41 protein-coding genes, 2 tRNA genes and 3 pseudogenes (2 of these 46 running past the window's edge) are annotated in these 57671 nt (G+C 65.3%); 17 read left to right on the top strand and 29 right to left on the bottom strand.

Translation table 11 applies throughout. The features are described 5' to 3' along the window. Window positions 1-788 carry the start of a CocE/NonD family hydrolase gene (locus D6C00_RS12950; RefSeq protein ID WP_125182084.1) on the bottom strand. 1237 nt of this gene lie to the left of the window's left edge, so only the first 788 of its 2025 coding nucleotides appear in the window; its start codon is at window positions 786-788; its stop codon lies beyond the left edge, outside the window. Between the two features lie 142 nt (window positions 789-930). Here D6C00_RS12950 and D6C00_RS12945 point away from each other — a divergent pair, with 142 nt between their 5' ends. Further along, window positions 931-2235 (top strand): ATP-grasp domain-containing protein, encoded by a 1305-nt coding sequence (locus D6C00_RS12945; RefSeq protein ID WP_125182083.1) that lies wholly within the window; start codon window positions 931-933, stop codon window positions 2233-2235. 164 nt (window positions 2236-2399) lie between these two features. On the opposite strand, the gene D6C00_RS12940 is transcribed toward D6C00_RS12945, so the two are convergent. The 6 genes and pseudogenes from D6C00_RS12940 to D6C00_RS12920 all read right to left on the bottom strand — a co-directional run bounded on the left by D6C00_RS12940 (window position 2400) and on the right by D6C00_RS12920 (window position 5530). After that, complete coding sequence (locus D6C00_RS12940) at window positions 2400-3668, bottom strand: type II toxin-antitoxin system HipA family toxin (RefSeq protein WP_125182082.1); 1269 nt, start codon at window positions 3666-3668, stop codon at window positions 2400-2402. Continuing rightward, the gene (locus D6C00_RS12935; RefSeq protein ID WP_206609568.1) at window positions 3665-3907 is read right to left on the bottom strand and encodes a helix-turn-helix transcriptional regulator; all 243 of its coding nucleotides are present in this window, start codon (window positions 3905-3907) and stop codon (window positions 3665-3667) included. Before D6C00_RS12935 ends, D6C00_RS12940 begins: the two co-directional genes overlap by 4 nt. A gap of 419 nt (window positions 3908-4326) precedes the next feature. Continuing rightward, window positions 4327-4553 (bottom strand): annotated as a pseudogene (locus D6C00_RS16785) (hypothetical protein); the annotation flags it as partial. A gap of 80 nt (window positions 4554-4633) precedes the next feature. Then, a pseudogene (locus D6C00_RS12930) lies at window positions 4634-4980 on the bottom strand (HepT-like ribonuclease domain-containing protein). Further along, on the bottom strand, window positions 4973-5263 hold the full coding sequence (locus D6C00_RS12925) for a nucleotidyltransferase family protein (protein WP_125182080.1): 291 nt from the start codon (window positions 5261-5263) through the stop codon (window positions 4973-4975). The pseudogene D6C00_RS12930 and the gene D6C00_RS12925 overlap by 8 nt, the downstream one beginning before the upstream one ends. Window positions 5264-5442: 179 nt before the next feature. Then, window positions 5443-5530 (bottom strand) — tRNA-Ser (locus D6C00_RS12920). 365 nt (window positions 5531-5895) lie between these two features. Between D6C00_RS12920 and D6C00_RS12915 the strand changes: the two genes are divergently transcribed. Both D6C00_RS12915 and D6C00_RS12910 read left to right on the top strand, forming a co-directional pair. Then, on the top strand, window positions 5896-6657 hold the full coding sequence (locus D6C00_RS12915; protein ID WP_125182079.1) for a hypothetical protein: 762 nt from the start codon (window positions 5896-5898) through the stop codon (window positions 6655-6657). A gap of 30 nt (window positions 6658-6687) precedes the next feature. Further along, window positions 6688-7812 carry a DUF1513 domain-containing protein gene (locus D6C00_RS12910; RefSeq protein WP_125182078.1) on the top strand — a complete coding sequence of 375 codons (1125 nt, stop codon included), beginning with the start codon at window positions 6688-6690 and terminating at the stop codon, window positions 7810-7812. 21 nt (window positions 7813-7833) lie between these two features. Here D6C00_RS12910 and D6C00_RS12905 read toward each other — a convergent pair whose 3' ends face one another. The 11 genes from D6C00_RS12905 to D6C00_RS12855 form a co-directional block, all read right to left on the bottom strand. Continuing rightward, window positions 7834-8520, bottom strand: a complete 687-nt coding sequence (locus D6C00_RS12905; RefSeq protein ID WP_125182077.1) for a hypothetical protein — start codon at window positions 8518-8520, stop codon at window positions 7834-7836. 14 nt (window positions 8521-8534) lie between these two features. Beyond that, window positions 8535-10205, bottom strand: a complete 1671-nt coding sequence (locus D6C00_RS12900) for a putative porin (RefSeq protein WP_125182076.1) — start codon at window positions 10203-10205, stop codon at window positions 8535-8537. A gap of 197 nt (window positions 10206-10402) precedes the next feature. After that, a complete protein-coding gene (locus D6C00_RS12895) occupies window positions 10403-11068 on the bottom strand; it encodes a TonB C-terminal domain-containing protein (RefSeq protein ID WP_125182075.1) in 666 nt (221 codons plus the stop codon). Between the two features lie 12 nt (window positions 11069-11080). Further along, on the bottom strand, window positions 11081-11485 hold the full coding sequence (locus D6C00_RS12890; RefSeq protein ID WP_125182074.1) for an ExbD/TolR family protein: 405 nt from the start codon (window positions 11483-11485) through the stop codon (window positions 11081-11083). 19 nt (window positions 11486-11504) lie between these two features. Further along, window positions 11505-13325, bottom strand: coding sequence for a DUF2341 domain-containing protein (locus D6C00_RS12885; protein ID WP_125182073.1), 1821 nt, complete (start codon window positions 13323-13325; stop codon window positions 11505-11507). 92 nt (window positions 13326-13417) lie between these two features. Beyond that, entirely contained in the window at window positions 13418-15532 is a 2115-nt protein-coding gene (locus tag D6C00_RS12880) for a filamentous haemagglutinin family protein (protein ID WP_158675420.1), read from the bottom strand. A 55-nt stretch (window positions 15533-15587) separates the two neighbouring features. Continuing rightward, the gene (locus D6C00_RS12875) at window positions 15588-23945 is read right to left on the bottom strand and encodes a filamentous hemagglutinin N-terminal domain-containing protein (RefSeq protein WP_158675419.1); all 8358 of its coding nucleotides are present in this window, start codon (window positions 23943-23945) and stop codon (window positions 15588-15590) included. A gap of 191 nt (window positions 23946-24136) precedes the next feature. After that, window positions 24137-25930 carry a hypothetical protein gene (locus tag D6C00_RS12870; protein ID WP_125182070.1) on the bottom strand — a complete coding sequence of 598 codons (1794 nt, stop codon included), beginning with the start codon at window positions 25928-25930 and terminating at the stop codon, window positions 24137-24139. A 39-nt stretch (window positions 25931-25969) separates the two neighbouring features. Beyond that, window positions 25970-26668, bottom strand: a complete 699-nt coding sequence (locus D6C00_RS12865; protein WP_125182069.1) for a VPLPA-CTERM sorting domain-containing protein — start codon at window positions 26666-26668, stop codon at window positions 25970-25972. Between the two features lie 498 nt (window positions 26669-27166). Next, window positions 27167-27577, bottom strand: a complete 411-nt coding sequence (locus tag D6C00_RS16395; RefSeq protein WP_255416796.1) for a BamA/TamA family outer membrane protein — start codon at window positions 27575-27577, stop codon at window positions 27167-27169. Between the two features lie 32 nt (window positions 27578-27609). Further along, a complete protein-coding gene (locus tag D6C00_RS12855) occupies window positions 27610-28701 on the bottom strand; it encodes a ShlB/FhaC/HecB family hemolysin secretion/activation protein (RefSeq protein ID WP_255416795.1) in 1092 nt (363 codons plus the stop codon). Between the two features lie 273 nt (window positions 28702-28974). Between D6C00_RS12855 and D6C00_RS12850 the strand changes: the two genes are divergently transcribed. Then, complete coding sequence (locus D6C00_RS12850; protein WP_125182066.1) at window positions 28975-29565, top strand: OmpH family outer membrane protein; 591 nt, start codon at window positions 28975-28977, stop codon at window positions 29563-29565. Window positions 29566-29604: 39 nt separating this feature from the next. Here D6C00_RS12850 and D6C00_RS12845 read toward each other — a convergent pair whose 3' ends face one another. Then, window positions 29605-30246 carry a transglutaminase-like cysteine peptidase gene (locus D6C00_RS12845; protein ID WP_125182065.1) on the bottom strand — a complete coding sequence of 214 codons (642 nt, stop codon included), beginning with the start codon at window positions 30244-30246 and terminating at the stop codon, window positions 29605-29607. 255 nt (window positions 30247-30501) lie between these two features. Here D6C00_RS12845 and D6C00_RS12840 point away from each other — a divergent pair, with 255 nt between their 5' ends. After that, a complete protein-coding gene (locus D6C00_RS12840; RefSeq protein WP_125182064.1) occupies window positions 30502-30981 on the top strand; it encodes a hypothetical protein in 480 nt (159 codons plus the stop codon). A gap of 28 nt (window positions 30982-31009) precedes the next feature. Then, complete coding sequence (locus D6C00_RS12835; RefSeq protein ID WP_125182063.1) at window positions 31010-31510, top strand: hypothetical protein; 501 nt, start codon at window positions 31010-31012, stop codon at window positions 31508-31510. 191 nt (window positions 31511-31701) lie between these two features. On the opposite strand, the gene D6C00_RS12830 is transcribed toward D6C00_RS12835, so the two are convergent. The 10 genes from D6C00_RS12830 to D6C00_RS15500 all read right to left on the bottom strand — a co-directional run bounded on the left by D6C00_RS12830 (window position 31702) and on the right by D6C00_RS15500 (window position 40123). Next, a tRNA-Ser gene (locus tag D6C00_RS12830) sits at window positions 31702-31794 on the bottom strand. 76 nt (window positions 31795-31870) lie between these two features. Further along, window positions 31871-32071: a carbon storage regulator CsrA gene (gene csrA / locus D6C00_RS12825; RefSeq protein ID WP_125182062.1), complete on the bottom strand. Its 201-nt coding sequence runs from the start codon at window positions 32069-32071 to the stop codon at window positions 31871-31873. Between the two features lie 221 nt (window positions 32072-32292). Continuing rightward, window positions 32293-33522: an aspartate kinase gene (locus tag D6C00_RS12820; protein ID WP_125182061.1), complete on the bottom strand. Its 1230-nt coding sequence runs from the start codon at window positions 33520-33522 to the stop codon at window positions 32293-32295. Window positions 33523-33731: 209 nt separating this feature from the next. Beyond that, entirely contained in the window at window positions 33732-36374 is a 2643-nt protein-coding gene (gene alaS, locus D6C00_RS12815; RefSeq protein ID WP_125182060.1) for an alanine--tRNA ligase, read from the bottom strand. Between the two features lie 188 nt (window positions 36375-36562). Beyond that, window positions 36563-37054: a regulatory protein RecX gene (locus D6C00_RS12810; RefSeq protein ID WP_125182059.1), complete on the bottom strand. Its 492-nt coding sequence runs from the start codon at window positions 37052-37054 to the stop codon at window positions 36563-36565. 313 nt (window positions 37055-37367) lie between these two features. Then, window positions 37368-38417, bottom strand: a complete 1050-nt coding sequence (recA, locus tag D6C00_RS12805) for a recombinase RecA (protein ID WP_125182058.1) — start codon at window positions 38415-38417, stop codon at window positions 37368-37370. A 178-nt stretch (window positions 38418-38595) separates the two neighbouring features. Continuing rightward, window positions 38596-39012 carry an RNA 2',3'-cyclic phosphodiesterase gene (thpR, locus tag D6C00_RS12800; protein WP_125182057.1) on the bottom strand — a complete coding sequence of 139 codons (417 nt, stop codon included), beginning with the start codon at window positions 39010-39012 and terminating at the stop codon, window positions 38596-38598. Beyond that, complete coding sequence (locus tag D6C00_RS15505; RefSeq protein WP_158675416.1) at window positions 38988-39140, bottom strand: hypothetical protein; 153 nt, start codon at window positions 39138-39140, stop codon at window positions 38988-38990. Before D6C00_RS15505 ends, thpR begins: the two co-directional genes overlap by 25 nt. Further along, a complete protein-coding gene (locus tag D6C00_RS12795) occupies window positions 39112-39621 on the bottom strand; it encodes a CinA family protein (protein WP_317623014.1) in 510 nt (169 codons plus the stop codon). Before D6C00_RS12795 ends, D6C00_RS15505 begins: the two co-directional genes overlap by 29 nt. A 199-nt stretch (window positions 39622-39820) precedes the next feature. Then, entirely contained in the window at window positions 39821-40123 is a 303-nt protein-coding gene (locus tag D6C00_RS15500) for a PilZ domain-containing protein (RefSeq protein ID WP_158675415.1), read from the bottom strand. A gap of 211 nt (window positions 40124-40334) precedes the next feature. On the opposite strand from D6C00_RS15500, the gene mutS reads away from it, so the two are divergent. The 11 genes and pseudogenes from mutS to D6C00_RS16155 form a co-directional block, all read left to right on the top strand. Continuing rightward, window positions 40335-42911, top strand: a complete 2577-nt coding sequence (mutS, locus tag D6C00_RS12785; protein WP_125182054.1) for a DNA mismatch repair protein MutS — start codon at window positions 40335-40337, stop codon at window positions 42909-42911. A 373-nt stretch (window positions 42912-43284) separates the two neighbouring features. After that, window positions 43285-45303 carry a methyl-accepting chemotaxis protein gene (locus D6C00_RS16480; RefSeq protein ID WP_305000422.1) on the top strand — a complete coding sequence of 673 codons (2019 nt, stop codon included), beginning with the start codon at window positions 43285-43287 and terminating at the stop codon, window positions 45301-45303. A 171-nt stretch (window positions 45304-45474) separates the two neighbouring features. Then, window positions 45475-45939: a chemotaxis protein CheW gene (locus D6C00_RS12775; protein WP_125182053.1), complete on the top strand. Its 465-nt coding sequence runs from the start codon at window positions 45475-45477 to the stop codon at window positions 45937-45939. Continuing rightward, entirely contained in the window at window positions 45930-47201 is a 1272-nt protein-coding gene (locus D6C00_RS12770; protein WP_125182052.1) for a CheR family methyltransferase, read from the top strand. Before D6C00_RS12775 ends, D6C00_RS12770 begins: the two co-directional genes overlap by 10 nt. Beyond that, complete coding sequence (locus D6C00_RS12765; RefSeq protein WP_125182051.1) at window positions 47198-47887, top strand: chemotaxis protein CheW; 690 nt, start codon at window positions 47198-47200, stop codon at window positions 47885-47887. The genes D6C00_RS12770 and D6C00_RS12765 overlap by 4 nt, the downstream gene beginning before the upstream one ends. Next, window positions 47884-50559, top strand: a complete 2676-nt coding sequence (locus D6C00_RS12760; protein ID WP_206609567.1) for a hybrid sensor histidine kinase/response regulator — start codon at window positions 47884-47886, stop codon at window positions 50557-50559. The genes D6C00_RS12765 and D6C00_RS12760 overlap by 4 nt, the downstream gene beginning before the upstream one ends. 275 nt (window positions 50560-50834) lie before the next feature. Next, window positions 50835-51867, top strand: a pseudogene (gene cheB / locus D6C00_RS12755) (chemotaxis-specific protein-glutamate methyltransferase CheB). A gap of 13 nt (window positions 51868-51880) precedes the next feature. Beyond that, complete coding sequence (locus tag D6C00_RS12750) at window positions 51881-52870, top strand: response regulator (RefSeq protein ID WP_125182050.1); 990 nt, start codon at window positions 51881-51883, stop codon at window positions 52868-52870. Between the two features lie 1156 nt (window positions 52871-54026). Then, on the top strand, window positions 54027-54260 hold the full coding sequence (locus tag D6C00_RS12745; protein WP_125182049.1) for a hypothetical protein: 234 nt from the start codon (window positions 54027-54029) through the stop codon (window positions 54258-54260). Continuing rightward, entirely contained in the window at window positions 54261-56513 is a 2253-nt protein-coding gene (locus D6C00_RS12740) for a PD-(D/E)XK nuclease family protein (RefSeq protein WP_125182048.1), read from the top strand. A gap of 354 nt (window positions 56514-56867) precedes the next feature. After that, a protein-coding gene (locus D6C00_RS16155) for a UvrD-helicase domain-containing protein (protein WP_241546876.1) crosses the window boundary here: on the top strand, window positions 56868-57671 show its 5' portion. The gene runs 624 nt beyond the window's last position; the window shows 804 of its 1428 coding nt (coding positions 1-804); its start codon is at window positions 56868-56870; its stop codon lies off the right edge, out of view.

Raw genomic sequence — 57671 nt, 5'->3', positions numbered from 1 at the left:
CGCGGAACACGCAGGTGTTCGAGCATGCGAAAGATGGCATTGGAATAGCCATCAGCCCAGCCGCTGGCCAGCAGCACCGGCACCTGGATCGCCGCATAGTCCTCGCAGACGGAGCCCTGCTTCCAATAGTCATCACGGCGTTGATGCCGCAGCCACTTGGCCAGCCACAGGCCACTGCCATCGAGGCGCTGCTTCCACATCTCACGCCAGCGCTCGCCCACCACCGCCGGATCCGGCGGCAGCGAATTGAACCCGAACATCACCGAGGCCCAGGACAGGTTGTCCCCCAACAGACAGCCCCCCATGTAGTGCACATCATCGGCATAGCGGTCATCCGTGGAGCAGAGACTGATCACCGTCTTCAGTTCCGGTGGCCGGCGCGCTGCGATCTGAAGGCCATTGAAGCCGCCCCAGGAGATACCGATCATCGCCACCGAGCCGTCGCACCAGGGCTGCTCGGCGAGCCAGCGGATGACCGCCAGCCCGTCATCCTGCTCCAGTTCGAGGTACTCATCCTCCAGAACGCCTTCGGAATCCCCGCTGCCGCGCAGATCCACCCGCACGCCCGCGTACCCGTGGCCGGCCAGGTAGGGCATCATCCGGCTGTCACCGCGGCGATTGTGATCGCGACGCCGGTAGGGGATATAGTCCAGCACAGCCGGCACCGGCGCATGCTCGGCCCCCTCGGGCAGCCACAGGCGTGCTGCCAGGCGACAGCCGTCGGGCATGGGGATCCATTCGGTTTCTATCTCGCGAACGGGATATGGAAAGCGGTCGATGACTTTCATGGCGCCTCACCCTGTGCCAGTGGAGTGAACCCACTCAGTCCAATCGTAGTAGGACATCGACGAGAACTCTACTACGCTTCCCCAGGAGAGGTGCCGACGGTGCCGGGCGGAATTCTCCTGCAGATCAGAAAAGGATGGCGCTGTGCCCCGAAATGTCTTCATCCTGGGACTCAACGACTTCAATCGGCGTCTGCTGGAGACTATCGGCGATGCCGGGCAGTACCGTTTTCTCCCCCTGCTCGACAATGCCGACCTCGAGGAACCGGAGGTCTACCGCGTCAGGGAGCAACTGGACGCGGCACGGGCGCATCTGCGCGCCTTCCCCGGGCACATCGACGCCATCATCGGCTACATCGACATGCCGGTGGGATTAATGGTGCCGATCCTGTGCCGCGAGTTCGGCCTGCCCACGGCAACGCTGGAGAGCGTGCTCCAGTGCCAGCACAAATACTGGAGCCGCCTGCAGCAACGCCGTGTCATCCCCGAGCACATCCCGCATTTCAACCTGGTCAATCCCTATGCGCCCGATGCCGCTTCCCAGATCCAGCTCGACTATCCTTTCTGGTTGAAGCCGGTCAAGTCCGCCGGCGCCTATCTCGGGTTCCGGGTACACAACCGGCGCCAGCTCGAGTACTTCCTGCAGATCATACGCCGGGATATCCAGCACGTATCACAACCTCTCAACCATATCCTGGACTATGCCGAATTGCCGACGGAGATCGCCGGCATCGACTTCAATTACTGCATTGCCGAGCAGCTCATCGGCGGCCGCCAGTGCACCCTGGAAGGGTACGTCTACAATGGCGAGTTCCGGGTATTCGGCGTAGTCGATTCGATCCGGCACGCCAACCGCACCAGCTTCACCCGCTATGAGTATCCGTCCAAACTGCCGCAACGCATCACCCAGGCCATGACCGATATCACCCGGGCATTCCTCAAACATATCGATTTCGACAACTCCACATTCAATGTCGAATTCTTCTGGGATCAACGCCGGGACAGGGTCTGGCTGCTCGAAGTCAACACCCGGATCTCACAGTCACACAGCTATCTCTTTGCCATGGTCGACGGCGCCTCCAATCACCAGGCCATGGTCGAGATCGGCGCGGGAACACGCCCGACGATACCGCACCGACAGGGAAAGTACCGATATGCGGCCAAATGCTTCTTACGGAAATTCGAGGATGCGATCGTGCAGAGGGTGCCTGACGCGGATCAGATCAAGCACATTCAGGAAAGCGTGCCCGACACAATGATAAAAATGAATGTCAGCGAGGGAACCAAACTATGGCATCTACGCGAACAGGAAAGCTACAGCTATGAGATTGCGTGGATATTTGTCGCAGCGAACACACGCCAGCAATTGCAGGCCCGTTACCGGAAATGTGTCGAGGGGCTGGACATTCGATTTTCGGATGTCGTGCCATCCGAGGCGAATGACATGTGACCCACAGGGAGAGACAGCACATGAAATCGCCGAACAGTATCCGGCTCCGGCTGATTGAGCTGCAACAGCTCGCGCAGGATGTCGGCAAATCGTTCATGCCTGGAATTGGCTCTATTATCAGCCATGGTCTGTTCCATCGGCCTGTGCTATCGGTTTAAGTCGATTTATGCCTTTTGTGCATCCAGCGCTGCCAGCACCTTATGGCAGCGCTCACTGATGATATTGAGGATTCGGTCGTTGATGTCCTGGTGGCCGTGACGATCCTGAAACTCTGCCGCGAGGTCTGCGGCCATCGCCTCCAGGGATTGACTCATTTCCACCAGGACCTGGCGCACCAGCTTGTAGCCGATATCCACGTCTTTTGCGAATTGTTCCCAGCGCTGCGCAATGACCCAGTTCGGTCGGTCTTCGCCACCGATATGCATGGCCAGCCGCTCGGACAGATCCGGATATACGGCAGTGCTCATCAGGTCATAAAAGGGCGCCAGGTGGGGGCCGCCATCGCTCAGCAGCAGGGAGATGTTCTTGGCATGGGCGTCGGCGTTGCCGATCAGGTAGTTGAAGATCACCCAGTCCAGCAGGGCGCGGATGTCGGCGACCGGCGAGATGCTCTGCTCTCTCAACAGGGTGAAGCATTGCTGTAGGTTCGGGCCGCCCTCCTTTTCATATTTCTGATCCGGCGGAATGCCCAAGGCCTGGCAGAAATCCTCCTGGTGCACCCGCTCCAGGCCGCCCGCCGCTGTCCGGCGGCGGGCGTAGCGTTCGACAAGGTACAGCGGCGTTTGCTTGTGCAACAATGTCACCGTCGGGACCCGCAGGCCGATCTGCTCGGCCAACTGCAAGCAGAAGGCCTCGTTATACACGGAATCCGGATAGTCGGGGATCGGCGGCTTGAGGATGTGGCTGCTGGGGACGGCGCCCATCGGCAGGCTGATGGCCTGCCCGTCGAAATACACCGGCAGCTTGTTCTGGGCCCCGGCCAGGGACAGGCGCACCCCCTCCTCGCCGGCCAGCATGGGCCGGCGTGGCAACTCGGCCACCAGGGCATTGAGGGCGTCGTCATTCAGAGGTTTGTAGCTGCCCGCCCCGCTGAGCGGGATGTCGGCCGACAGGACGCTCACGGCACCGGCGCACTCACCGCCGACCGCCTCCAGCAAAGCGAAATCGTTCTGCTCCGACAGGCCCAGCCGACGGGCAATGGTGCGGCGCAGGTCGGACTCCGGCAGCAGGTTGGCGAAAAAGGGCCGGGCGCGGTCATCCTCGAAGGCTTCGGGCTGGAGGGGCAGTTGCAGGGACAGGGGCACGGCACCGGGATTGGCCAGCCAGTCGGGATCGTACTGGAAGATGAAGCGGCGCCCGGCGTCCAGCCAGAGGCGTCCGACCCGCTCGGTGCGCAAATAGACGCTCAGGGCCTGCTCGGCGGCCTGGGTCATTCCGGGCGCCCGGGGCTGGTCGCGGGCGCCTGATTCCAGCCGCGCGGGCGAAGGCTGAGTTCCAGCCCCAGGCACTTGAGCACTTGCAGGACCTTGCCCAACGCCATGGTGGACTTGCCGTTTTCCAGCTCGGAGATAAAGCGCACCCCCACGCCGCACAGGGCCGCGAACTCGGCCTGGGTCGCACCCTGGGCCTTGCGCTGAGCGCGGACGCAGCGGCCGATATCCTCGGCGGTCATAATTTTCCCGAGCGGTAATTTTTTGTCGGAATCCATGTACGGCAGCCTATTATATTCCCGGTCGGGAATATAACTGGTTATAAATTCGGTTGGCAAGTATTATTTTCCCGTACGGGAATATATGGGTGTGAAGGGATTGAGCGTAGCGAATTACCCCAACCGATTGATTCTGATGTAGGAGATTGCTTCGCTCCGCGCATGGAATCCCTGCGGGCTTCATTATGGGTACCCCACCCTCCCGCTCTGGGCATCGCAATGGCGAGGTTAAGTGTATTAATCAGAGGTTCCCTGTTCGGCAATACTATGCAACTTTGCGCAGGAAAAGTTACATAAACAGTGTCAGTGGCATGCCTTTATACAACCTTGGGACAGAAATCCCGGCAACTCCCTTTATTGTCGGGCTGGTAGCCTGCCCTGGTTTATTTCCCGGTAAGTTCGATCGCTACATCGTCGAGATCAGCGACTGCATACTGATCTATCGCCAGCCCCAGCTTCTGCGGATCCTCGATCACAACGTATTGCCAGCGCCCATACTCTCCGTGGTTGTTCACCGCCGCCACCCAGCGCTCTGCCGCCTTGGCCTTGAGGTCAGCATCGTCGTGTGCTGTCCCTTGATCTCAACGATGAGCTGCAACCCATTGTCGAGTGACCTCCTCCCTGAAACCTGTGCATTCCCGCTTCTACAGGGATGACGGGAAAGTAACAGTCAGAAAAACTCCTCAACAATCAGACAATCTTTTCCAGCTGTTTTAGCAACTCAGGCACATCATCGTGAATTATGCTCCATATCGTATCGTCATCAATCCCCAGATAGGCATGAATCAAGCGATTGCGCGTGGCAATGATCATCCGCCATGGAATGTCAGGATACTGCTGGCGTACCGTATCCGGTACACGGGCAGCCGCTTCGCCGATCAGTTCCAGATTACGCAAAGTGGCATCATAAACCATGTTGTTGGATACAAAGGCTTGCCGATCCATTCCTTTGGTATAGGCGAGGCACTTGGTGGAAAGGAAATCATATCCTGAATATAGAAACGCCATTCCCGCTCCGGCGCATCCGAATCAGACATGAATCGCTTCCTTTTCCACGTAGGGTCGAAGCTCGGGTCGCAGCGCCTTATCGGTAACCAGATCCACCGGACAATCCATCAGGTCTTCCAGATAGAACTGAACGCCGAAATAACGCTTCGAGTTTGCGGGGCCATCGAAGGACACCAGAATATCCACGTCACTGTCCTGTCCGGCGGTATCCCGTGCCGTCGAGCCGAATAGCGCAAGGCCTGTAACGCCGAACCGCTTGGCCAATTCGGACTTATGAGTGTCCAGCAATTTTATAACTTCATGTTTTTTCATTAATAATGATTGGCTATTTATTAAGCCTTCAATCGATCGAAGATATAGCCAAATACAAAAGAGGGATCGCTGGCGAGCGTCAAAACTGGCAAACAGGCTTTGTGGCAGCCAGCCACCAATGCCTGAGAATAGATTTCATCAGGCAAAGAAAAAGGGCCCGTTTGGGCCCTGTTCTTTGTTGGCGGAGAGGGAGGGATTCGAACCCTCGGTACGTTGCCGTACACACACTTTCCAGGCGTGCTCCTTCGACCGCTCGGACACCTCTCCGGGATTCCCGCCGGCCCGAGGCCGGGACAGCAAAGCGCGCTAGCATAAACCGGTAGGGCGGAATTGTAAACTCCGGTTCGGGAATCATTTTACCCCGTGGATCAGCAGGTTGGATAAAAACATCGGCTGCCGCGGCGATGCGGAAATACTGACACCAAATCTTAACACTCCCGTCCTTACAATATGTAGCCTCATTCGGACACGTGCCGGTCTGCTGGCCGGCAGCATCAGCACTGCGGATTCGTTATGTTCGAGCACTTCATTCCCTCTTTCCGGCGCCAGTGGCGCACCGCCCTCTCCGCACTGTGTTGTTGGCGGGCGGCGCGGCGCTGGCCGGGGGCTGGTATTTCGCGCCGGCGGCTGACATGGCAGCCGTTCCCACCAGCGCACACCCCGACCAGGCAGGCGCGGCCGGGGATACCGCCCCGGCTTCGCCCGTACGGGTGCCGACCCCATCGGCGGCGCCGGCACGAGCAGCGACGAAGGCAGCAACGCCGGCTGCGCCGGCCACGGGCGCTGTTCCTGCATCTGCAACTGTAACCGGATCGGAACCCCACCCGGCCACGTCTGCCGATTACACAACCGCGGCAGACACCGGCGGCCGGGCTCATCGGCTGGATGATGCCGATGACGGTGACGACAACATCAGCGCCGCCGCTCCTGTCGGATACGGAACACACCGGGCAGCGGAACCAACGCAGGCGGCAACCGCCAGCCTGAGCTACTACAACAGCGGTTACACCTCTGCCGGGCGGGAGCAGATTCGGTCCGCACTACAGGCCGGGGATGGCGATGTCATCCATATCTCCAACGCGGGCGACCAGATCCTGGTCAGCCGCAACACCGCCGTCCACCTGCCGACCGGTTCCGGCCCGGGTTCAGCCGGTCGCAGGCGCGACCAGTCGAACGCTCCGGACGCTTCTGAGCCGCGCCTCGGTCAGGAACCGGAGCAGCCGCACATGGCCACCCCCAACTGCCCGGGCATCATGCCGGAAACCACCAGCGAGGAGGCGGTGAGGAGCATGGTCCAGAATTATGGCTGTCGCTATCTGCTGACCTGTCGCCTGTCCAACGACGGCAATGACCAGGTGCTGTGCGTCTACACCTTCGCCGGAGTGAATGGCTGATGCGTATCCCTGCCCGAACGCGGAACGCCCATGAAAGCCCCGACCGCATTCAACCATCACCCGCGCCAACCCGGTTTCCGGGGCGAAGCAGTGTCGGTCATCCAGTCGCCGCGGCCGCGGCTGGGCCTGATCCTGGGCGCGGGACAACATATGCATCCTGCCACCGGCGCCAAACGCTTCGATCTGAGTGTGATCGATCTGGACGATCCCGCACTTCCACTGACCCTGATACCGATGGACTTCTTCGGCCACGGGATCGCCGCCGACCCGCTCAATCCGCAGCGCATCAGCGTGTTCGAAAAACGCGGCCGCGGCGCCTGCGAAATCGACCTGTGCCAGGGCCGTGTCAGCCGCACCATCCACACGGCGGACAACCGCCAGTTCTACGGCCACGGCGCCTATTCACCGGACGGCCGGCTGCTGCTGTGCACTGAGACGATCATGGAAGGCGAGTACCCGGGCGTGATCGTGGTACGCGATGCCAGCACACATGACTACCTGGGCGAATTCCCAAGCCATGGCGCGCATCCGCATGACTGCCGGCTGATCGACGGCGGTCGCACGCTGGTGGTGACCAACGGTGGTGGTCCGCGCGAGGGCGCCGCACCCAGCGTGACCTACATCGACGTGCGTAGCGAACAGTTGCTGGAGAAGCTCGAGTTCGAGCGCAGGGACATCAACGCCGGCCATCTGGACATCGCCACCGACGGCAGCCTGGCGGTGGTCTCCGCCCAACGCCAGGGCCTGCCCCACCAGGCCCCGGGCGGCATCAGCCTGCGGCCGGCCGGCGGTGAATTCCGGACCCTGCGCAGGCCCTCGGGCATCATCAAGCGCCTGCGGGGTGAGACCCTCAGCGTGCGCATCCATGCCCCCACCGGGGTGGCGGGCGCGACCACGCCGGACGGCAATCTGCTGACCTTCTGGGATATTGCCAGCGGCGAGCTGATCCGCTGCTACGGGCTGGAGAACCCGCGCGGCATCGAACTGACGCAGGACGGCGAGCATTTCGTGGTCAGCTTCGGCTTCCGCCAGCCGGCGGAGGCCATCACGCTGTTCTCGGCCCGTACGCTGGAGAAAGTGGAGGGTTTCGACCTCGACCCGACCGCCATCACCGGCTCACATCTGTTCTCCTGTTCGCTGCCCAGCGTGGCGTAAAACACGCCCGGTGGGAACAGCTCAATTACCGTCGGCTGTCCTGCCCTCTTCCCTGGCGGCAATCTGTTCGGGCGGCTCGCGCCGGTGGCGCTCGACATTCACGCTGGACTCGAACTCCATCACCTGCAGGTCTTCGAGTTTGAAACGATAGTCCTGGTACTCGTTCTCGACCCTGACTCTGCCGATGCCGGTGAAGGGCTCCTTGCGGCTGACGGCCACATCACGGTAGCGCTTGAGCAGATCGGCATTGGCCTCGAACAGCCTGTCGTTGTTGCCGCGACACTCCTCAATCCAGGCCTCGCGTTCCTGCACCGCACGCACCAGGTGCCGGTTGTCGGCATGCAGGCCGCGCAGGGTGGTGACGGACTCCTGATAGCGGGCCATGAGCTGCTTGTAGCGTTCCACATCGGCGTTGATGCGCTCGACCAGCTGCTCATTGGTGTCACGGGACCTGTCCAGGCGCGATTCGGTGTTCTGATGCTCTTCGCGCAGTGTTTCCAGCTCCGCCTCCAGCTCGGCCTTCTCGGCCTGCAGCTGTGTGAGCTGTCCCTGCAGTGCGTTGTTTTCCTGACTCAGCTGGCGCAGCTGATACTGCGCCTTGCGCAGCGCCGGGTCGTCGCCGTCGCGGCGGGTCTCGCCATGGACAGAGGAAACACACAGCAGCCCCAGCAGCGGGATCAGCAATCGCAACGACTCCGACCTGTTCATTATCATACCGCCTCCTAGAATTTGGACACCAGATCAAGCTGCAGCACATCAATGCCCAGGGCGGGGCCATCGATTTCGTCCGCGCTCATGTAGCGGAATTTGAGATAGGTGTTCTGCAGCACGCCATAGCTGGCGCCGAGGATCCAGCCCTTGGTATTGGTCCCGCCCAGGTGGAAATCGGAATCGGTGAAGGCGTCCAGCACAGCGTCGCGTTCCAGATACTTGTAGCCGAAGGAAACCTGCCAGGCGCGGCGTTCCAGCAGACTGGGCCAGCCCACGGTCACCCTGGCGTAATAGCCTTCATTCTGCTCCTCGCCGGGGTCGTCGGTGAACAGGCTGCTGTTGACGAACATGTCGCCGCCGCCGATACGATCGCGGATGTCGTCCGCATCGTAGCCGATGTTCTGCACATAGTCGCCGGTCAGAATGACATGGATTGGTGCGAAATCGGCGATATCGTATTCCGCTGTGAGATTGAGCAGATTGAAGTCCGAGGCCAACCCGAAGCGCTGGAAGGGATTGGCCGGGTCATTGCTGATGTCGAACATACTGTTGCCCTTCTGCAGGATGCCCGGCGCGGTGAAATCATACAGGTTGGGCTGGCTCAGCGGGCTGCGCTTGCCCGTGATGTCGATGTAGTCGTAATAGGCCAGCCCCAGGCGCAGCCGCGACTGGTCCTCGAAATTCAGATCGGCACCGAGCTGGGCGCCGAGCAGCCACTTGTCGCGGCGGTCGAGTTCCACCTCGTCCAGCACAAAGGCACCCAGGGTGGCGAACAGGTGCTGCTTACGCTCGTCCAGCGCCAGCAGGCTGTGGGACCCGCCCAACTTGTGGCGGTAGGTCAGCGCGCCGCCATCGAAGTTCAGGTCCGAGTCCCATACCAGGTCGGTGGAGAACCAGGGGTTGGGCATGCGTCCGCCCCAGGCCGTCAGCCAGGGCTCGCCCTGCAGATCGAGCATGTTGTACTTCAGGTAGGCCCGGTCCAGGTTCAGGTCCATGGAGCCGAAATTATTGTCCAGGCTTTCGTTGGTGGAGACCGCCGCGCCGGTCGAACCGCTGGCCAGGCGCAGGCCGGCTGTCAACCCGCGGGTGACCTCGGCCTTGATGCCCAGGCGGGCGCGCAGGCGGGCGCGGTAGCGATCCTCGCGGGTGTTGAGGAACGAACGGTTGAAGCCGCCGTTTTCATTGACCTCGCTGAAGTCGACGAAGGCGGCGCCGAAGTCGGGATTGTCCGAGCTGAACAGATCGGCCTGGGTGCGCAGGCGCAGATCGCCGCTGAACTTGAAGCGCCGGGTCCAGTCGGGCAGCGCCTGGGGCAACCCCCAGCCTTCCTGCCGGGCCTGGGACATGACGTCCCCGACCACCTCGCTGCGCAGATCGGCACGCACCTGCTGGCGGATCTCATCGCGCACGAATCCCGGCACATAGGGAACCCGGACCACATCCGGCTCGCCCTGCGCCTCGGCGCGCTCCCGAGCGCGCATCTCCCGCTCCGCGGATGCCTCGGCCCGGGTGATGATGGCATCGGCCCGCTCCGCCGACAGCACCCCTTCGTTGACCAGGGCCTCGATCAGGTTCAGGGTCGTGCTCTTGAGCTTGAGCAGTTCCTCCCTCTCTTCGGCGAAGGCCGACTGGGAACACGGCAGGGCCGACAACAGCAGGATTGCGTAGTGGATCGGTTTCATGATTGATTTCCGCAGCGAAGGCTTGGTGAGGCCTGCGCAGATGGTTGACAGTTACCCTGCATGCAGGTCATTCCGGCGCAGGCGGAGATCCATTGGTCGCAGCGGTTTCTGGATTCCGGCATGCGCCGGAATGATGGGATATGCGTGTCAGGCATTCAGCTAACTCTCAATCGTGTTGTCGAGCTGTGGCAGAGGCTTCAGATCTGCGATGAAACCCGCAGCCGTATGGGCTGCGGCATGTCGTCCGGCGGTCGGTCCGTCAGCGGCGGCAGGGCCTCGATCCGACTGAGAAGGATGCGGTCGGTCTGTTCACTGCCGGTGGAACCGGCCAGCTCGGCACGGCGGATGCTGCCGTCGGCCGCCACCCAGATCCGGGCCACGACACTGTAGTCACGGCGGCGGATCTCGTCGTCTTCCAGCAGCGCCGTCTCCAGCTGGCGCTGCAGCTGCGAGGCGTACCAGACGAAGGGATCGCCCGCCTGCCCGCCGAGCAGACCGCGTCCGCCCTTGCGCGCGGCCAGGCCGAAGCCGTCGGCACCGGCCACGCCTTCGGCATTCAGGCCCAGCTCCTCGCCCAGCGGGGGCTGCTCGGCGACCTCTGGCATCTCCTCCGGCATCGCTTCCGGCTCCGGAACGTCCACTTCCTCCTGCGGCTTGGGTTCGGGCGGCTTCTCAATCTTCTTTTCCGGCCTGGGCGGCGGTGGCTTGACCACCGTTATCTGCTGCACCTTGCGCTCATCCGGCTGAGGCGGCTCGGCCCCCGTGAAATGCGTAATCAACAGCACCATGCCTACACCCACACCCACCACCACGGCGCTGCCGATGAGCTTGGGGAGGTGTCTTGTCAGGCTGCGTCGGGACATGCCGGCGGCGCGCTACTTGACTAGTTTCTGAGTGACCAGCCCGATCTGCGTTATCTCGAGCCGTCCCAGCAGGTCGAGCACATCGACCACGGCCTGGTACTGGATCGCCGAATCGCCCTTGACCACCACCGGCAGATCGGGATTGACCGCCGTGTGCTGCTGGAGGCTGGTTTCCAGCTGTTCCATGGTTACCGGATAAGTGTCCAGGTAGATGGTCCCCTCGGCGGTGATGGTGATCGCCTTGGTCTCGGACTTGCCGATACTCGGCGTGGCGCTGGCCTTGGGCAGGTTGACCATGATGCCCTGCACCGTGGCAGTGGTCATGATGATGAAGATCACCAGCAGCACGAAGGCAAGATCGAGCATGGGCACGACATTGATGTCGTCGTAGGGTTCGTTGTCCTCTTGTACGTTCATGGCGCTTTATCCTGCAGACTCAGCTGTGTTGTTCCGCGATCTTGGCGACGAATTCATCGGCGAAGACGCGCATGTCTGCCGAGATCTCCTTGATGCGCGAACTCAGGTAGTTGTATCCGAACAGGGCCGGGATGGCGACGGCCAGGCCGGCGACGGTGGCCACCAGCGCGGCGGCGATGCCGGGGGCGATGGCGTTGACGTCGACATCGCCGGAGGCGGCGATGGAGGCGAAGGTGATCATCACACCGACCACCGTGCCCAGCAGGCCGAGGAAGGGCCCGCCGGAAATGGCGATGGTCAGCAGCACCATCTGGCTGTTGAGCTTCTGATTCTCCCGCACCATGGCACTGTCCATGGTGGCGCGGATGGCATTGACTGCCTGCGGCGAGAGTTCCAGCGGCACGGCCTGGGCGCCGACGGCACGGGCGCTGCGGTGATGCATCTCATGCACAGCAGCGTGATATATCCGATAGATAGGGGAACTTTCAAAATGCTCGTGCTTGCCGGACAGGGCGGTAAGCAGAGCGGATTCGTTGCTGTCGTCCTCGGTATCCACGCTGTCGTCGTCAAGCGCATCCACCTTGCTGCCACTGATCCGGGCAAAGGCCTGCTGGAAACGGGGTTTGTCCTTGCGCACCCGGCCGATCACCAGCCCCTTGGAGACCATGACCACCCAGCTGATGGCAGCCATGATCGCCAGCATGACGATCACCACCCAGCCGTCGACCGTTACATTGGCCAGGGTCACGGCGAAATAGGAGTGGCTCTCCCCGCCGCCTTCCTGCTGCCCGTCCTCGCCATAGACCAGCAGATTGGATGCCGGGCCCTGGCCGTTGACGGCGGCCTGGATCCAGGCCGCACTGCGGGCGGTGTTGCTGACGCGCATCTCATCCAGCGCTCCGATGAAGCCAGCCTCACCGGCGGCGTTCATGCCCACCCGCAGATCGCCCTGCAGCGGCGGCAGCGCGGTCTCCACGAACGCCGTCTCCAGCCCGTCCAGGAACAGGGCCAGGCGCTCCTGCTCCAGGCGCAGCGCCAGGTGATGCCAGTTGCCCGGGGTCAGGGCGGCGTTGCCCGGCGTCTCGGCCAGCACCGCGCCGTCGGCCTCGACCCGGGCGGTGACGCTCAGGTCCTCGAGCCTCAGGCTGAACCGGCCGGCCGCGTCACCGCGCTCCAGCAGCACCGCGCCGCTCTGCCCGGCTTCGACCTTCACCCAGGCCGACCAGGTCCAGCCCTCCTCCGGCGCAAACGCCAGGGAGGGGGCGGCGGGCACCACCAGACCGCCGCTGCCGTCGAACGCCGCGCCATCGCCGATCAGTGCGGCCGGGTCCAGCGTCGCGTTGAACCCGCTGACATGATTGGCATAGGCGGTGGCATCGCGCGGCGGCGTCTCACCTTTCATGAAGTGATAGACCAGGGCCTCCCGGGCACCGAAGCTGCCGGCCGCATCCTGGGCATCGACGGCATCGGGGTTGCCGTAGTACATCCAGATGGAACGGGTGGCGGCACTGGCCGGCAGTTCGGGGATGCGCACCCAGATCAGGGCCATTTCATTGATGGGGTCGAACTTCTCGATGTGGTATTCCAGCGGCGTCTTGTCGTCCCCGGCGATGAAGCGGATGTCCTCGCCCGCGGGCATGATGTCGAGGAAATAACCGAAATTGCCGGTGTGCAGTCTTACCAGCACCGGGACATCGGTGAGCGGCTCGGCAATGTCGGCGCCGGCCGCCGTGGTATCCAGCGTGATCTGCTTGCGATACTGCCAGTCATCGCTCCACCAGGCCTGGGCCGAGAGCGGCAGCATGAGACAGAACAGAAAAAACAGGAGAGAACGCCGCATACCGGTTCCTTGATGACGTGTGTGTTCCAAGTGTGGGATTATCGAAAAACTATATTGCATGAATGTGAAGGTCGGACCGGCCGAAGCAATGTTCACCGGCCACAATCAGGATCATTCGCCGGACAGTCGCCGAAACCGACCACCTTGACGCTGAGGATACCGACCGCGGCCTGCTGCCCGGTCTCTTCCTCGTCGCCACCGCCACCGATGCTGCCGGTGGACTCCTCGGCCAGCTTGGAGGTGGAACTGGCGGCATTGCCGGCCCCGACGAAGCCAGCCCCGACACCGGCGCTGGCCGCCGGCACGCCGACGGAGACGCCGCCGACGTCAATATTGTCGGCCCCGATGACCTCGGTCGCGGCCAGGGTGAGATTCCCCGAGGTGCGGATGCCCGCATCACCAGCGTTGATCGCGCCACGCGGTGCGAACAGGAAGGCGTTCACGCCCTGCAGGCCGCTGCCCTCCACCGCCGGGGGAAATTCGATCACGGTTTCGCCGCTGGGCCCGATACGGGTGATGGGCGCCGGGATGGAGGTCACCGTCTTGGCTCCCTTGCCGGCATCGATGCCGCCGTTGGACGACCACACCAGCAGATCCCCCTGCAGGGCGAATACGCGGGTCGAGTTCACCAGCAGATCGCCGTCGACGAGGATGTTCACGTCCCCGGCCTGCGCGGCGACGATGCCGAGTTCGCTGGCCCCCTTGTCGATCAGGGTATCGCTGGCCGCGCCGGCGTTGATACCACCGCCGGGGACCAGCATGTCGATGCCGCCGCCGTCCAGCGTCTGCACCTGGCTGAGCAGCATACTGATGCCGCCGTCCGGGTCGCGTTGCGGGAACAGTGTGTCGATGGCAGCAAAGCCGCGGGAGAAATCCTCGGTGCCGCTGGTCTGGGCATACACACCGGACTCTCGCAGCTCGGTGAACAGGATTTCGCTCAGGAACTGGCGCTGCTCCCGGCGTGCAAGGCCGCGGAAGGCAGCCACCGGATCGCCGGCCGTAAAGGCAACATCGCGCGTCTGCAGGAATGCGGCCAGCGCCTCGCGGTAATCGACCACGTCGGCCTGCCCGCCGGTATCGACGCCATCCACCAGGTAGGCCTGAATGAAGCCTGCGTAGTCCGGATCGCCGCCCAGGCCGGCCATGGTAATGAGGCGGGCCCCGGTGTCGGCCAGGAAACGGTTCTTGATGTTGCCCACGGTCTCGATGCCGTCGCTGGTGCCGAGCCGGATGCTGCGTCCGGCCAGGAACTCCGCCACGCCGGGACCGGCGATCTCGAACTGGCTGACCAGGTCGGAATCCTCCTTGAAGGTCAGGAACTCACCCGTGGCGGGATCGCGCTGAGTGAGCTGGCGGATGTCACGACCGGCGATGAAGGAACTGATGTCGGTGGCGTTGGTGTTCTGGACCTTGGCTGAAACATTGAGAATGTCACGACCGGCCTGTACATGGCTGGCCTTGGCCAGGTCGAGTTCCCAGAAGGGTGTGCCGGCGGTCTCGATGGAGCCGCCTCGGGCGACCATCAGGTTGGGCCGGGGGTCGCCCAGATGGACCGGCACCTCGGCATGCAGGCGGAGATTGCTGAGACTGCCCGTGGGTGTCTGAACATCCGGCAGCAGCACGCGGTCCTGATCCGATTGCCGCAGACGGATCCTGACCGCCTGCGTCAGCACCCGCAGATCCCGGCCGGCGAGCAGATCGAGCTGGCCGCGGGCAGCCGGCAGCTGGGTCATGTTTTCAAGGATCCGCAGATCGGCGCTGAGGCTGGCCGCGCGGAAGTTCGGCGCCAGGGCATTGCTGTCGCCCGCCGTGCCACTCAGACTCAGATCCCCCGCCAGCGCGCGCAGGTCCAGGCTGGCGGTCTCAGTATAGGTATAGAAGGCGTTGTCGAAATAGGTCGCGCTCTCACCGATCCGCAACCCCTGGCTGGGGCTGATCGCCACCATGCCGAAGTCCTGCATCCGGGCGATATCGAGGTCGCCACCACTGGTCACGCGCACGCGGCTGTCGCCACCGGCGACGATCTCCAGTGGACGCCCCAGGTCGCCGGCGCCGGCGGTGCCAGCGACCCGGATATCGGCCACCCCGTCGCCCAGATAGAACAGGCTGTCTTGCATATCGCCGCCGAGCCCGACCCGCAGCAGACCGCCGCCGGCGACCTCCGTGATCTCCTGCGCCGCCACGAAGTCGCCGTTCGAATCCGTCACGGCACCATCCAGTGTCCGCCCGGTGGTGGGGATCGCCAGCGTCAGGCGGCGCAGATCACCGCCGCGCCCGGATCTCGACCTCACCGCCGCCCAGGGCGCCGATGCCGTTGGCGAAACGGTGGAAGGCGAGGCCCCAGTGGGTCGGCACCGCGCCCTCGTCGAGCGCCAGCTCACGGCCCTGGAAGTCCGCATCGCCGTCCGGGGTCGGTTCGCCGATGCGCGGCTGCCATTCGGTGGGCAGCGCCGGCGCGGCCGCGCCCAGGATGTCACCACCGGCGCGGACCCGCACGTCGCCACCGTCAACGGGGAAGATGGCCCCTTCGCCCATCCAGTCGTTGAAGGTGAACTCGGTGGTGAAGATTCCTGTGGACGGGCGCACTGATTCTATGTTAGGCGACAGACCCCGGTCACGCCCGGCGGTGTAGACCGCCGCGCCGTCGCCCAGGCGGATGTCACCGCTGGCGGCGAGTTGGATGTCTCCACTGCCGGTGCGGATCCGAACGGCCGGATCCAGTACCAGGTCGGCGACATCAGGCACGGTGGCCAGGGGGTCGGCTGCGCTCGCATCGGCACCGGCCACCAGGTTGAAGCTCCAGGCGAAGGGATTGGTATCCAAGCGGTCGGGCAGACCGGGCAGGAAGAAGCCGAACCCGGGGTTATCGAAGAAGGAATCGCTCAGATCCCCCTGCAGGCGCAGTTCATCCGTCGCGCGCAGGGTGAGGTGGCCGGGCCGGCCCGGATCGGTCGCGGTCTGGCCGAAGTGCCAGCCGCCGGCGCTGGCCGCGCCCTGGAAGTCCCAGTCGGCCGCCAGCACCAGGTCGCCGGCGCTCTCCACGCTCAGGCCGGGCAGGACGGTGAAATCGCCCACCGAGGCGGGCGCGGCCTGCAGGAAGGCCTCGGTCTCGGCTCGCCAGGCGCTGGTATCGGCGGCATCGATCAGCGTATCGTCAATGCGCCGGATGGCGATGAGTTCGGCCCGGGCCACACCGGCGAGATCCGCATCCAGGGTGCCGGCGACCAGGGTCTCGGTCTGGCCGTCCTGGTCGCTGTCCAGCCGGCGGGTATGCACCCGCACCACGCCGTCGCGTTCGGCGGGGGCCTGGACCAGGAAGGGATCTGACGCCGGCGCGGCTGTCCCGCCCCGGGTGTCGAAGCGGGCGCCGCCGGCGATCTCCACCCGGTCACGCAGACCGTCCGGGTCATCGCCATCGGCATCCAGGGCGATCAGGTCGATCTCGCCGCCCTTGGTATCCGGGCGCGGGGCGCCGTTCGCCTCGGGCGCACCGGTGGCGCGCAGCACGGCGGTGGACTCGATGTCGAGCCGATCACCCGCGGCCAGCAGGATGCGGCCACCGTTTTCATACACGCTGTCCGGTGCGGGCCCGGAGGCGTCCAGGCTGCCCGCCACCCGGACATCCCCGGTATCGGATACCGCGCGCAGGCTGTGACTGCGGAGGGTCTCGCCGGCCCCGATCAGGATGGACTGTTCGCGCAGGCGGATGTCACGGCGGACGCTGAAGCCGCCGCCGAGGAGGTCGTTGAGTGCGCCGAAGGCGCCGGCGGATGCGTCGCCGGCAACATCGAGCCGCCGGGCATCCAGGATGAAACCGCCCCCGCGCACCCCGGAACGCAGTTCGGCGTCGGCGGCGACCCGGAACTCGCCCGCGGGCGTATCGATCTGGATGGTGCCGGCCCACTCCCCGCCGGCCGTACCCGGCGCGACATTCAGCACCACCCCGTTGTCCACGCGCACGTTGCCGGTGTCGGCACGCAGGAGGATGTCCCCGCCGGGGGTTCCCACCGTTTCCGGGCCGAAATCCAGGTTGCGGCCACCGACATCGGCAATGGCACCGGCACCGAGCACCAGATCGTCACCCGGCACCGCCGCGGCCGGGTCGCCGGTCTGGTGCAGCGTCAAGCGACCGGAGGGCAGTACCGTGCGGCCGCTGTAATGGACGGCAGTGCCTTCCAGCCGCAGGGCTGCCGCGAGCCCGGCGCCGGACGGCAGCGCGGCCGCGGCATCACCACCGCTGATTGCGAGTGCACCGCCCCGGGCGCGGATGGCACTGTCGGCGCCGGCCGCGCCGGCAATCACGGGGGTGTCGATGCTCAGCGGCGCTTCGGCCCTGAGTTCGCCGGTGCCGGAGACCAGCAGCGATTCACGCGCCTGCGCCGTTACCCTGCCGAAGCCCTGCAGGGCGAAGTCACCCGCATCCAGGCGCAGGCGATCGGCCAGCAGTTCCAGTCCACCGGCCGCCGGCGCCAGACCGAGCCCGGCCAGGCTCCCACCGCCGCTGTTGCCCAGCCGGATCTCGCCGGCGTCGAGACCGACGGTGAGGCCGTCATTGTCACGCCCGACAAGCCCCTGCGCATCCAGTTCAAGGCGGTCGAAACGAATGTTGTTTCCCGTAGCCGGTTCGGCCAGTTTGCCGAATACCTCGATGGTCGAGCCGGAACGCAGCACCAGGTCGCTGCCGGCCAGTCCCGCCAGATTGGCATTGGACAGGATCAGGCCGTCACTCAGACCCCGGCCGTCGGTCTCACCCAGACTGATGCCGGCCGCACCCAGGCTGACCCGGGCCCCACCGGCCGCCTCGATCCGTCCGGCGATCACGGCATCGCCCGCCACATCGGCGACCACGGCGCCGGCCGCCTCCAGCCGACTGCCGGCCGTCACCTCCAGCTGCCCGTTCGCCGTTCCGGTCGGGCTCGGCCGTGACAGTTCGAGCCTGCGATCCGAGACCGCCACCACCGCAGCATCGCCGTTGCTGCCGCCGTCGCCGGCGACAATCAGGGTTTCGCGCTCGCCGCTGGCCTCGCGGCTGGAACTCAGGCGGGTCGAGGCGCCACCGGCTTCGCCCACGCGCACCTCATCACCCACCAGGATCAGTTCGGGCACTTCAAGCTCCACGCCGGCAGCGACCTCGACCGCATCGGCGCGCGCGCTGATCACCAGGCCGTCCGGGGAGACGCGGCGGCTGCCGCCGATCAGCAGGCTGTCCGCCCCCAGACCTTCGAGCTGCGCGGCCAGCAGTTCGATACCGTCCTGCCCGCTGGCCTGTTCCCGAATGCGGATCGCGTCCGCCAGGATATCGACCTGCGACCCCAGACCCTCGTGCGTGCCGCCCTGCGCCAACCGGCCTTCCAGCCGCAGCGCCGTACCGGCTTCCAGGCTCAGGGTACCGGCATCCTGCGGCCGCCGGGCATTACCCTCGCCGTAGAACTCCGCCAGTGCGGTCTCGCGGTATTCGGCGCGCTGGCGCACCTGCGCGCCAGTCTCGATGGCAAAGCCCTGGCTGCGGCTGGCAGCGGCATCGCTGCCGGCCACGCCGTAACGGCCGCTCAGCACTGGTGCGCCATCGGCGCGCAACCGACCCGCGCCGGCCGTGATGTCGAGGGTTCCGGCCACCGGCGTGACCAGGTAGCCGCCAAACAGGGCGTACCGCGGCGGTAGGATGGCATACTCACCCGCCGGCAGACCGGCGATGCCTTCATCGAGCAGCAGGGTATCGCCGCTGGTGAAGCCCTGAATGGCCCCGGCGAGCGGCGTCTCCAGCGGATCGTAGGGGGCGAACTCGCCGGCATGCGGCACGATGGCGAAGGCGGGGTTGGGGGTGGTGCTGTCGTCGGCGCCGATGCCGGCCAGCAGGATGTCGCGGCTGCCGCCGGGGCCGGGCACGAACTCGGTGGCGCGCGCCTCGGTACCGCCGCGCAGGTCGAACACCGCGTCCGGGTTGATCTGAATATCGGGACCGCTGAGGCGCATGCGCTGCTGCGGCAGGGCACGTTCGAACGCGGCCGAAACCGATTCCGTGAACACGATGTCGCCGTCGTCGTTCAACCGGTTGGGGAAGACCAGCGAACCGTCGGGCTGGGTACGGAAGAAGGGCGCCTGCACGTCCTGTGCCGAGGTCGAGGTCAGGCTGGCAGCGTCGATCAGCAGCTGCGAATCCGCCTCCAGCGCGATTTCGCCCAGCGGGGCGAACAGGTTACCGGACTGACGGATCCGGTCCGCGGCAAGACGCAGCCTGCTGCCGATGGACAGCGGGATATCCGTCAGCGCAGCGGACGGGCTGTGGATTTCGATGGCGCCCCCGGCACCGATAACCTCGAGCGCGAACTCGCTCAACGTGGTCGCATGCACCCGCTGTGCGTTCAGGTGCAGGTCGCCGGCGCTGCGCAGCAGACCGGTGAAGTCATCACTATTCACCACCCGCACACCGCGCAGACGCACATCACCCCTGGCGTTGACGTCCACCGCCGGCGTGCCCGGGCGGCCGAAACCGCGGGTCACCAGTTCGCCGGCGAATTCGACCAGTTCACCGTCCACCCGCAGCCGGCCGGCGCCGGCGCTCGGGTCGAGACTCAAGCTCACGCGGGCGGCATCGTCGGCATTGTTTTCCACATCGCCGCTGGCATCGAAGCGCACGGCCGGCGTGGCCCCGTCGAGTCGCACCCGGGCAGCGGTGGAACCGAGCACGACATGCGGCGCGGACAGGTCGACCCTGGCAGCCCCGGTGGTGCGAATCACGGGGGCATCCAGCCGGATGCGCCGGTCCAGGCCAAGAGCGGTATCGCGGGTGAATTCGATCACCGGGATGGAATCCGGCCGGTCGGGCACATTTTCGTTCACTGCCGAGGCCCGCACACTGAGATCGAAGCTGTCGAAGCCGCCCGCAACGAGCTGGCTGACCGGGACGTGGGCGGTACCGATCAGGGCATCCGGGAGGGCGTCCGTGGCCCCGGGCAAAGTGCCACTGAAGTCCTCGAAGCGCACCACTGTCTCACCGCGATGGAAGAAGTCCACCACGTCCGGGTCCGGCGCGGCAGCACCGCGGCTGTTCGGATCCAGCCGCAGCGACAGGCTGCCCCCCGGGGCATTGAGTCGGTCGCGGGCGCTCAGGGTACCGGTATATATGAGGTTTTCCGCCGCGCTGAGTTCGATGCTGCCCGCCGCCCCGGCCACCTGGCGGCGGCCCAGCATGCCTCCGGCCCCGAGATCGAGCGTGCCGACCGCGGCATCGACACCGATATGCGCGCCAGCCTCGGCCAGGAGTGAACCCTGTCGCGCCCGCAGGCTGACCCGACCGGCATCCAGCACCTCGCCGATGCGCCGGCCGGTGGCGCTGACCGGATCGACGCGCACGGCGCCCCCGGCCAGCAGGGCGGCATGGGGGCCGAGCCAGATCCGGTCCTGGATACTTGCGCTGTCGCCGGCGCCGTCGAGCAGCACCTCGATACTGCCGGCCGGGGCACTGACGGTGCCGTCAATCAGGATGTTGGAGCCGGAGGTCAGGCGGATGTCCGCACCGGGCTCGGCAAGCAGGCGGCTGTTGCTGCCGAGCACCAACTGCCCCAGATCGCCGGAGGCCAGGCGCAGGTCCACCGGCGTGCGCTGGAAGGCCGGGAGTCGTTGCACGCGGGTGAAGGCCGCAACCGAATCTGCCGATGGCAGCCGTTCGAACGGGCTGTCGTTGGAGTTCGGGTTCATGGCCGCGGCGGCATCTGCCGCGGTCTGCAGCTGCAGGGCGGCCACCGGGTCCAGAAGCGGTGTGGCCACGATCAGGGCGACCTCGGTCCCGGCCGCCACTTCGAGATCATCACGCAGGGCGGTGAGATCGAAGGCCTGGAAACCGCCGCGCTGGAAGGTGTCGGAGCCAACGGTCAGCATCGGTTGCGCCCCCGAGGCCGGCGGCTGCAATCCGAACTGGCGGCTGCCCTGCAGCCTGTAATCACCGCTCACATCAGACCCGGCACCGGCGATGCGGATCCGGCCGGCCTCGACGGCCAGCCGGCCGCCGCCGCCCATGCCGAAACCACGCAACTCGCCCGCCAGTACCAACCGCGACTGCAGTCCCAGCTCGCCCGAGGTCCAGCCCTGCAATGCGATGCTGCCGCCGCGTCCGGCACTGAAATCGCCGTCGGCCCCCAGATGGGCTCCGCCATCCACATTCAGCACAGCGCCGGAACCGACCTCGATATCGCGTGCCGAACGAAGCAGGATGTCGCCGCCGCCGGTCACGATCGGCGCCGTGGGCAGCTGCGGATTGACCGCAGCGCTGTCATTGACCCAGCGACCGCTGACATCGAGCTTGCCGCCTACGTTCACCCTGGCATGTTCCGCCGTCGGCAACAGCGCGCCGAGGCTGCCCAGGTCGCCGAGACCGGCGGCCGAACGGCCGCTGCGCAGCGCCTCCAGGGCCACGCGGCCGCCGGGGGCGCTGACATCGGCTTGCATCCAGACCTGTGTGCCGAGCAGCTCCAGATCACTGAAGGCAGGCAGCGCGAGATCCCGGTTGACGATGATGCGACCGGCGTTGTCGATGTCGATCCGGCTCACACCGCTGCCGGCCAGCACCGCCGGATCAAGAACGAAAGCGGCACCGGCACCGGCAGGATGTCCGTCCAGCGTGGGCAGCGCCTCGTCGCTGCCGATCACCAGATCCTGCAGATTGATGTTGAGCTTCTTGATCACCAGTTCGCCGCCGCGCGGCAGCTGATCGAAGTCACGCATGACCGCAGCGAACCTATCCCCGCCGAGATCGACGGGCTGGCGGCGTTGATTGCGTCCCACCGTGGTGCGGGCAACCAGATCGCCGTCAAAGTGCAGGCCCGGGGCGGTCAGAGCGAGCGTTCCGGCATCCTTGCCCTCGACGTAGCCCGGCTCGAAGCTTCCCCGGCTCATGCGGAAGGCCTCGGTCACACCCCACTTGGCATGCTCGATCTCGAGCTCGCCCAGCACGCCGGCATAGCTCAGATTGGGATCCGCCTCAGCGATATCCACGACCCGGCCGTCCCGCGTCACCAGTTTGCTGGTGCTGAGATTCGCGCCCGTGCTGGTCACCGCGCCGCCGCTGATATCGAGGGTGGCGCCCGATTCGACTTCGATGCGGCCGCGTGATTTCAGTTCGATCCTGCCGCCCGCGGACAGGCGTTCGTTCACGCCACGCTGAATGGCACCGCTGGTATCCACATTGAGAAAGCCGGCGCCCTTGCGGACATCGATCTTCAGCGTCTTGCCGTCGAGCACCCCGTCACGCTGCTGCGGCGCATCGGCCAGTTCGTTGCCGCGGGCCTCGATCTCGACCAGGTTGCGTGCCACCGACACCTCGGTAGTGTCATCGCCGGAGACGTCGATCACGGCCCCCGACTCGAGCCGGATCCCGGCACTGGAACCCTCGGGATCGGCCGCGGTGTCGAAACTCGGCTGTTTCGGCTGGGCGTTGGCTTCGACCACCACCTCGCCGCCGGTGGCCGTGGTACGCGACCCGCGCTCGAACAGGATACGTTCGCCCTGAATGGTGATGCGCGAAAGGGCCTGTGCCTGGGTATCCGGCGCGGTGGCGGGATCAGCATCCGCCACCACCTCAGTGACACTGCCGGTGCCCAGGCGCACCTCGCCGGCACGCGCCGCCACCGGCCGAAAACCGTCCACCTCGTTGCCGCTGATATTACCGGCAGCAGTGCCGTTCATGTCCTGGGCCACCAGGCGCACACTGCCATTGAGCGAAACGCTGGTCGTGGCACGGGCCAGACCCCGCTGGTTCACCGCCAGCCCCAGTAGCGATACATCGCCCCGCTCGGCCACCAGTTTGCCCAGGTTGGTCACCTCGCCACCGGTCTTTACGCCCACCAGCAGACCACGCAGGGGGTCGCCCTCCCCGGCCGGGGCTATGTAGACCTCGTCTTCCGAGGCAGCGAGTATGATCTGGCCCTCCGGCGACACGATCTCGCCGGCATTGCTCACCCTCGGCGCGAGCAGCATCACCCGGCCGTTCTTGCCGGAGCGGATCTGCGCACCCGCCTCCACCCGTATCTCACCCATGGGCCCGCCGGCAGCAAAGGCCGCCGGATTGCCGTCCTCGTTGATGGCGTTCTCAAAGCCGGCCTCCTGGTACAGCTCATCATCGATATCCAGCGTGGACGCGACCAGGCTGCGGGTGTCGACCCGGGCGTTGGGGCCGAACAGGACACCGTTCTGATTGATCAGGAATACCCGGCCATTGGCGGTGAGTCGACCGTCGATCACGCTGGGCAGATCAGCCGTACCCAGCACCCGGTTGAGCGCAATGGAGGAGGCACGCGGCTGATCGAAGATGACCTCATTGTCTTTCGAGATATTGAAGCTTTCCCAGTGCAGGGTCGCGCGGTCGGCGCTCTGGTCGATCCGCAGGCTGCGGCCTCCGTAGGCGTTGGCGAAGGGCTGGCCGGGAAGATTGGCGCCGTCGAAGCGCACCACCGCGCCGGTCTGGTCGCGCAGCACCACGGGCAGGTCGTCGGCGAGCACGGCCGGGGCCGGTGTCAGGCCGAACAGCAGCCCGGTCACACCTGCACGGACAGCGGCCGCGAGCGGCGCCCCGCGTCGGCAGGCGTAGCTGGAGGATTCTATGCTGTAGTTTTTTGTTGTACGCATAAGTTGCATCAGCCAACGCAGGGCGCGCATGGCGCACCAGTTCCAGGATATCCCCGCTCTTCACAAGACCGGCGCTTGTTCATGCACACCCGTCGCGGTGCACATGAAAAAGCGCCGGGCGAAGCCGCGTTGCACGGCCCCGCCCGACACTCCCTTGCGGGTGGCTTCAGGTGTATGTCACACCCTCATCCTTACCGGACCGCGCCCAGGTCCTGGCAGCTGTCAGGCGCACCCGACAGGGTCTGACGGGACCAGGGGGTCTCCGGATTGGAGCCGTCGTAGGCCGCAGAGGCGCCGGCGACCGGGGTCACGTAACCGCCTTGCCAGTCATCGGCATCACCCAGGGTGCCATTGGGGTCGACCACCAGGGTTTCGTTGACGGCCTTGACGGCGGATGCGGCCACTGCGTTCCAGACCTTGAAGTACTCCTTGGCCACGGCCTTTTCGGTAGCATCGGCTGGCGTGGTACGGATGCCGCCGGTGCGCAGATCAGGCTCGCCATTGACGACGCGGTTCTGGTAGGACAGGTAGTAGACATCCTTGTATTCGCCGGAAATGGCGTTCTCCAGCGTCGGCGCCACGCCGTCCACCTTCACGAAACGGTAGGCCAGGTTCAGCTTGGTGTTCTTCTCCAGCGAGTTGTAACCCATACCGTAGGCGGTGAAGGGCACGCCACCGTTGTTATAGGTGATGCCCAGCGGGTGACTGCCGGAAGCGGTCTGCACCACACCAGCACTGGGATCCAGATCCTTGCCGGGAACCACGGAGGAGTCACCGGTGCCGAAGTTGGCCGCATCGGTCTGCGGCAGACCGGCAAAGTCACCGTCGAAACCGTTGCCGGTACCCAGCGCATTCAGGCAGTCGTCCATGTCGGAAGATCCGCTGTTGGCATACATGCCGACCAGACCGATACCGGCGAAGGAGACACCGTCGTTCTGCTCAACCATGGACAGGTTGGAGTTGGCGCGGCAGTTGGTGCCCAGGAAGTTGATGGAGAACTGGGCATGGGTGCCGGAGCCGTTGGTGCGCTTGCACAGATGCACATTGTTGCCCTGGTTGACACCGCCGTTGAAACTGGTCGGGTTCAGCGGCAGACCGTAGGGCGCGGCGTCAGCCCAGGATTTGACCTGACCGAGGAACACGGACTTGATGAAGGCCGACGGCAGGCTGGGCATGCAGCGCACGGCGTCACGCTCGGCACGGGTCGAGCCCTGGGTCACGGCGCAGTCGGCGGGCAGCATGCCGGCGTTGGCCTGGCTTTCCACCAGGTCGTCGTACATGGGCAGGGTCACGGCAGTGCCGAAGAGCAGACCGGGGCCAGGTTTGATATCGAGATTGCCCTTGTCCTCGAATTCCTGGGTCGGACGCTGGGCCACACCCAGGGGCTCGGTGCCGGCACTCAGGGCCAGAGGACCGACGAAGGGCGCCGGCTCGATGTCGGAGATACCGGCATCCGGATCCTGGTTCTTGATCAGGCTGGGATCGGTGCACTCGTACAGCTCGTAGCTGTTGCCGGTCAGGCCGATCGGCCAGGCATTGTCGCCCTGGGAATTGGTCACGGCGTCGCAACCGGCCACCGAGGCATCCAGATAGATCTTGTTGCCGGGGCTGGCACCGTCCGGGTCGGAAACCGGTGCAACACCGGTGGAGGAACCGCCATTGTACTTGTACACCGCAAGATCGGCACCGCCCATCGGAGCCGGGAAGCTGCCCTTGACGGTGCAGCGCACGACCACATGGTCGCCCTGGTTCAGGATACCGCCGCCGGGAGTTTCGGACGGCAGGCTTTCCACTTCGTCGACGAACACCTGGATGGGATCGGACGGATCGCAGACACGAATGGTCAGGTCTTCGCGGAGGAAGTTCTGCGGGGCGGTGGCGCCGCCGATGAAGATTTCGTTGGCTGCACCGAGAGCGCCGGCCTGGGCTCCGCCGGAGACGGCCATGGCCACGCTGGCGGCAACCAGATTAAGTTTGGTACGCATGATTGAGACTCCTTCAGAAAATGATATTCAGATATGAATTCAGGCCTGCTTGCGGCGGCGCGCAATGCCGACCAGGCCGACCAGGCCGGAACCGAACAGCCAGACCGCGGCCGGAACCGGGACGGCGCTGACGGCGTCATAGCTCAAGGTACCGTTGGTGGCGAGATTCCAACTTCCCAGTTCGCCGTTCTTGGTGCCGGCGAAAAATCCGACCTGGCTGTACAGGAAGTCGTAGGAATCACCAAGATTCACGCCATTGACAATGCCATTGCCGTACACGTTGGTTTCACCAAAATGCGAACGATCGCCGTCCGGAATACCGGTGACGTAATTGTCGGGCGAAGCGTTGAACCAATCAGTATTGGCACCGGTAATGTAGGCAGGGATATTGCTGTCGACAGCCGGACCGACCGCACTCTGGTCAGTGAAACTGGCATTCGACAGCATGAACTTATCGAAACCGCTGGTGAAACGCCCCACTACCCAGTAGCGGACATCCGACGCACCATCGACAAAGTCGAAGATCGTCGTGCTCAGGGCCGCATCCGATGTAAAACTGGACACGGAACCACTGAAGATATCCTCGGCCTTGACGTCGGTATTTACTACCATGGAATCGCCGGACAGGCCGTTACGCACGATATTGACGACGATATCGGTATCATCGATAACGATAGCCTGCGCGGCACCGGAGGCGGCAAGCGCCACGGCAACGACTGTAGCTTTGAGTTTGAACATGACAGATGACTCCCGTTGAGTTTGTTGGTTATCCAGATATCCTTTAATCCTTTATTGCCGGCAGTGCTCCCATCTCCCCGCGTTACCGGCAGTCCGCGATCCCACCCCCGGCACAGAGGCCGCAGCGAACAATCGCAATGCCAGCCTAGACAGCATTTCTTACCGGCCGGTGAAGTTCCCTTTAACTTTTCTTGATTCCGCTCAAGCATTCGCAGCGGCTGCCGATACCCCTCCCTTGCATCGCGTGAAGGACACTAAACGAGCGGAATGACGCTGCAGTGAAATGGGAGTGATCCTTTTATGACATGCAGCACGCAGAAGACAGGAAATCGCTGCATTCCGTCACAAAAGCATCAACATTGTCATACGAACGATTACATACGTCGCATACAAACAATACGCAGCGATGACGCGCTGCAGAGGCGTGAAACAGAGGTGTCACAAAGGACGCAGGCAGGGGATCGAAGCCGGGACCGGCAACTCCGGAATGGCGCAGGTTCAGAAACCGTAGTTGAGCGAGAAATGCGTGCGGCTGTCACCACGCTCGATCTCATCGGAATCCGTCAGGGGCCAGGCAAGATCAAGGTTCAGGCTCAGACTGCGGAATGCCGATAGTCGCAACCCGACTCCGGCGCCGTAGAGTTCAAAACTGGTGGGACTTCCCGGCAGGGTGTCGTGATTACGCAGATAGGCGGCATCGGCGAAGGCCAGCAGGCGCAGGTTGTCGATCCGTTCGTGCAGATGCCCGGCCAGCGAGGGCGTGTACAGTTCCAGTGTGGCACTCACGCCGTCATCACCCAGCTGCTGTGACTCATAGTAGCCGCGCACGGATTCAGCACCACCGGCCGCGAACTGTTCGTTGCTGATCAGCGGCTGCCCGGCCAACTGCCCCTCGAGTAGCCCCCGCAGTCGGACACCGCTCTCAAGCTGGCGTTCGTGACTCAGCCGGGATGATAGGCGAAATTCGGCCGCGCCTGGAACCGCTTGTCCTCGAATTCCGCCTCGGAATTGCCCAGCCCGCGCACACCGAAGTTGACGCCGACCGAGAAGCTGCTCATGTGCTGGTCGCCGAACAGGCTGGCGCGGTAATCGGCGGACAAGCGGGTATAGTCTATCGGCGTCTGCAGGCTGTCGGCGCCCACCAACTCGATCGCCTCGTCGAAATCCTTGTAATCCGCTCCCAGGGTGAGCGAATGCGAATAATCATCGCTGGCCGCCAGGGGCCGGACCCAGCGCATGCCGAGGATGGTGCCGTTACCGATCACGGAGAGATCACCCGTGCCGCCCAACTCCGTATCGGATTCGGAATTGATCGCATACAGGGCCAGCCGATCCCTGCCATCCCGCACCGGCAGCACATAGGTTGCGGCCAGCACCGCAACCTCATCCGGCTCCTGCGGCGACGTCTGGTACTGCAGCGACAGGCTGTGCATCCGCTGCCACAGATTGTCGTAGCGCAGGTTGGCCGACGCGCGGGTACGGCTCGTGTCGGCGCTGTTGCGGCCATTGAGTTCCACACTACCATGCAAGGGCAATTCGTCCTTGACCCGTAACTCCACCTCCACCGTTCCCGGCCGCCGCCCGGGGCGAAACACCGGCGTGATTCTGCGGTCGCTGCTTTCCTGATTCAGCGCCTGCAGCTGTTCCTGCACCCTGGGCAGGTACGGGACCTCCCCTTCGGCGAGCGCGGGGACCGACTTGCGGATCCTGCCCAGCGAGAAATAGGTTGAACCGCTGATGCGCATACGGTTCACCCAGCCCTGCACCACCTCCAGCTTTACAATGCCCTCGGAAACATCCTGCTCCGGGATATTCACGATGACGGTGGGAAAACCCTGGTCCCTGTACAGCGTCTCCAATGCCTTACGCGCAGCTTCGACATCAGCGATGCCCCGGGCGGGTCCGAGATAGGGATAGACAGCGCGCTCGACCAGACGCCGATCGAGCATTGAATTACCGCTGACACGAATTTCCCAGACATCGAAACCGGGGCTACTGCCTTCAGTTGCGGCCTGCGCATGTACCGTCGTCATCCCGCCGACAAACAGCAGAAATGCAAGCAGTAGAAGCTGACGGGAGGGCATGCGGGATTCCTGTAGCCGGTTCCGGATTTGTCGGGACGACAGTCATATCAAGCCGGAAATCGTTCTGGTCCGGGACTGCCCGTTATTGCTGGAACCCGCGATTGTGCCGGTGCTTTATGACACACAAATGACAGCACGACTACGCATGTTTTCAACTTCAGTCCGAGGTTGATCGCGTGTAGAATCCGCAGCCCCGTATACATCACAAACGCGGAGCCTGTCATGTCCCCCATCATCCGTCTCGGCAGCATTCTCCTGGCCGCAGTCGTCCTGCTGGCCTGCACGCCCGGTGAAAACACACCAGACTCTCCTCTTGTTGTCGATATCACAGCCGTAGCCAAGGCACTGGGGCGGGACGAGGTGATGGAACAGCAGCTCGCCGCCACCCGCGATCAACTCAACCGGCAGCTTGACGAAATCAGCCATGACCTCAACTCCCAGCTGGATGAGAAGCAGGCAGAACTCGGTGAGCAGGCCGACGAGGCACAGACGCAGGAATTGCAGGCGCTCGCATTGCAGGCCAGGCAGACCCTGGAACAGACCCGGGCGCATGCGCAGCAGAAGGCACTCGCCTATCGCAGTTCACTGGTACTGGCCTTCCAGGAAGAGGTCCGCGGCGAGGCAGCCGAGATCGCCCGCCAGCGCGGGGCGACCAGCGTCATGCTGGCAAGCGTCGCCACCCTGTGGTTCGATCCGCGCACGGACATCACCGGTGAGGTGATTGCACGCATGCGTGCCGCAGCAGACCGCAGCGACAAGACGATGGAGTCCGACGGCATCACACAGGCTCCTGACTCCGAACAAACCAAATGATCTTTCACGCCGGCTGTTATCAGCTGCTATCGTGCCTCTTCAACCGGAATCACCCGGGGGCTGGACACGCAGCTGGAATGCCAGCCATTTCCCGTGCTCGGCCGGGTCAGTGTGGCTGTCCGCGGCATCACCGTGCCCGGAATACCAGAGTCCCTTGGTATTGAATACATAATTCACGACCAGATCGGTACGCTGCCCACGCACAACCGGCTCGGGGTGCAGGTTGTCCAGCACCCACTCGCGGCCGGCAGTATCCCGATACAACAACACCATGTGCGGTTCGATGCGCCCACGTTCCCGGTTGTAGATCCGGCTGTGTGCGAGTCTCAGCCGCCCATCGGAGATGCCCAGGCGGCGCAAGCTGATGTATTTCGTGATAACGAAATCCTCACAGTCACCCGCCCCGCGTGACAGGAATTCATCCGGACTGGCCCAATAGTCCGCCACCCCCCAGAGTTCCCGGTCACTGCGCTCCCGCATGCCATTGACGAACCGGTTCACCGTCTCGACCTGGATTCTTTCCGCCTCCCCGGCCAATCCGATCAGCAACCGCTGCCACTGCAGGTAATCCCTGGATTCTCCGCCTTCATCAGCAGCCACACCGACGGCGACTGCACACAGCCCCAGCAGCAGGACCAGAGACCGCAGCCCTCCACACCGACTTGCCACCCTCTCTGCCATGGGACTCTCCCGATACCCGACCTATCAACCCTAACGGCTCGCCGCAGTCGTCGCTTGACCGGATTGCCGGCTTGGCGCCGGCGAATCTCACGGATTGTGAGCCGTCGCACGGAAATCCATCCAGGAACTGTCACCAACGCAACACATTTTCATCGTTCTGCACGACGATCGTCATAAAAACGCATCCAATCCGTCACCTTCTCGCCATACGTCACTGGCACATTGAAGAACCACAGGACACGCCAGGAGAGATCAGTGAATAACAAGAAACAATGCGTCTCTGTCCGGTTCAAACCATCGGATCTGGAGCGTATCGAACGCATTGCCCGACGGTTGGGCGCGCGCAACTCGGACGTCATCCGTTACGCGGTCAAAACCGCCCTGACCCGGCTGATGGATCTGTGTGATCCCCGGATGGGCGGACAGCGGCTTCTGCCGCTCCTGCTTGGCCAGTACAACGAGCTCAACCGCCATTTCGACCTGGATGCCGACCGGCTGGAAGGGATCATCAACAACGAGGAAATCCCGGAACAGAACAGGGTTGAACGCACGGATATCGAACTGCTTGCGATGTGTGCACTGTCACCGCATTACATTCAGAACCGACTGCAGGAAATCACCGGCCAGGCAATCGATGCTGACGATGCCCAGCGCATGCTGCACCAGTATCTGCAGGAAAAATACGGCCAACGGCAACCCGATGGCGACCCCAGTCACAGCCAGTCACTGCAATAAACAGAAGTAACAAACGGAGGTAATCGAGATGAAAACAAGGCAAGTCACCATCCCGCTGTTCTGCGCCGCCCTGCTCTGGCTCGGCAGCTTCAGCGCTCAAGCGGCAACCGTGGCCTATGAAGACGTGCGGTTTCTGGAGGATTACGGCTGGTTTACCGACCCGTTCCAGGTGAGCGAGGCGGGAACCTATACCGCTACGCTGACGGATATGCAGTTCCCCGCCCCCTTTCTGGAACTGGCCATGACGGTCACGACCTCGACTCAGAGACTGGGGCTGGGGCTGGGGGAATATTCGGGCTTCTTCGATTTCGAGGCCACACCTGGCACACAGTATTATCTAAACGTGTTCTATCACGCGGACCATATCCCCGAACTGAATCAACACCTGGGACTGGCAGGTTTCGATATCCGCCGCGTTGGCGGAGCGGATGACGTCACCGCTGTTCCGCTGCCGGGGGCCGGCCTGCTGATGGGCAGCGCACTGGTGGCGCTTACTGGCATCAGTCGCAGGAACCGACCACCTGTCTGAACCTGCGCACGGCAAAACCATGCGCTCAAAAACGGGGCATAAGGAACCGCCAGGACCAATCAGGCATGGCGGAAAGAGGCTCCTCCATTACGCCTGTCTCCGTAGTCGAACCCAAATTGTTCTATCTCGAGGGTTCGAATCCTGTCTGGCATCCAAAGCAAAGGGGCCTGAAAAGGCCCCTTTGCTTTGGATGGCGGAGAGAGAGGGATTCGAACCCTCGATGGAGCTATTAACCCCATACTCCCTTAGCAGGGGAGCGCCTTCAGCCGCTCGGCCATCTCTCCGGGTTGGAAGGTGCGTAGGATACCGGGGAGAGTGGCGCAGGTAAAGTATGGCGCTCAGGAATCAAGGGCTTCGGGTTCAGTCGCCCTTGGCGGTGGCCACCGTGTCCTCGCCGTTTTCCTTCTGGATGCGCTCGTAAATCTCTTCGCGATGAACGGCGACATCCTTGGGCGCATTCACCCCGATACGTACCTGATTACCCTTCACCCCCAGTACGGTTACAGTAACTTCGTCACCGATCATCAGGGTTTCGCCAACCCGGCGAGTCAGAATCAACATGTGTTATCTCCTTGAACACTTTCAATTACGAGCAACTCAAAAGAACCCGGTACGGTCGATTACGCCAGCATCCCACTGGCGCATGCGCGACGGCACACTCTCTGTTTCGGCCAGAGCAACGGAAACTATAGTCAATTTTCCGTCCCTGGTCATTTATGGATTTTTATTTATTTCAATACGTTGGCAGCCCTGCTGCCGGCCGGCCGCGATTTTTCGCCGATTCAGCCCGCGGCCGGGCCCTCCAGCTTAAAGGCATCGTGCAGCGCGCGCACCCCCAGCTCGAGGTATTTTTCGTCCACCACCACGGAAATCTTTATTTCGGAGGTGGAAATCATGCGGATATTGATGCCCTCGTTGGCCAGGGTCTCGAACATGGTGGAGGCGATGCCGGCGTGTGAACGCATGCCCACGCCCACCAGCGAGAGCTTGACGATCTTGTCGTCGCCGGCAACCTCGCGCGCGCCCATCTCGCCGGCGGTCCGACGGACCACCTCGATGGCACGGTCATAGTCGTTACGGTGCACGGTGAAGGTGAAGTCGGTGGTCGCGCCATCCGGGGCCATGTTCTGCACGATCATGTCCACCTCGATATTGGCCGCGGCCACCGGGCCGAGCAGCTTGTGCGCCACACCGGGCTGGTCGGGCACGCCCAGCACCGTGATCTTGGCCTCGTCGCGGTTGAAGGCGATGCCGGAAATCAGGGCGTTTTCCATGGTCTCATCCTCATAGGTGATCAGGGTCCCCGGCCCTTCCGCGAAGGAGGACAGGACCCGCAGCGGGACATTGTACTTGCCGGCGAACTCCACCGAGCGGATCTGCAGCACCTTGGAGCCGAGGCTGGCCATCTCCAGCATCTCCTCGAAGGTGATGCGCTCCAGCCGGCGGGCGTTGGGCACCACCCGCGGGTCGGTGGTGTAGACGCCGTCCACGTCGGTGAAGATCTGGCACTCCCTGGCCTTGAGCGCGGCAGCCAGGGCCACGGCGGTGGTATCCGAGCCGCCGCGGCCCAGGGTGGTGATGTTGCCCTGCTCGTCCACGCCCTGGAAGCCGGCCACGACCACTACCTTGCCTTGCTGCAGGTCCTGCTGGATGCGGCTGCCGTCGATGTCCTGGATGCGCGCCTTGCAGTGGGCGCTGTCAGTGAGGATGTGCACCTGGCTGCCGGTATAGGACCGGGCCGGGCAGCCGCGCTTCTGCAGCGCCATGCTGAGCAGGGCGATGGTGACCTGCTCGCCGGTGGACAGCAGCACGTCCATCTCGCGCGGCGGCGGGGCCTCGCTGATGGCGCGGGCCAGGCCGATGAGGCGGTCGGTCTCGCCGCTCATGGCCGAGACCACGACCACCACATCGTCGCCATTGTCGCGGTAACGCTTGATCTTGGCGGCAATGGCCTCGATGCGCTCGGGCGTGCCGACCGAGGTGCCGCCGAATTTCTGTACCAGCAGTGCCATGCGTGTAAACCCGATTGTCTGGCCCCGGGCGGGGCACGAAAGGCGAGAATTAAACTACAAATCGCGGCGGGATGAAACGCCCAGTGGGATTTTCGACATGATTTTCAGTACGTAGGCCGGGATAAGCGCAGCGTTTCCGGCAAGCCGGCCGGGCCTGCCGATTATGCAGGACGAGATTGCCACGCTGCGCTCGCAATGACGGAGGCCTATCAGGCAGTCTGGCTTTCTGACAGCACGGAGCGCACCCACTCCGGCACCGAGGCCAGGGCCGCATCCAGATGCTCGGGCTGGTTGCCGCCGGCCTGGGCCATGTCGGGCCGGCCGCCGCCCTTGCCGCCGACCTGCCGGGCCACCTGATTGACCAGCTCGCCGGCCTTGACGCGCCCGGTCTCGGCCTTGGTCACGCCGGCGGCCAGGCTGATCTTGTCGCCGTTGACCGCGGCCAGGACGATGGCCGCCGTTCCCAGTTTGTTCTTGAGCTGGTCCAGGGTGTCGCGCAGGGACTTGGGATCGGCCCCGTCCAGGCGGGCGGCCAGCACCTGGATGCCCTCGACCTCCACCGCCTGACCGGCCAGATCGCCGCCGCGACTGCTGGCCAGTCTGGCCTTGAGCTGCTCCAGCTCCTTTTCCAGCTGGCGGTTCTTCTCCAGCAGCTGCTGCACCCGGCTCTCGGCGTCCTGGCTGCTGCCCCTGACCAGGCGGGCGATGCGGCTGAGCGCCTGCTCGGTCTGCTCGACATGGATCAGCGCCCGGTCGCCGGTGATCGCCTCGATGCGGCGCACGCCGGAGGCAATGCCGGTCTCGCCGGTGATCTTGAACAGGCCGATGTCGCCAACCCGCTCCACGTGGGTGCCGCCGCACAGCTCGACCGAGAAGTCGCCCATGCTCAGCACCCGCACCTGATCGCCGTACTTCTCGCCGAACAGGGCCATGGCCCCGGCCTGCATGGCGGAGTCGATGTCCATCACCCGGGTATCGACGGGCACATTGCGGCGGATCTGGTCATTGACCAGGTTCTCGATCGTCTGCAGTTGCTCGGGGGTGACCGCCTCGGGATGGGAGAAGTCGAAGCGCAGCCGCTCGGGATCGACCAGCGAGCCCTTCTGCTGCACATGCTCGCCCAGCACCCGGCGCAGGGCGGCGTGCAGCAGGTGGGTGGCGGAATGGTTCAGGCGCGTGGCCTGGCGGCGCTCGGCGTCGACCCGGGCCTCGACCTGCTCGCCCAGTTTGAGCTCGCCGGATTCCAGCACGCCGATGTGGGCGTGGGCGCCGGTGCCGCGCTTCTGGGTGTCATTGACGGTGAAACGGGCGTCGGCGGTCTCCAGCCTGCCGCGATCACCCACCTGGCCGCCGCTCTCGGCATAGAAGGGGGTGTGATCCAGCACCACGATGCCCTCCTCGCCGGCATGCAGCACCTCGACCGGCTCCGCGCCCCTGAACAGGGCGGTGATCCTGCCCTGGTCGATCAGGTGCTCGTAGCCGGTGAATTCGCTGCTGCACTGGATATCGATGTCGGTGGAATAGTCGGCGCCGAACTGGCTGGCGGCACGGGCGCGCTCGCGCTGGGCGGCCATCTCGCGCTCGAAGCCTTCCAGGTCCAGGGTGAGGTCGCGCTCACGGGCGATATCGGCGGTCAGGTCCACCGGAAAGCCGTAGGTGTCGTAGAGTTTGAACACCGTCTCGCCGGGGATCTCGTTGCCGGAAAGCTCCGCGATGTCGGCCTCCAGGATCTTCATACCCTGGTCCAGGGTCTCGGCGAAGCGCTCTTCTTCCTGTCTCAAGGCACGTTCGACCTGGGCCTGTGCATTGGTCAGTTCCGGATAGGCCTCGCCCATCTCGGCGACCAGCGGCGCGACCAGTTTATAGAAGAAGATGTCATCGGCACCGAGGCGGTAGCCGTGGCGCACGGCACGGCGCACGATGCGGCGCAGCACATAGCCGCGGCCCTCGTTGCCGGGCAGCACCCCGTCGGTGATCAGGAAGGCGCAGGAGCGGATGTGATCGGCGATCACCCGCAGCGAGCTCTGACCGGTCTCCTCCACACCCACCACCTTCGCCGTGGCCGCGATGAGGTTGCGGAACAGATCGATTTCATAGTTGCTGTGCACGCCCTGCAGCACCGCGGCCAGACGCTCCAGGCCCATGCCGGTATCCACCGAGGGCTTGGGCAGCGGGGTCATGTTGCCGTCCTTGTCCCGGTTGTACTGCATGAACACCAGATTCCAGATCTCGATGTAGCGGTCGCCGTCCTCCTCGGGAGTACCGGGCGGACCGCCGGGCACCTCGGGGCCGTGGTCGTAGAAGATTTCGGTGCAGGGGCCGCAGGGGCCGGTATCGCCCATGGACCAGAAGTTGTCGCTCTCGTAGCGGGCCCCGCCGGGCTTGTCGCCGATGCGGGTGAAGCGGTCCGGGTCGACGCCGATCTCGTTGAGCCAGATGTCGGCGGCCTCATCGTCCTCTTCGTAGACGGTCACCCAGAGCTTGTCGGCCGGCAGGCCGGCGGTCTGTGTCAGGAACTCCCAGGCGTACTGGATGGCCTCGCGCTTGAAATAGTCACCGAAGCTGAAGTTGCCCAGCATCTCGAAGAAGGTGTGATGACGGGCGGTATAGCCGACGTTCTCCAGGTCGTTGTGCTTGCCGCCGGCGCGCACGCAGCGCTGGGAGCTGGCGGCGCGGGTATAGGCGCGGGTCTCCTTGCCGACGAAGACGTCCTTGAACTGGACCATGCCGGCGTTGGTGAACAGCAGGGTCGGGTCGTTGGCCGGCACGAGCGGGCTCGACGGCACGACCTCGTGGCCGCGCTCGCGGAAGAATTCCAGAAACAGTGTGCGGATGTCCGCGCTTGTCTTCATACTCTAGCCCATTCCTACAGCCATGTAGGCCGCAGTCATCATACCCGTGATCGTCATCCCGGCGCAGGCCGGAATCCAGATACCGCTGCGGCCACTGGATCCCGGCATTCGCCGGGATGACGGAAAATCTGTTGGGCATTGAAAGCCAATGAACCCGCATCAAAGCTTACCCGATGCGGAACCGCGCGTCACCGGTCCTCCGGGTCATCCTCCAGCGCGGCCCGGCACTGTTCGGCGTCGAAACCGCGGTTCTGGAGAAAGCGCAGCTGTCTGGCCCGGTCCCGGAATTCATCCGGCACGCCCGACCCGAAACGCTTGTGCCGGGCCGCACGCGCGGCGGCAAACCAGTCCACGCCCAGTTCGGCCAGCGCGGTCTCGATCAGGGTCTCGTCGACCCCGCGCTCGCGCAGTTCCATCCGGATGCGCACCGGGCCGTAGCCGCGCTGCTCGCGATCCCGGGCATAGTGCTCGGCAAAGCGCGCATCGCTCTGCAGCCCCTGCGCGGTCAGATCCGCCAGCACCGGTTCGACCTCGTCGAAACCGTAGCCGCGCTGTTCCAGCTTGCGCCGCAGTTCCAGCCGGCTGTGTTCGCGCCGCGCCAGCAGCTCGACCAGCTTGTGCTCGATCTCGACGGAGCGGTCCTCCGGCTCGATCGTTTCGGGTGCGTCGTGTTCCGACATATCCGGTTCCCATAAAGACATTACCCGGCCGAAGCCGGGCAATGTCCGTTACGCGTAGTCTTTGGACGGATTGAGTGTGGCGCTGGCAACGCAGAGAACGCAAAGGCGCGGAGACGCAAGGAATGATCAATATACCTGAGGAATCTCTTAACTTTATCCGTCATTCCCGCGAAGGCGGGAATCCAGGTATTTCAGAGATATCTGGATGCCCGCCTTCGCGGGCATGACGGGAAAGGTAATAATCAGGGTTTCCTTAAAAAACCTCTGTGCCTCCGCGTCTCTGCGTTCTTTGCGTTCACCATACCCAACCAGCTCAGTTCAACGCCTCCGGCTCGGGCGCCTCCTCCATGGCCTCTTCGGCGCTGGATTTGGGCTTGACCAGCAGTTTGGCCCGCAGCTGCTGGTCGATCTCGTTGGCGATGTCCGGATTCTCCCTGAGGAAGTTGCGGACATTCTCCTTGCCCTGGCCGATGCGATCGCCCTGGTAGGAATACCAGGCACCGGACTTCTCGACCAGGCCCTCGGCCACGCCCATGTCGATGATCTCGCCCTCGCGCGAGATGCCCTCGCCATAGAGGATCTCGAACTCGACCTGCTTGAAGGGCGGGGCCATCTTGTTCTTGACCACCTTGACCCGGGTCTGGTTACCGACGATCTCGTCGCCCTTCTTGATGGCGCCGATGCGGCGGATGTCCAGGCGCACCGAGGAGTAGAACTTGAGCGCGTTGCCACCGGTGGTGGTCTCGGGGCTTCCGAACATGACGCCGATCTTCATGCGGATCTGGTTGATGAAGATCACCAGGGTGTTGGAACGCTTGATGTTGGCGGTCAGCTTGCGCAGGGCCTGGGACATGAGGCGCGCCTGCAGGCCGACGTGGGAGTCGCCCATCTCGCCCTCGATCTCGGCCTTGGGGGTCAGCGCGGCGACCGAGTCGACCACCACCACGTCCACGGCGCTGGAGCGCACCAGCATGTCGGCGATCTCCAGCGCCTGCTCGCCGGTGTCGGGCTGGGAGACCAGCAGGTCGTCGACGTTCACGCCCAGCTTCTCGGCGTAGCCGGGGTCCAGGGCGTGCTCGGCATCGATGAAGGCCGCCGTGCCGCCGTTCTTCTGGCATTCGGCGATGGCCTGCAGGGTCAGGGTGGTCTTGCCCGAGGATTCCGGCCCGTAGACCTCGACCACGCGGCCGGCCGGCAGGCCGCCGATGCCGAGTGCGACGTCCAGGCCCAGCGAACCGGTGGAGATGGCCTCGACATCGCGCACGGCGCCGACGTCGCCCATCCGCATCACGGCACCCTTGCCGAACTGTTTTTCGATCTGGTTGAGAGCGGCACTCAGGGCCTTGCGCTTGTTGTCGTCCATAGGGGTCTCCAGGCTGTGCTGTCAGGGGTGTCGGGCCATGCCCTTGTGGTTTTTCTTTATACTGGATGAATATCCAGTTGTCCAGAGGGGCGGTGCCGGGTTCACGGCGCCGGGTGGCCTGCCCCCATCCTACAACATCCCCCGCCCGGGTAGGATGGGTGAAGCGCAGCGCAACCCATCACGGAGCGGTCAACAGCCAGGACGCCAGCACCCGGTAGCCACTGCCGGCACCGGGGGATTCCACCAGGGCGAAGCTGCGCACCGCCCAGTCGATGGGGAGGAAATCCGCCGGGGCCCGGCAGCGCACGGCCTTGCGCGCCAGGGTGACGTGCGGGGCGAAGGGCCGGGTCTCCGGCTCGCCGCCGCAGTCGGCCAGGGCGGTATTGAGCTGTCGGTACAGCTCCAGCAGCGCCGGCGGCGGCTCGGCCGGCCCCAGCCAGGCGATGCGGGCGCGGCGGAAATGGCCGAAGCGGTCCAGGTGCAGGTCGAAGGCCGGGCAGCGGATGGCCGCGGCCGCCCGGATCAGGCAGTCGCGCCGCCCGGGCGGGGTCTGGCCGGGAAACACCAGGGTCAGGTGCAGATTGCCCCGGGGCACCCGCCCGCGCTGTCCCGGCCCACGGCCGCGGCCGCGGTGTCGAGCCGGTCGCGCGCGTCACCGTCCGGCCACAGGGCGAAGAACAGGCGCTGGGTGGGCTCAATGTCCGAGGGCGGCGAGGAGTCCATACAGGGCCCGTTCCACTGCCTGGCGACGCACCGCGTCACGGTCGCCGGTCAGGTGCCGGGTCTCCGTGCGGGGTTCTTCATTGATCCGGTTCCAGGCGAAGCAGACGGTACCGACCGGCTTGTCCGGGGTGCCGCCCTCGGGGCCGGCCACGCCGCTGATGGCCACCGAGAGCTGCGCCTTGCTGTGCCTCAGGGCGCCGGCGGCCATTTCCCGGACCGTAGCCTCGCTCACCGCGCCCTGCGCCTCGAGCGTCGCCGGACTCACCCCCAGCATGTCCTGCTTGGAGACGTTGGTATAGGTGACGAAGCCCCGGTCGAACCAGTGCGAGCTGCCGGAGGTGTCGGTGATGACCTTGGCCAGCCAGCCGCCGGTGCAGGACTCGGCCACGGTCAGCATCACCCCGGCCTCGGTGGCGGCACGGCCGAGCGCCTGGCTCAGGTCGGCCAGTCTTGTCTCAATGTTGCGGCCGGTCTCTGTCATGACCGGGTCCAGCCGGATTCCACCGCCCGTCATCCCCGCGCAGGCGGGACAAAAGCGCGCAGCGCGTTGAACGCCCGCAGGGCGAGCGTAGCGAGTAATCCAGTGATCGCAGCGGATTCTGGATTCCCGCCTGCGCGGGAATGACGATCTTCAGTAACTCAACGTGCCGAATGGACAATGTCCGCTCCATACCCGCCACTCAGGATTTGTGCTCGAGGATGCGCACCCCGAGGTTGAAGCCCCCGCCGTCGGCCGCCGGCTCGACCCGGACCACCTCGACCGCGGCATAGAACGGCGGCACCAGGGCCTTCTCCGGGACGATGCGCACCTCCAGCCGCGCGCCGGGGGCGAATTCCCGGGCGGTATCGATCGACAGCCCCTCGCCGCTCAGGTCGTGGGCATGGCCGTAGAAGGTCTCGCCGCTGGCCAGGTCCTTGCACTGGATCCGGGTGTCCAGCGCCATGCGCCGGAAGTCGCGTTTCTCGTCATAGTCTCGCCACATGGGCCCTGCTCCCGCTGTCGTTCGGCCAATCCCCGGAATCTGCAGCCAATCCGTCATTGCGAGGCGCAGCGCGCCGCGACAATCTCCAGCCGGCTGATCCTGCATTATGAGATTGCCGCGCTTCGCTCGCAATGACAGACAGGAGTGATACACCCGGCCTGTCCAATCCCGACTGTGGCCTTGCCGGTGCGAGGGACGTAAACTTCGCGCCATGACCGGGACCGCTCCAGCCAATGCCGCCCACACGCCCATGATGCAGCAGTACCTGCGCATCAAGGCCGGACATCCCGATATCCTGGTCTTCTACCGCATGGGCGATTTCTACGAACTCTTCTACGACGACGCCCGACGGGCCGCCGCCCTGCTCGACATCACCCTGACCCAGCGCGGTCAATCCGCCGGCGAGCCCATCCCCATGGCCGGCGTGCCGGTGCACAGCGTGGAACAGTACCTGGGCCGGCTGCTGAAGCTGGGCGAATCGGTGGCCATCTGCGAGCAGGTCGGCGACCCGGCCAAAAGCAAGGGCCCGGTGGAGCGTAAGGTGGTGCGCATCGTCACCCCCGGCACACTCACCGACGAGGCGCTGCTGGACGAGCGCCGCGACAACCTGCTGGCGGCCGTGGCCGTCGACGGCGAGGGCGACTACGGCCTGGCGGCGCTGGACCTGGCCAGCGGCCGCTTCACGGTGCAGGAACTGGCCGGCGAGGAGGCCCTGGCCGGCGAGCTGGAGCGCCTGGCCCCGAGCGAACTGCTGCGCCCGGACGGGGCGGCCCTGCCGGCCTGGCTGGAGCAGCGGCCGGGCGGGCGCACGCGTCCGGCCTGGGAGTTCGACACCGACAGCGCCTACCGCCGACTGACCGAACAGTTCGGCACCCGGGATCTGGCCGGCTTCGGCTGCCAGGGCCTGCCGCTGGCGGTAGGCGCGGCCGGCTGCCTGCTGGCCTATGTGCAGGAGACCCAGCGCGCCGCCCTGCCGCACCTGCGCGGCCTGGCGCACGAGCGGCGCGAGGACGCCATCATCCTGGACGCGGCCAGCCGCCGGAATCTGGAACTGGACAGCGCGCCCTCCGGCGAGCGCCGCCACACCCTGCTCGGGGTGCTGGACACGGCCGCCACCAGCATGGGCAGCCGGCTGCTGCGGCGCTGGCTGCACCGGCCGCTGCGCGATGCCACCCGGTTGCACCAGCGCCATCAGTGCGTGGGCGCCCTGCTCGATAACTGCAATTACACCGCCTTCCAGGACAACCTGCGCGGCATCAGCGACATGGAGCGCATCCTCTCACGTGTGGCGCTGAAATCGGCGCGGCCGCGCGACCTGGCCGGGCTGCGTGACAGCCTCGGCCAGCTGCCGGCACTGCGCGGGCTGCTGCAGGCCAGCGACGATCCACTGCTCGCCGAACTGCGCCAGCGCATCGGCGAACATCCCCAGGTGCACAAGCTGCTGCGCCGCGCCATTATCGACTCGCCGCCGGTACTGATCCGCGACGGCGGCGTGATCGCCGCCGGCTACGACAGCGAGCTGGACGAACTCCGATCCTTAAGCGAACACGCCGACCAATTCCTGCTGGACCTGGAGACGCGCGAGCGCGAGCGCACCGGCATCAGCACGCTGAAGGTGCGCTACAACCGGGTGCACGGCTACTACATCGAGGTGAGCAGGGCACAGTCCGATCTGGTACCGGCCGACTACCAGCGCCGCCAGACACTCAAGGGCGCCGAGCGCTACATCACGCCCGAACTGAAGGCATTCGAGGACAAGGTACTGAGCGCGCGCGAACGCGCCCTGGCCCGGGAGAAGGCCCTCTATGACGCCCTGCTGGACCAGCTGTGCGAACACCTGGCCACGCTGCAGGGCTGTGCCGAGGGCCTGGCCGAGCTGGACGTGCTGGCCACGCTGGCCGAGCGCGCCGAGGCCCTGGATCTGCGCCGGCCCAGTCTGTCACCGACCCCGGGACTCAGCATCCACGGCGGCCGTCACCCGGTGGTCGAGCAGGTGCTGGACGCGCCCTTCGTGCCCAACGACGTGGAACTCGACGACGCGCGCCGCATGCTCGTCATCACTGGCCCCAACATGGGCGGCAAGTCCACCTTCATGCGCCAGACCGCGCTGATCGTACTGCTGGCGCACATCGGCAGCTTCGTGCCGGCCGAATCCGCCGTCATCGGGCCCATCGACCGCATCTTCACCCGCATCGGCGCCTCTGACGATCTGGCGGGCGGGCGCTCCACCTTCATGGTGGAGATGACCGAAACGGCCAACATCCTGCACAACGCCAGCGAACACAGTCTGGTGCTGATGGACGAAATCGGGCGCGGCACCAGCACCTATGACGGCCTGTCCCTGGCCTGGGCCTGTGCAGCCGATCTGGCGCAGCGCATCCGCGCCTTCACCCTGTTCGCCACCCACTACTTCGAGCTCACCCAGCTGCCGGAACACTATCCCGGTATCGCCAACGTACACCTGGACGCCATGGAGCACGGCGAGCGCATCGTGTTCCTGCACGCGGTCAAGGAAGGCCCGGCGGATCGCAGCTACGGCCTGCACGTGGCCGCACTCGCCGGTATCCCCCAGCCGGTGCTGCGCCAGGCCCGGGAGCGGCTGCGCGAACTGGAGGCCCAGCCCATCGAACCGGCCACCGCCGGCGCGGCCGACGGCGCCCAGCTCGGGCTGTTCTCCGGCCCGGCCGACCATCCCCTGCTGGAGGCCCTGGAGGGCATCGAGCCGGATGAGCTGACCCCGCGCCAGGCCCTGGACGTGCTGTACCGGCTAAAGGGCCTGCTGGAGTAAAGTACGCCACGAAACCGTCACGCCGGTCCTCCTCACCCCTCACGCCTAACTCCTCACTTCAGTCTTAACCCACTGAAAGAAAAGACCTATTCCCATACCGAGCCGACCGCTCCGGCATGGCACCCATTTTGCTTTTCAAATAAGAAACTTAGCGGCACCTGCTAGGCCGGGACTGAACTCAGACATGATGGCCCTTACATCAGTCGGTTTTCAGCCTCTCCGTCATCCCCGCGAAGGCGGGGATCCAGCGTTTGTCTGCTCTGCCGAGCACTGGATTCCCGCCTTCGCGGGAAGGACGCGGCAGAAATAAGTGCCATTCAAACCGGACACAACAACAGCCCGGGGTCGCACCCATCGGGAACAAGGACGCGTCATGCAACTGAACCAGATCTCGCTGAAGGCCATCACCATCGGCACGATCCTGCTGGTCGGCGCCACTACCGTGGCGCTGGCCCTGTACTCCGGCAACCGCTATCGCGAGGCCGCCCTGGTCGAGCAGACCGACCTGAGTGTCCGCAAGCTGGAAACCCACACCAACCAGCTGCTGCAGCAGCTCGCGGCCAATGCCCGCCTGGTCGGCCATGCGCTGAGCAATGATCCGGCCTTCCAGCACATCCTGGGCAACAGCGGCATGGGCAGCCGCCGGCTGGCCGCCTACCTGGAGCAATCCATCCACGACCTGGGTCAGGCCACCGGCCTGGAGGGCTATCGGATCGGCGTCTATGCCGCCGATGGCGAGCCGCTGGCCGGCAGCGGTGAGCTGGCCATGGACGGCGCTCTGGACCCCGAGACCCTGCAGGCCCGCCGGGAGGCGGGAGACAAGGACCAGCTGCGCCTGACAGCGACCGGGCCGGTGCTGTCCCTGACACTGCCGGCCGGCACCCCGCAGCGTGGCGCCTGGCTGGAGATCCAGGCCCGGCTGGACACCGCCATACAGCGGCTGGAAGCCGCCCTGGGCCAGCCATTGCTGCTGACCACCCGCGACGGCAAGCCCCTGTACCGCTCCTCCGACTGGCAGACCGGCAAGGGCCAGGACCGCATCAGCGTCAGCCGGACCCTGAACGACGCCGTAGGCAGGCCTCTGCTGACACTGAGCGCCCAGCAGCCCCAGAACCGGCTGATCACCAACATGCTGGAGGTGCGCAACCAGACCGCCGTAGCCTATGTGGTGCTGTTCGGCGGCGCGCTGCTGATCGCGCTGGGCATCTTCAACCGCTTCCTGTTCGCCCCGGTCAACGACCTGATCCAGGACATGCGTCGCGGCGCCGACGGTGATCTGGACAGCCGGGTACGCGAAGACCAGCTGCGCGAATTCAGCCTGCTCGGCCAGGCCTTCAACCGCATGACCCGCAAGATGAAGGAGAACCTGGAGCGCGAGCGCCAGGCCGCCGAGGACCTGACCGGCAAGGTGGAACTGATCCAGGAAGTGGTGGAAATGGCCGCTCAGGGCGACCTGACCGGTCAGCTGATGATCTACCGCGACGACGACATCATCTCCGAGCTGGCCAGAGGCGTGCAGGGCATGCTGGACAGCCTCAACGGCCTGGTCGCGCGCATCCAGCAGGCCGGCATCCAGGTGACCTCCTCGGTGACCGAGATCGCCGCCACCGCCAAGCAGCAGGAGGCCACGGTCAGTGAACAGGCCGCCACAACCAACGAGATCCGCGCCACCGTGACCCAGATCTCGGCCACCTCCAACGAGCTGGTGAGCACCATGCACGAAGTCACCGACGTGGCGTTGAAGACATCGGAACAGGCCAATGCCGGCCGCAGCTCGCTCACCCGCATGGAGGAGACCATGCGCCACATGCTGGAGGCGACCAACACCATCAATTCCAAGCTGGCGGTGCTGAGCGAGAAGGCCGCCAACATCAACACCGTGGTGACCACCATCAACAAGGTTTCGGACCAGACCAACCTGCTCTCGCTCAACGCCGCCATCGAGGCCGAGAAGGCCGGCGAGTACGGCGTGGGCTTCGCCGTGGTGGCCACCGAGATCCGCCGCCTGGCCGACCAGACCGCGGTGGCGACCTGGGACATCGAGCAGATGGTCAAGGAAATGCAGTCCGCGGTCTCGGCCGGCGTCATGGGCATGGAGAAGTTTTCCACCGAGGTGCGCACCGGTGTGGACGACGTGCGCAATGTCAGCTCCCAGCTCGGGCGCATCATCGAAGAGGTGGAAAATCTCATCCCCCGCTACGAAGAGGTGCACGAGGGCATGCAGTCCCAGGCCCAGGGTGCGAACCAGATCAACGACGCCATGGTGCAGCTGGCCGAATCCTCGCAGCAGACGGCCGAATCGCTGCGCCAGTCCAACGGCGCCATCCAGCAGCTCAACGAGGCGGCGCGGCGGCTGCAGGAAGGCGTCTCGCATATCAGGCTCAATGCCTGAGCCATGACCGAGGCCTGTATGAATGGCGTATATCCGTTTCCTTCATTCTGTCATTCCGGCGCAGGCCGGAATCCAGAAACCACTGCGGCCCGTGGATTCCGGCCTGCGCCGGAATGACAGGGAAATCGTCAAGCACCCTGCAATTCGTTTCAGGATTTCATAACAGCCGATATGCTTCATGTCCTGTTTCACCTCGACGACCAGCGCTATGCCCTGGAGACCGGGCGGCTGGTCGAGGTCGTGCCCTTCGTCGAATTACGCGAGCTGCCACGGGCACCGGCCTGCGTCGCCGGCCTGTTCGACTACCGCGGCCGCATGGTGCCGGTCATCGATCTCACCGCCCTGGCCCTGGGCCGTCCCAGCCGGGTGTTGCACAGCACCCGCATTCTGCTGATCGACTATCCGCTTGCCGAGGGCGGCAGCAGGCCGCTGGGCCTGCTGGCCGAACGGGTGGTGGAGACCCTCAAGCTCGCGCCGGAGGCCTTCACCGATGCCGGGGTGGAGATCCCCGAGGCCCATTATCTCGGCCGGGTGGCCCACGATGAACGCGGTCTGCTGCAGGCCATTGAAACCGATGCGCTGCTCACCCCCGAGGTGGAGGCACTGCTGTTTCAGGATGCGGCCACATGCAGCTGAACCGGATCGAACAGCTGCTCAAGCAGACCATGGGACTGAACGCAGCCTCCATCGGCTCCAGTGCCATCCAGCGCGCCGTGCGCGAGCGCATGCGGCGTACCCATATCGACGATAGCGAGCGCTATCGGCAACGCCTGGAAACCAGCCCCGAGGAAATCCACGAGCTGATCGAGCTGGTGGTCATCCCCGAGACCTGGTTCTTCCGCAACTGGCATCCCTTCCAGGCCCTGAAGCAGCACCTGGAACGGCACTGGCTGCCACGCCACGGCGAGCGCGGCCTGCGCCTGCTGAGTCTGCCCTGCTCGACCGGCGAGGAACCCTACACGCTGGCCATGGTACTGGCCGACCTGGGGCTGGAGCCGGGCCGGGCCGAGGTCCACGGCGTGGACATCAGCCGGCGCAACATCGACAGTGCGCGGCTGGGCATCTACCGCCAGAACTCCTTTCGCGGCGACCACCTCGAGTACCGCGATGCCTACTTCCATCACGCCGAGGACCGCTACCACCTGCGCCCCGACATCCGCGAGCGGGTCCGCTTCGAGCAGGGCAATCTGCTCGACCCCGATTTCAGCCGCGACCGGGCACCCTATGACATCATCTTCTGCCGCAATCTGCTCATCTACTTCGACCGGCCGACCCAGGACCAGGCGGTCGACATCCTGGAACGGCTGCTCACCCGCGACGGCCTGCTGTTCGTGGGTCATGCCGAGACCGGCGTGCTTGCCGGGCGCGGTTTCCGCTCACTGAACCTGCCCCAGAGTTTCGGCTTCCAGCGCGAGACACTCATGGCCGGTGAGCCGGCCCCGTCTACCGCCCGCACCCGCCCGGTGCGCCGGACCCGGCGCACGCCGGTACGCCCGCGCCGCCAGCCGCGGCCGCACTGGATCGACCAGAAGGAACAGGCCGTGCCCGCGCCGCCGCAGAACGCGGCCGATCCGGGCGTGGAGCAGCTGGAGCAGGCCACCCGGCTGGCCGACGACGGCCACCTGGTCGAGGCCGCCGAGCTGTGCGAACAGATCCTGCAAGCCCAGGGCCCGCAGGCCCAGGCGCTGTATCTACTGGGCCTGATCCGCGATGCCGCCGGCGAGCCCGAGGAGGCCGAGCAGCTGCTGCGCCAGGCGATCTACCTGGATCCGGCCCACTGCCCGGCCATGCTGCACCTGGCCCTGGTGCTGGAGCGCCGCGGCGAGGCCCTGGCAGCACAACGCATGCAGGAACGGCTTGAACGCTGTCAGCAACGCGAGGCCGCGAATCCAACATGAGCGCGTGCGACGACAAGGCCCTGAACATCGACGACTGCTGGAACCGCATCGGCATCTGGCGCCGCGAGGGCGAGCCCTGCCCGCGCCTGGCCAAGCTGATGCACTGCCACAACTGCGAGGTCTACTCCCGCTCCGGCCGCACCATGCTGGAACGGCCGTTGGACGCCCCGGTACGGGCCGAGTTCACCCGCATCTATGCGGAACCGCCGGCGGCGGCGCAGGCGCACAACCGCGCCGCGCTGATCTTCCGCCTGGGGGATGAATGGCTGGGCATCAACAGCCGCTGTGTCGACGAGATCACCGGCGCCCGGCCGGTACAGCGGCTGCCGCACGTGCCCGGCAATCTGGTCAAGGGCCTGGTCAACCTGCGCGGCGAGCTGCAGCTGTGCATCTCGCTCGGCGGCCTACTGGGCCTGGAGCGCGGCGATCACAGGCCCCGCATGGGCAGTGTCGGCATCGGCGACCGCATGATCCAGATCCAGCGCGACGGCCAGCGCTACGTGTTCCCCGTCACCGAGGTCCACGGCCTGCACCGCTATCATGACAGTGAACTGCACAGCCCGCCGGCCACCCTGAGCAAGGCCCGCGGCACCTACACCCGCGGCGTACTGGCCTGGCGCGAGCTGCAGGTCGGCATGCTGGACGACGGTCTGATCTTTCACAGCCTGGAGCGGGATCTGCGATGAGCGGTGAGTCGATCAACCCGGTGATGCTGGAGCTGTTCCGCTCGGAGCTGGAGACGCACACGGCGGCCCTGGGCGAGGGGCTGCTGCAGCTCGAATCCGCGCCTGGTGCCAGCGCCCCGCTGGAGGCGCTGATGCGCGCGGCCCATTCCATCAAGGGCGCGGCCCGGATCGTGGATGTCGCCCCGGCAGTACGGCTGGCGCATGCCATGGAGGACTGGTTCGTCGGCGTCCAGCAGCAGCGCACCACCCCGACGGCCGATAAGATCGATGCCCTGCTCAAGGCCACCGACCTGCTGCGCGGTATCTCCACCCATGCCGACGACCCGGCCTGGCTGCAGCAGCAGGAACCGGCCATCGACGGTCTGGTCGCGGCCGTGACGGGAGAGGCCGAGCCGCCACCGGCGACCACGGGTGGCGAGACCAACGCCTCCGCCGAGCCCCCCCGCTCCGAGCCTGCCCCGCAGGAGAACAATCCGGACCCCGCCATGCTGGAGCTGTTCCGCGGCGAGGCCGAGGCTCAGCTGGCCGTGCTCATGGACGGCCTGCTGCAGCTGGAAACCAGCCCCGGCGACAGCGCCGCCCATGAAACCCTGATGCGTGCGGCCCATTCGCTCAAGGGTGCGGCCCGCATGGTCGGTATCGACGCCGCGGTGCGGCTGGCGCATGCCATGGAGGATGTCTTCGTCGCCGTTCAGCAGGGCGGGCGGGAACTCAGTCCCGAGGCGGTGGATGTCCTGCTGCAGGCCACCGACCTGCTGCAGCGGCTGGGACAGAGTCCGGACATCGCTGACTGGTGCCGCCAGCACACCGACGACGTCGACCGGCTGAGCGGTCTGTTGACGGACATCCTCGCCGGGCGGGAGATCGAAGCCCCGGCAGCGGCCGCCGCGGCCGGAACGAACGCACCAACCGACGGCGGCGCGCGAGCCGCCGACAGCGCCATCCGGGTCTCCAGCGAAAGTCTCAACCGACTGATGGGCCTGGCCGGCGAGGTCCAGGTCGAGGCGCGCTGGCTGCGGCCCTTCGCTGATGGCCTGCAACATATCAAGCAGTACCAGTCGGAGCTGATCGGACTGCTGGACCGGTTGCGCGACACCCTGGATTCACCCCACATCGACGACTTCGCCCGCAACCTGTTCAACGACGCCCTGCGCCGCGCCGGTGACTGCCGGCATCTGCTCAACGACCGTCTGGGCGAGCTGGAGGAATACGACCGCCGCACCCACAACCTGGCCGGGCGGCTCAACCGCGAGGTGGTGGCCAGCCGCATGCGTCCCTTCGCCGACGGCGTGCACGGCTTCCAGCGCATGGTGCGAGACATCAGCCGCTCGCTGGGCAAGCAGGTGCGGCTCGACATCCGCGGTCTGGAGACCCGGGTCGACCGCGACATCCTGGAAAAGATCGAGGCCCCGCTCAATCACCTGCTGCGCAACGCCCTGGATCACGGCATCGAGACACCGGAGGAACGCGCCGCGGCCGGCAAGCCGGAACAGGCCCGGCTGCGTCTGGAGGCCATGCACAGCGCCGGCATGCTGTCGATCATCGTCGAGGACGACGGCCGCGGCATGGATCTGGAGGTGCTGCGCCGGAAGGTGGTCGACAAGCAGCTGGTCAGCGCGGAGATGGCGAAGGAGCTGAGCGAGTCCGAACTGATGGAGTTCATCTTCCTGCCCGGCTTCTCCACCCGCAGCGAGGTCACCGAGATCTCCGGCCGCGGCGTGGGCCTGGACGTGGTGCACAGCGTGGTGCAGGAGATGCACGGCCTGGTCAACGCCGTCTCGCATCCCGGCAGGGGCATGCGCTTTCACATGCAGCTGCCGCTCACGCTGTCGGTGATGCGCTCGCTGCTGGTGGAGATCGCCGGCGAGCCCTACGCGGTGCCGCTGGCCCAGATCAACCGCACGCTCAAGCTCGACCGCGGCCAGATCCAGATCATGGAGGGGCGCCAGTACTTCACCCTGGGCAATCATCACATCGGCCTGGTGGCCGGCAACCAGTTGCTCGGCCTGCCCGAGGCACCGCCCGACGCGGACGAAGCCTGCGTCCTGGTGCTGGGCGAGCGCCTGGACCGCTACGGCTTCGTGGTCGATCGTTTCCTGGGTGAACGCACTCTGGTGGTCAACCCGCTGGACCCGCGTCTGGGCAAGCTCAAGGACATCGCCGCCTGCGCGGTGCTGGAGGACGGCCGGCCCTGCCTGATCCTGGACGTGGACGACCTGCTGCGCTCGGCCGACCTGCTGATCGCCGGCGCCCGCCTGGACCGCATCGAGCAGACCCGCAGCCACAAACCGGTCAAGACCGGCAAGCGCATCCTGGTGGTGGACGATTCCATCACGGTGCGCGAGGTCGAGCGCAACATGCTCGCCAATATCGGTTATGCGGTCGAGGTGGCCGTCGACGGCATGGACGGCTGGAACGCCGTGCGCGTGGGCGACTATGACCTGGTGATCAGCGACATCGACATGCCGCGCATGAACGGCTTCGAGTTCGTCAGTCACATCAAGCAGGACCCGGGGCTGAAACACACCCCGGTGATGATCGTCTCCTACAAGGACCGCGAGGAGGATCGCAACAGGGGACTGGAGGTCGGCGCCGACTATTACCTGACCAAGGGCAGTTTCCAGGATGCGACTCTGATCGATGCCGTGCTGGACCTGATCGGGGAACCGTGAGGAGTGGAATGAATCCCAACACACAGATGCATACCGTGATAAGAGTCCGGGGCCGAATGACATCTACGTAAGCCGATTACAATTTATCCGTCATTCCCGCGCAGGCGGGAATCCAGATACCGCGGTGGTTGCTGGATCCCCGCCTGCGCGGGGATGACGGGACTATCGAACATGCAGGTCGGGTTAGCGACAGCGTAACCCGACAAGCAGGGCGGCCGGCGTCTACGCCTGTTTTTGAGTTGCTTTTGCTGTTTACACGGAGTTAATCGCACATGCTGCGTATCGCCATTGTCAATGACATGCCGCTCGCCCGTCAGGTGCTGCAGCAGCTGATCCTGGCCAGCGGTCGCTACCGCATCGCCTGGGTGGCCGAGGACGGGGCCCAGGCCGTGGCGCTGGCCGAGCAGGACAAGCCCGACATCATCCTGATGGACCTGATCATGCCGGAGCTCGACGGCGTGGAGGCCACCCGCCGGATCATGCAGCAGGCCGCCTGCGCCATCGTCATCGTCACCTCCAGCGTCAACACCAACGCCGCCCGGGTGTTCGAGGCCATGGGCGCCGGCGCCCTGGACGCCATCAACACCCCGGTGCTGGGGCTGTCCGGCGAGCAGGAGGGCCGTGAGCAGATGCTCTACAAGCTCGACACCATCGCCCGGCTGGTCGAGGCCACCCGGCGGGTGCAGCCCCTGGACCGGCCCCAGCCGCCGCCGCGGGCGGTGCCGCACAAGGGCGAGTACCTGGTCGCCATCGGCGCCTCGACCGGCGGGCCGGCGGCCATCCGTACCATCCTGTCGGCCTTTCCGGCCGATTTTCCGGCCGCTTTCGTGATCATCCAGCACGTTGACGAGCAGTTCGCCCCCAGTTTCGCCCGCTGGCTGGACGAGGAACTGGCCCTGCCGGTGCGGCTGGCCCGGCAGGGCGACCGTATCCGGGTCGGCGAGGTGCTGGTGGCCGGGCGCGGCGAGGCCCACCTGGTCATGGACGCCGAGCAGCGACTGGGCTACACCCCGGAGCCGGAAAACTACCCCTACCGGCCCTCGGTGAACGTATTTTTCGAGTCAATGGCTCAATTTTGGACGCATCATGCCGTTGGTATCTTATTGACAGGGATGGGCCGCGACGGCGGCGCCGGGCTGCTGGCCCTGAAACAGGCCGGTTGTCATACTATCGCGCAGGATCGCGAGACCAGCGCTATCTATGGCATGCCCAAAACCGGCCGCCGACCTGCAGGCAGCCAGTGAAATCCTGCCGTTGAACCAGATTGCTGTCGCCATTGAAGAAGCGATCAGCCGCAACAAGGGATAGCATCACACAGCTCATGAAGGAATCCGCAATCATGCAGCCGCAGGCCAGCGAGACCGACACGGATCAGCCGTGCGTGGTGCTGCTGGTCGACGACCAGGAGATGGTGGCCGAGGGCATCCGCCGCATGGTGGAGGATGAACCGGGCATCGAGCTGCACTATTGCCAGGACCCGCGCAACGCCATCCAGATGGCCACTGAGCTCAAGGTCACGACCATCCTCCAGGATCTGGTCATGCCCGAGATCGACGGCATCATGCTGGTACGTTTCTACCGCGCCAATCCGGTCACCCAGGACATCCCCGTCATCGTGCTCTCCAGCAAGGAAGACCCGACCATCAAGAGCGACGCCTTCAGCTGCGGCGCCAACGACTATCTGGTCAAGCTGCCGGACAAGATCGAGCTGGTCGCGCGGGTACGCGCCCACTCGCGCAGCTACCTGCTGCAGAGGGAACGCGACGCGGCCTATCACGCCCTGCGCGAGATCCAGCGCCAGCTGGAGGAAAGCAACACCCAGCTCGAGGAAAGCAACCGCGAGCTGCAGCGCCTGTCCTCGCTGGATGGCTTGACCGGCATCGCCAACACCGCCGCCAGTTTCGAAAGAGGCTGGACAAGAGGAATGGCAGCGGTCCCTGCCGCAACTGCACACGGCCCCTGGGCCCGTGCAGATGTCGACGACATCGAGTACTTCAAACGCTACACACGACACCCACGGCCACCAGGCCTCGGCGACGACTGTCTCAAGGCCGTGGCACGCGAGCTCGATCATGTCATTCATCGGCCTTCCGACCTGATGGCCCGCTATGGCGGCGAGGAGTTCGGCGTCATTCTGCCCGACACCGATGATGAAGGCGCCCTGCAGGTGGCAGAAAAGAGGCGGAGGCCATCCACGCACCAGTCAACAAATCCGAGCACGAGAGGCCTCCACTCCTCCCGACGCATCATACCTGAGCATCCGGCAGCCATCGCCACTGCCACCCCCGCGGCGGCCACCCGATGGACCTGACTCAAGCAGGCCGACGCCGCCCTCTACTCCAGGCCAGAAAGCGAAGGTCGCAACCGCATCGTGATCCACTCCACACCCCCGGTCGAAATGTGATGCCAGACCCCGCCGGACTTTCGCCAAACCGCGCTGCAATCCCCTAGCATTAACGAGGCCGTTGACCGTACAGATTAACGGAGCCCGTTATGACCTGTTCCGTTGTTTATAGGAAAGCTTATCAAGTGCAAGACAACAAACAAACGGACTGTGTCGAGTCTGTCCGGTCCGCCTTTTTTTGCCTAAGGTCCCAACTTTCCTGGTCATCGATCCCGAATGAGTGCATCGACTGCCAACACGTGTTGCGAACCGAAATGCCCGGCCCGGGGGGCCATCTTTCTTTTCGCCGAGGACGACATCCCAGAGGGGACAGGAGCATTTCCTCCTCGAAACTAAAACGTGCGAGCTGTCCCAGAACTGGCCGGGCCGGGTGCTCATGGGAAATAAGCCCGCCCCCACACCCAACGCTTGAAGGATGGGACTGCAAGCCGGACAAAATAGAAACTGCGGAGAAAGAGTGCTGCGGTGGAGATGTCGTATACGGTTACACCTCCCCCGGCATTGCCGGCGCAGGCCGGATTTCCATATACCGAAGCGTCGGACTGGGATCCCCCGGCCTTCGTGCCGGATGACAACTTTCCACATAATGGCTGTCAACCCTCAATTCTAATCGCAAGTCAAATCGGCGGTGGACATGAGCACATCCACCCTCGCCAACCGTCCAGCGGCCACCACCCCTGGCACAACCGACCTGCGTGGCCGCGTCCGCGCACCAATTCTGGAACGCTGGCGTGATCACTCTCCCCGACCTTTCCGCGCCCTGAGCTATCCTGCCCCAGCCGCTGGGGGCGGCCGTACCTGCGGGCCCCGGCTGCTTGGAGCCCGGCCGGCGGAACGGCCCCCGCGCCCTGCTCGAGCCCCGCCTGCTCACCTGTCCGACTACCCTCGTGAAACGCATCACCAGCCCCCGGCCTGTCTGGAAGCCGGGGAGGACGGGCGGCTGGCGCTGGTCGAGGGCCCTGCGCCGGCCACGGGGCCTGTTCGGCGAGGAGACAACCTGGGCCGGTGAACTGTCCGAACAACCCCTGCGTGGAACTGTTTCAAGGAACTGACCCTGAACCGGGTGGAACTTGCCGCAGCCGCCGCCGATTCGTGCAGCGTCTGGGCCGCGGCCGACCGCCGCCGGCCGGGCGCCGCAGGCGCTGGAGCTCGAGGCCCGTACATCGTCTACCGCGGTGGCGTGCCTGGGCACGACCAGCTTGCCGCCCTGCAGGTCGAGGACCCGGCCCGGCCCGGCTGGACAAATGCCCTGGCCAGGCGCCACGCGTCGCCTGTACGGAAGAACTCGGCCTGGTAGGTGGTCGGCGAACCGAGCCTGACTGCGCCGAACGCGCCTGGCTGGCGCAACGCCTGCGGCAAAAACCGAACTGTCTGTGGCCTGCGCCAGGGCAGGACGGCGGGACGGAGAACTTCACCCGACATCACCGGGGAACGTCCGACACTGCCCCCCCACCCCGCCCACCGCCCCCAATGTCTGGATAGCATTTATGCCGGCACCGATGCTCCGGAACTGCGCCGGCGCGCGAACGACTTCGCCGCGGACCATCCGGACAGCCCGCTGCAACCGCAGCTGACGGTATTCGGCGCCGACTCGGCCGAGCAGGAGGCCCGCGCCATCGAGCTGCGCATCCGCCAGTGGCTGCTGGAAGGGCGGCGCAACCTGGGCATCGTCACCGAGGACCGGCGCCTGGCACGGCGGGTACGCGCCCTGCTGGAACGCGCCGGGGTGGAGCTCAGTGACAGCGGCGGCTGGGCCCTGTCCACCACCAGTGCCGCCACCGCGGTCGAGCGCTGGCTGGAATCGGTGGAGCAGGACTTCGAGCACCGCCCGCTGCTGGATTTTCTCAAATCCCCCTTCGCCTGCGGCGAGGAGCGCGAACTGCATCTGCTGCAGGTCTACCGTCTGGAGCAGGACATCATCCTGCAGGGCCGCATCGCCCGCGGCATCCCCCGCTACCGCCGTCAGCTCGGCACGCGCCAGGAACTGCTGGGGGACTGGCCGGCGGCCGAGTACCAGGGGCTGTTCGCCCTGCTCGACCGACTGGAGGCCGCCGCGGCCGGACTGCGCGAACTGCTGACCGGAAAATATCCGGCCGAGCGTTTCCTGCAGACCCTGCGTGACAGCCTGGACGAGCTCGGGGTCTGGACCGCGCTGGAACGGGACCCCGCCGGCGAGCGCATACTGCGGGTATGGGAACGGCTGCACAGCGCCGCATCCCTGACCCCGCTGGAACTCGACTGGAACGAGTTCCGCACCTGGTTCGGCCGCAGCCTGGAGACGGCCCACTTCAGCCCCGCCGGGGCCGGCGGCCCGGTACGCCTGCTGTCACTGGAACAGAGCCAGTGCCTGCGTTTCGACGGCCTGATCATTGCCGCCTGCGATGCCCTGCACCTGCCGGGGGGCCCGCCCGCCGGACCCTTCTTCAACGACCGGGTGCGGCGCGAACTCGGTCTGCCGGTCTGGCACGAACGCCTGGGCCGGCGCTTCGCCCTGTTCCGGCACCTGCTCACCGGCGCCGGCCGGCTACTGCTCACCCGCCGGCGCGAGGATCAGGGTGAGCCGGTGCTGCCCAGCCCCTGGCTGGAACTGCTGCAGGGCTTTCACCGGCTGGCCTGGGACGACGACCTGGAGGACGCCGACCTCGGCCAGAGGCTCAATCAGGCCGGCAGCCGGGTGCGCCCCGCCGCGCCGCCGCCGCTGCCCGAACCGCCGGTCCGTCCGCGCCCGGTCCTGCCCGCCGGCCTGCGTCCGCACCGGGTCAGCGCCAGCAGTCATCAGCGCCTGATCGACTGCCCCTATGCCTGGTTCGCCGGCGACGGTCTGAGCCTGAAACCACCGGAGGCCATCCGCGAGGCACTGCAGAAACAGGATTACGGTGAACGCGTGCACCGCTGCCTGGAGGCTTTCCATGGGCAGGTCCGCGGCCTGCCCGGCCCCTTCGCCGAGGCCGTCACAACAACCAATCGGGAGGCGGCCATCGCCCTGCTCGAACGCATCAGCGAGGCCGTGTTCGCCCGCGACCTGGAGGACAACTTCCAGCACCGCGGCTGGCTCAAGCGCTGGCAGGAGCGCATCCCCGCCTACATCGACTGGCAGATCGAACGGGCACGGGACTGGCAGGTCCAGCAGGTGGAACAGCAGATCGAGCGTCCCCTGAGCCCGGACCTGGTTCTGCGCGGCCGGCTCGACCGCATCGACCGCGGCGCGCAGGGCCTGGCCATCATCGACTACAAAACCGGCCGCACCCCGGACAGCGAACAGGTGGAGACGGGCGAGGCCGTGCAGCTGCCCTTCTACCGGCTGCTGCTGGAGGCGCCGGTGACCCGCAGCAGCTACCTGCCGCTGGACGACAAGGGCCGGAAGGTACAGGACCGGGTGGCGCTGGAGGACGAGGCGCTGGAGCAATTGAGCACGGCCGTGCGTGAACGGCTGCAGCGGCTGGCCGCGGACATGGACGCCGGCGCACCCCTGCCGGCCTGGGGCGATGACCTGACCTGCCGTCGCTGCGACCTCGACGGCCTGTGCCGCAAGGCAGTGTGGGATGGGTAGAAACCTGCAACAAAGAAAAAGGGCGACCTCCCGGCCGCCCCCTTCCCGGAGGACATTCCTGTCCCCTTCACTTCCCTGTAATCCTGTCCGTCCTGGACCCGTCCCTGTTGCTTCCCCTGGCTTGCGAAGCTTCCGTGTCCCGCGTTTCCATATGAAACAAGCGAATTCCATGCCAATATTGGCATTCCACCCCAGATATTTACTCTTACGTTCTGATATAAAAGTAATTTTTTATTCATCCCGCTGACACTGGTCCGGCCCATTGCCGCCGCTGTCTGCCGGAAAAACAGCGCCGCTGCCGGCATTCCGGCGCCGAGTTTACCGGTCAGCGGGCCTGACGTATGCTCTGGCGCCATGACCTCCCCCCTGGACGCGACCCTGCCGACGGCCAACGCCACGGTGCATGCCTCGGCCGGCACCGGCAAGACCTGGCTGCTGGTGACCCGGCTGGTACGGCTGCTGCTGGAGGGCGTGGAGCCGGGCCGGATTCTGGCCGTGACCTTTACCCGCAAGGCCGCCGCCGAGATGCTGGAACGGCTCACCGAGCGCCTGCGGCTGCTGGCCACGGTCCCGGACGCCGGGCTCGATCCGCTGCTGGCACAGATGGGCGTGGAGCCCGGCCCGGCGGTGCGCCAGCGCGCGCGCCGGCTGTACGAGTCCGTGTTACGGGCCGATTTCAACCTGCGCGCGACCACCTTTCACTCGGTCTGCCAGGAGATTCTGCAACGCTTCCCGCTGGAGGCCGGCGTGCCGCCGGGTTTCGAGCTGCTGGAGGCTGAGGGCGACTGCCGCGAGGCGGCCTGGGACGCCCTCTATGCCGAGGCCACCGCCGCACCGGAAGGCGATATCGGCCGGGCGCTGGACACCCTGATGGACGGCTGCGGCGGTCTGGCCAATGTGCAGTCGGCCCTGGGCAGCTTCCTCGCCCACCGCATCGACTGGTGGGCCTTCACCGACAGCCGGGGCGATCCGGTGACCTGGGTCGGCGAGCGGCTGCGCGAACAGCTCGACATCGAGCCTGACCTCGACCCGGAACAGGCCTTCTTCGATGAACTGAGCTGCCGGCGCCTGCAGAACTTCCGCGACCTGCTGCTGCAGCATCCGATCGACAAACACAAACAACAGGCCGCGGCGATCGAGGCGGCCCTCGACACCCGG

It is taken from the genome of Thiohalobacter thiocyanaticus (assembly GCF_003932505.1).
GTDB lineage: Bacteria > Pseudomonadota > Gammaproteobacteria > Thiohalobacterales > Thiohalobacteraceae > Thiohalobacter > Thiohalobacter thiocyanaticus.
This window is presented reverse-complemented; position numbering and strand designations above follow the sequence as displayed.

What these genes read in the sequence shown, in the direction of transcription:
- D6C00_RS12845 (WP_125182065.1), bottom strand. Translation starts at nt 30,246, where the DNA reads ATGGCAGAGAGGGTGGCAAGTCGGTGTGGAGGGCTGCGGTCTCTGGTC.
- alaS (WP_125182060.1), bottom strand. Translation starts at nt 36,374, where the DNA reads ATGAAGACAAGCGCGGACATCCGCACACTGTTTCTGGAATTCTTCCGC.
- D6C00_RS12750 (WP_125182050.1), top strand. Translation starts at nt 51,881, where the DNA reads ATGAAGGAATCCGCAATCATGCAGCCGCAGGCCAGCGAGACCGACACG.
- D6C00_RS12935 (WP_206609568.1), bottom strand. Translation starts at nt 3,907, where the DNA reads ATGACCGCCGAGGATATCGGCCGCTGCGTCCGCGCTCAGCGCAAGGCC.
- D6C00_RS12765 (WP_125182051.1), top strand. Translation starts at nt 47,198, where the DNA reads ATGAGCGCGTGCGACGACAAGGCCCTGAACATCGACGACTGCTGGAAC.
- D6C00_RS12900 (WP_125182076.1), bottom strand. Translation starts at nt 10,205, where the DNA reads ATGAAACCGATCCACTACGCAATCCTGCTGTTGTCGGCCCTGCCGTGT.
- D6C00_RS12885 (WP_125182073.1), bottom strand. Translation starts at nt 13,325, where the DNA reads ATGCGGCGTTCTCTCCTGTTTTTTCTGTTCTGTCTCATGCTGCCGCTC.
- mutS (WP_125182054.1), top strand. Translation starts at nt 40,335, where the DNA reads ATGACCGGGACCGCTCCAGCCAATGCCGCCCACACGCCCATGATGCAG.
- D6C00_RS12940 (WP_125182082.1), bottom strand. Translation starts at nt 3,668, where the DNA reads ATGACCCAGGCCGCCGAGCAGGCCCTGAGCGTCTATTTGCGCACCGAG.
- D6C00_RS12890 (WP_125182074.1), bottom strand. Translation starts at nt 11,485, where the DNA reads ATGAACGTACAAGAGGACAACGAACCCTACGACGACATCAATGTCGTG.
- D6C00_RS15500 (WP_158675415.1), bottom strand. Translation starts at nt 40,123, where the DNA reads ATGTGGCGAGACTATGACGAGAAACGCGACTTCCGGCGCATGGCGCTG.
- D6C00_RS12770 (WP_125182052.1), top strand. Translation starts at nt 45,930, where the DNA reads ATGCAGCTGAACCGGATCGAACAGCTGCTCAAGCAGACCATGGGACTG.
- D6C00_RS15505 (WP_158675416.1), bottom strand. Translation starts at nt 39,140, where the DNA reads ATGGACTCCTCGCCGCCCTCGGACATTGAGCCCACCCAGCGCCTGTTC.
- D6C00_RS12850 (WP_125182066.1), top strand. Translation starts at nt 28,975, where the DNA reads ATGTCCCCCATCATCCGTCTCGGCAGCATTCTCCTGGCCGCAGTCGTC.
- D6C00_RS12855 (WP_255416795.1), bottom strand. Translation starts at nt 28,701, where the DNA reads ATGACGACGGTACATGCGCAGGCCGCAACTGAAGGCAGTAGCCCCGGT.
- csrA (WP_125182062.1), bottom strand. Translation starts at nt 32,071, where the DNA reads ATGTTGATTCTGACTCGCCGGGTTGGCGAAACCCTGATGATCGGTGAC.
- D6C00_RS12910 (WP_125182078.1), top strand. Translation starts at nt 6,688, where the DNA reads ATGAAAGCCCCGACCGCATTCAACCATCACCCGCGCCAACCCGGTTTC.
- D6C00_RS12810 (WP_125182059.1), bottom strand. Translation starts at nt 37,054, where the DNA reads ATGTCGGAACACGACGCACCCGAAACGATCGAGCCGGAGGACCGCTCC.
- D6C00_RS12835 (WP_125182063.1), top strand. Translation starts at nt 31,010, where the DNA reads ATGAAAACAAGGCAAGTCACCATCCCGCTGTTCTGCGCCGCCCTGCTC.
- D6C00_RS12875 (WP_158675419.1), bottom strand. Translation starts at nt 23,945, where the DNA reads ATGCGTACAACAAAAAACTACAGCATAGAATCCTCCAGCTACGCCTGC.
- D6C00_RS12795 (WP_317623014.1), bottom strand. Translation starts at nt 39,621, where the DNA reads ATGACAGAGACCGGCCGCAACATTGAGACAAGACTGGCCGACCTGAGC.
- D6C00_RS12915 (WP_125182079.1), top strand. Translation starts at nt 5,896, where the DNA reads ATGGCAGCCGTTCCCACCAGCGCACACCCCGACCAGGCAGGCGCGGCC.
- D6C00_RS12895 (WP_125182075.1), bottom strand. Translation starts at nt 11,068, where the DNA reads ATGTCCCGACGCAGCCTGACAAGACACCTCCCCAAGCTCATCGGCAGC.
- recA (WP_125182058.1), bottom strand. Translation starts at nt 38,417, where the DNA reads ATGGACGACAACAAGCGCAAGGCCCTGAGTGCCGCTCTCAACCAGATC.
- D6C00_RS12820 (WP_125182061.1), bottom strand. Translation starts at nt 33,522, where the DNA reads ATGGCACTGCTGGTACAGAAATTCGGCGGCACCTCGGTCGGCACGCCC.
- D6C00_RS16480 (WP_305000422.1), top strand. Translation starts at nt 43,285, where the DNA reads ATGCAACTGAACCAGATCTCGCTGAAGGCCATCACCATCGGCACGATC.
- D6C00_RS12760 (WP_206609567.1), top strand. Translation starts at nt 47,884, where the DNA reads ATGAGCGGTGAGTCGATCAACCCGGTGATGCTGGAGCTGTTCCGCTCG.
- D6C00_RS12905 (WP_125182077.1), bottom strand. Translation starts at nt 8,520, where the DNA reads ATGAACAGGTCGGAGTCGTTGCGATTGCTGATCCCGCTGCTGGGGCTG.
- D6C00_RS12865 (WP_125182069.1), bottom strand. Translation starts at nt 26,668, where the DNA reads ATGTTCAAACTCAAAGCTACAGTCGTTGCCGTGGCGCTTGCCGCCTCC.
- D6C00_RS12925 (WP_125182080.1), bottom strand. Translation starts at nt 5,263, where the DNA reads ATGAAAAAACATGAAGTTATAAAATTGCTGGACACTCATAAGTCCGAA.
- D6C00_RS12870 (WP_125182070.1), bottom strand. Translation starts at nt 25,930, where the DNA reads ATGCGTACCAAACTTAATCTGGTTGCCGCCAGCGTGGCCATGGCCGTC.
- D6C00_RS12775 (WP_125182053.1), top strand. Translation starts at nt 45,475, where the DNA reads ATGCTTCATGTCCTGTTTCACCTCGACGACCAGCGCTATGCCCTGGAG.